Raw genomic sequence first — 56321 nt, 5'->3', positions numbered from 1 at the left:
CGGCGCTGATCCGCGGGGACGAGGCCCCCGGGCCGGAAGCCGCTTCCGAGGACTCCGTGGCGGCGTCGGCGGCGGCCTCCGCCGACGCCGCCACGGCCACCACCACCGAACCTTCCGACCCCGCGCCGCCGTCCCCCGCGCGCCCCTTCCGGATCGTCGCCGTCACCTCCTGCCCCACCGGCATCGCCCACACCTACATGGCCGCTGAGTCCCTGGAGAACGCGGGCCGGGACGCGGGCGTCGAGGTGACCGTCGAGACCCAGGGCTCGGCCGGGTTCACCCGTCTCGACCCGGTCGTGATCGCCGCCGCGGACGGCGTGGTCTTCGCCCATGACGTCCCCGTACGCGAGAAGGAACGCTTCGCCGGGAAGCCCACCGTCGACGTCGGGGTGAAGGCGGGCATCAACCGTCCCGCCGAGCTGATCGCCGAGGTGCGCGGCAAGGCCGAGCGCGGCGAGGTGACGGCCGGCGCCGCCCCGGGCACCGGTACTCCGGTGGAACGCGCCGGTGACTCCTCCGAGGGCTACGGCACCAAGCTCCGCAAGTGGCTGATGTCCGGCGTCAGTTACATGGTCCCGTTCGTCGCCGCGGGCGGTCTGCTGATCGCCCTCGGCTTCGCGATCGGCGGCTACGAGATCAACAAGGCGCCGTCGGTCATGGACCACTTCACGTGGACGCAGGCCGACAGCTGGGCCGCGCTGCTCTTCCAGATCGGCGTCGTCTCCTTCGGCTTCCTGGTGCCGGTCCTGGCCGGGTACATCGCCTACGGCATGGCCGACCGGCCAGGACTCGTCCCGGGCTTCGTCGGCGGCGCGATCTCCGTCACCATCAACGCGGGCTTCCTCGGCGGACTCGCCGCCGGTCTGATCGCCGGTGGAGTGGTGCTGTCGATCCAGAAGGTGCGGATCCCGGCGGCGGTGCGCGGGATCATGCCGGTGGTGGTGATCCCGCTGATCTCCTCGGCGATCGTCGGGTTCCTGATGTTCGTCGTCATCGGCAAGCCCATCGCCTCCGCGCAGAAGGCCCTCACCGACGGTCTGAACGACCTCACCGGCACCAACGCCATCCTGCTGGGCGCCCTGCTCGGCCTGATGATGTGCTTCGACCTCGGCGGCCCCGTCAACAAGGTCGCCTACACCTTCGCCACCGCCGGTATCGCGGTCGCCAGCCCGAGCGACTCCGCGATGAAGATCATGGCCGCGGTGATGGCGGCCGGTATGGTCCCGCCGCTGGCGATGGCCCTGGCCACCACCGTGCGCGGCAAGCTCTTCACCCCGACCGAGCGGGAGAACGGCAAGGCCGCCTGGGTCCTGGGCGCCTCCTTCATCTCCGAGGGCGCGATCCCGTTCGCGGCGGCCGACCCGCTGCGGGTCATCCCGGCCTCGATGGCGGGCGGCGCGGTCACCGGCGCCCTGTCGATGGCCTTCGGCGCCACCCTGCGCGCCCCGCACGGCGGCATCTTCGTGGTCCCGCTGATCGGCAACCCGTTCCTCTACCTGGTCGCCATCGCGGCCGGTGTCTGTGTCACGACCGCCCTGGTCGTCGTCCTCAAGGGCCTGCGCAAGCCGGTCCCGGGCGGCACCGGCCCGGCGGCGGCCGAGGGCGGCGCGGCCGCGATATCCGCGCGGAGCAAGCAGGCGGTGGCGGCCTGACGGCCGGCCCGCCCCGTTACAACTGATTCGCTCCGTACAGGGCATTGGCGTGACCTGTACTACCTGCGAGATACATCACGGTCCGGGGTGAAAGCCCCGGACCGTGGTGTCTACTGGACCGCATGCCGCTGCACCTCACGATCTCCCAGTTGACGGGGATGACCTTCCTCGCCCTGGCCTCCATCGCCTGGCTGATCGGTATGAACCGCATGCTGCGCCGCTTCCGGGAGGAGGCCGCGGCGAACTCCGCGCGGGCCGCCCGCCCCGCGCACCCGGCGTATCCCACGCTGCCCGCGCTGCCGAGCCAGCTCCAGCCGGGCCCGCACCGCGAGGCCGTCGAACTGACCCCCGCCGAACAGGACGCCTTCGCGGGCCTCGTACGGCAACTCGGCGACGGCCGCCCGGACCCGGCCTCCGGCTAGCGAAGCCTCGCCGCAGGGCCCCAACAACCCCTACAGCCCTACGACACCTGCGCCGCCCGCCGTTCCATCGCCTCGCGGGCCTCCGCCTCGGTCGGATACACCTCGCACATGTGCCGTCCGTCGGGCGTCGCCGTGTGCTCGACCTCCCACAGGGAGATCTCCCGGCCGTCCCGCAGCAGGAACGCGTGCTCGTAGAGCGCGAAGCCCAGTCCGATACGCCCCGCACGGCACGGGCGCCCGAACGCCTGCGTGATCTGGTGCGCGAACGCCGTCGTCAGCAGCGCCGCCGTGTCCGCGCCCGGCCGGTCGGAGTTCTCCGCGCGGCGCAGCAGCCGACGCGCGTGGTCCGCCGAGTCGTCCGGCACATACACATGCCGGGGCGCGCGGACCGGGGCCGGCGACACCATCACCGGAAGTTCGAAGTCCGGCGCGTCCTGGGGGAGCGGCAGCCGGGCCGTGGCGGTGCGCAGCTCCTCCTCGTCGACATACACCTCGTGCTGCGGCTCGCTGCCGAGGGCGGTGTTGTGGACCAGCTCCCACAGGGTGAGCGCGCAACCGTCGGCCAGCAGCCAGGTGTGCCGGTAGGTCTCGCGGTGCAGGCCCGCACTGTGGTGCGCGGAGTGCAGCGAGCTGTCGTGGGCGAGCGCGCAGTCGAGCCGTCTTATCGTGTCGTCCGGCAGCTCGAACGAGTTCAGGGCGCGACCCAGGAGTCGCGCGAGGTGCTCCTCCGGAGACTCGGGCGACTCGGCTGGTTCGTACGCTGCGGTCTCGTACGGAACGCTCAAGGCTTCTCCCGGCGTTGCTGCATGTCACCTTGTGGGTGCATACCGTAGCCCCTCGGTCGGACATCGCGTCCTGGAACCGAGAAAACGTACGCCGGGAAAACGGCCGGGCCGCGCGAAATGTTCCCGCGCGGCCCGACGATCTGTCAGAAATGGCCGGTCGAAGGCCCGTTCCTGGTCAGCCCTGTGCTCGGCCTCCCGGTCTCCCGGCCTCCCGGCTTCCCGGTCTCCCGGCCTCCCGGCTTCCCGGTCTCCCGGCTTCCCGGCCTCCCGGTCAGCCGGCGCTGCCGGCCGTCCACTCGGCCCACGACATGTTCCAGCCGTTGAGCCCGTTGTCCGGCGCCACCGTCTTGTCCGGGGAGTTCTTCACGACCACCACGTCGCCGATCAGCGAGTTGTCGTAGAACCACTTGGCCGGGGTGTCGCCCTGTGCGCCCTGCGCGTCCGCGAGGCCCACGCAGCCGTGGCTGGTGCCCTCCCGGCCGAACGGCGGATTGCCCTTGTTGTACCAGTAGTTGCCGTGGATGAAGGTGCCGGACTGCGTCAGACGCATCGCGTGCGGCACGTCCGGGATGTCGTACTCCCCGCCCAGGCCGACCGTCTGGCTGTTCATCCGGGTCTGCGGGAACATCTCCGAGATCACCATCTGGCCGTTGTACGTCGTGTGCTGTGCGCTGCCCGAGGAGATCGGCACCGACTTCAGCGTCTGCCCGTCCCGCACCACCGTCATGGTCTGTGTGTTCACATCGACCGTGGAGACCTGCGAGCGCCCGATGGTGAAGGTCACCGTCTTCTTCTGCACGCCGAAGACGCCGTTCGCGCCCTCCACGCCGTCCAGGTCGATCTTCATCGTGACCTTGGAGCCGGCCTTCCAGTAGTCGTCGGGCCGGAAGTCCAGCCGCTGCTCCCCGAACCAGTGCCCGGCGACCTTCTGACCGCTGCTGGAGGTGACCTTGATGTGCGACTGCACGGCCTTCTTGTCGCTGATCGCCTTGTCGAAGGTGAACGACACCGGCATCCCGACACCGACCGTCGTGCCGTTGTCCGGGCTGTAGGTGCCGATGAAGCTGTCGGACGTGGTGACCGTGGTGAAGATCGAGTTGGCGGCGGCCGTCTTGCCGTTGGAGTCCTTCGCGGTCGCCGAGATCTCGTACTTCGTGCCGCGCTCCAACTGCTCCTTCGGCTTCCAACTGGCGCCGTCCGCCGACAGGGTGCCCGGCACGGACTCGCCGCCGCCCGCCACCGTCATCCGCACCTCGGTGAGCTTGCCGTCGCTCACCTTCACACCCGTCGTGTTGATCGACGCACCCGTCGACCCGTCCTTCGCCGAGATCACGATCTTCGCGGTGGACGTCCTGGCGGCCGAACCGCCCTTGGAATCGTCCTTCCCGGCGTCGGCACTGCCGCCGCAGGCGGTGAGGGTCAGTGCGCCGATCACCAGGGCGGCACAGGCCCCCAGGGTGCGCCGCGCTGCTATGTCCGGCGTTGTCACGGGCTGCTCCAGCTTCGTGTGATGTGCGGGATCCGGTGTGATCCGCTCCAGTACGTGGAGAAGGAGGGGTCGTGCCGCCGGAGGGGTTCCCTCCCGGTCAGCATGAACACCATCGCGTGACAGAACCGGGACAATGACCCGGCTCGCCGCGCGCCCCCTTCCCCGGCCGCCTCGGCGATTCCCCCGAGGCGCTGGGTGAGACTGACCGGCATGACAGTTGACGCTCTGACGGACGTCGCCGGTCTGCGGGTCGGCCACGCCTCGCGCACCGGCGACGGTTGGCTCACCGGCACGACGGTCGTGCTCGCACCGGAGGGCGGCGCCGTCGCCGCCGTGGACGTACGCGGCGGCGGCCCCGGCACCAAGGAGACCGACGTACTGGACCCCCGCAACCTCGTCCAGCGCGTCGAGGCGATCGTCCTGACCGGCGGCAGCGCCTACGGGCTGGACGCGGCGTCCGGCGTGATGGCCTGGCTGGAGGAGCGCGGACGCGGGGTGCTCGTCGGCAAGGACCCCGCGCACGTCGTCCCGGTGGTGCCCGCGGCCTGTGTCTTCGACCTCGGCCGGGGCGGCGACTTCCGGGCCCGCCCCGACGCGGCCACCGGCCGTGCCGCGGTCGAGGCGGCCGCCGCGAGCGCGCCGGGCGCGCCCGTCCCGCAGGGCTGCGTGGGCGCGGGCACGGGTGCTCTCGTCGGGCCGATGAAGGGCGGCGTCGGCAGCGCGAGCACGGTCCTCGACTCCGGGATCACGGTCGCCGCCCTGGTGGTGGCCAACGCGGCGGGCTCGGTCATGGACCCCGAGACCGGCGCGCTGTACGGCGAACTGTTCCAGGGGCGCGTGACGTACCCGGCGACGGACGTCCACGAGGACGCGCGCCGCCGCCTCGCCGAGAGCGCCGCGAAGAACGCCCCGCCGCCCCTCAACACCACCCTCGCGGTGGTCGCCACCGACGCCGACCTGACGAAGGCCCAGGCGCAGAAACTCGCCGGCACGGCGCACGACGGCATCGCGCGCGCCGTACGCCCGGTGCATCTTCTCCACGACGGCGACACGGTGTTCGCCCTGGCCACCGGCACCCGCCCGCTCGACACCTCCCACCCGCTCGCCCTGAACGACGTCCTGGCGGCGGGCGCGGACATGGTGACCCGCGCGATCGTGCGCGCCGTCCGCGCGGCCGAGCCGACCCGGTCACAGGGCGGCGCGTGGCACTCGTACGCGGAGCTGTACGGGACCGGGGAGACCCGGGGGAGCGGCGCGAGAAGGTAGGGCGAGGGGGCCGGGGCCGCGCTGGACGACCGGGCTACCCGGCCGCCCGCGCCGCCCTCGCCCTCGACGCCGCCCGGGCCGTGAGCGTCGTCCCGGTCGCCACCGCCAGGGTCGCCACCAGGCCGGCCGCGAGGACCGCCCACTCGCCGAGGAAGGTGCAGCAGATCACCAGCAACGCGGTGACCGGCAGCACCAACTGCTGGGCCAGCCCCACCTTGTAGTGGCGGGCGTGCAGCGCCCACACGGCGAGCAGGTACAGCGCGGTCGGCAGGGTCACGGCGGCCGACGCGGACAGCGTCGAGAGATGGGCCTTGCCGACCGTCTGCTCGACCGCCACCTCCAGGCCCGCCCCGATCGCCGCGGCCGAGGCGAAGACCACGTAGTGGCCGTAGCCCCACAGGAACGCCTGCCGGTTGGAGCGCAGATGGCCGTGGATGGGCACCACGAAGTAGATCCACCAGGCGGCGAAGATGATCAGCAGCCCGCCCACGGCGATCGGGAGCAGCTCGTCCAGCGCGTCGTGCTCGTCGATGCCCGTCTTCACGGCGACCGTGGCCGCCGCGATCGTCTCGCCCAGCACGATGATCGTGAACAGCCCGTAGCGTTCCGCGATGTGGTGCGGGTGCCAGGCCGTCTGGTGGCCCTTCTCGGCGAAGAGCGGCACGCACATCTCCAGCACGGCCATCACCAGGAACACCCACGGCCTGCCTCCCTCGGGCAGGACCAGCAGCCCCAGCCAGCCGACCTGGCAGAGCAGCACGCCGCCGGTGTACCGCAGCGCGGTCGTCCGCTCCGGGCCCTCGCCCGACCGGGCCGCCCGCAGCCACTGGACGCACAGGGCGAGCCGCATGATCGCGTAGCCCAGCCAGACGGCGAGGAAGTCGTGGTCCTCGAACGCCGTCGAGACCCCGGCCGCGAGGACCAGCACACCGGCGATCTGCACGAGGGTGACGATCCGGTAGAGCACGTCGTCGTTGTCGTACGCCGAGGCGAACCACGTGAAGTTCATCCACGCCCACCAGATGGCGAAGAAGATCATCGCGTAGTTGAGGATGCCCTCCCCCGGATGGCCCTCGGCCACGGCGTGCACCAGCTCGGCGCCGGCCTGGGCGATGGCCACCACGAAGCACAGGTCGAAGAACAGCTCTAGCGGCGTCGCGATCCGATGTGCCTCGCCGCGTCCACGGGCGGTGAGTCGGCGCAGGGGCCGGGTGTGCTCGGGAGGGCCGGGCGGAGTGGCCGGCGGTGTGGAGCTGGGCGTCATGCGTCACAGCACAGCAGATATCCGGCCGAAAATCTCGCGGAGCGGCGCATGGCCCGGCAGGGGTCGTCGCGTCGGGAGAAGGGCTGGTCAGGACGGTGGGGGAGGGGCCGCGGGGAGGGTGCGGACATCGTCCGGGGGGCCGGGGACCGTACGCTGGAGGCATGAGCACCCCCGCCCCCGCCGGTCCCGCCGGCCCCGACGCTCCCGAGCCGCGCGCCCCGAAGGCCGCGCTGGTCTTCGACGACCCGCTGGACCAGCAGTCCTCGGACGACACGGACCGCGGCTGGGGCGAGCGGCCCGCGCCCTCCGGGGACAGCGCCGCCGACCTCAGGCGCTTCCTCGACGAGAAGCCGCCGCACCACATCTGAAACCGGCCGCGGATCCGGCCCGTCCGGGCCCCGCGGAGCGTCCCCCGCAGGGCCCCGAACAGCGTGGCTACCGCCCGTCGTGGCCCGAGCCGCGCTGGGCGACCAGCGCGTCGCGGATCTCCTTGAGCACCTCCAGCTCGGTCACCTCGATCATCTCGCGGGTGCCCTCCTTCGCCTTGCGGCGGGCCTCCTGCCGGGCCAGGTACTTCGACATCGGCAGGACCATCAGGAAGTACACGACCGCCGCCGTGATCACGAACGTCAGCGTGGCGCTGAGCACGGTGCCCCACAGGATCGGGACGCCGCTGATCACCGTGCCGTCCGCCGAGACCTTGCAGGGGTCCTGGAGGCACGAGCTGTAGCCGTCGAGGTTCTTGGTGCCGATCGCGCCGACCAGCGGGTTGATGACGCCCTTCACCACCGAGTTCACGATGTTCGTGAACGCGGCGCCGATGACCACCGCGACCGCCAGGTCCACGACGTTGCCGCGCATCAGGAAGGCCTTGAAGCCCGCCAGGATGCTCGGTCCCTTCTTCTCGCTCACCTCGGGGACACTCCTCGTCTGCACAGGTTGTGGAACGAACAGCTCCGCAACCTACGTCAAGGCACGGCGGGCGTGTCCAATTCCGTAGCACGAACGAGGTACTTGACATCACCACAAGGTCACCGCCAGCCGGGCCGTCGTGCCCGCACCCGCCAGGCGTACGGCAGTTGGCCGGGGCACGGAGAGCACGATCAGCGCGCCCGCGGCCGAGGACTCCAGAGGTTCCGGAATTTTCGTCACCAGGGCGCCGCGCGCGACCACTTCGGCCGTGTCGCCCGACGCCGTCCGCTCGGCGGCGATGACGTCGACCCGGTCGCCGGGCCGCAGCAGCCGGACGGTGGCCGCGTCGGCGATCCGCACCGGCGCCGTCACCTTCGCTCCCTTCGGCGAGGACCGCGCGTGGGCGGCCGGCCCTTCACCGGAGCCGGCTCCTGGTGCCGGTCCTGATTCCGACCCGGGCCCCGGATGACCCCGTGCGGGTCCTCCGCCGTGCGGCCCTGCGGCCGCCACCAGCGCGACGGCCGTGACGGCGAGACCGGCCGCGAGGGCCCGCCGCCGGTTCCGGACGAGCCGGCCCAGCCCGTACCGGCCGCCGCGGACCCGGACCGGAGCGAAGAGCGGCACCTCGCACGGAGGAGGAACGGGGTGCGAGGGAGGAAGAGAGGGGGGAAGGAGGGACAAGGGGCTCACCACCTGCGACGAGGAATCGGCTGATGCAGCCACGATGCCCCGTCACGCCGCCGCCCGCCGAAGCCCGTGGACGACCACGTGATTGTGGATAACTCCCTCACCCGAACGAGGAGTTCCACCGCCCCGCCCGTCGCACCCCGCCCGTCGCACCCCGCCCGTCGCACCCCGCCCGTCGCGCCCCGCCCTACGGCAGCACGAACCCCGGATCCAGACCCCCCAACGCCCCCACGCACAGACAGCCCCGCTCCCCGGCCGCCGGCAACCCCGCCACCGCGTCGAACAGCACGCCCCGCAGCCGGTCCACATTGGCCGCGAAGACCTCCAGGACCTCCTCGTGGGATACGCCCTCACCGGACTCCGCGCCCGCGTCCAGATCGGTGACCAGGGCCAACGACGTGTAGCAGAGTTCGAGTTCACGGGCGAGCGCCGCCTCCGGATGGCCCGTCATACCGACCACGGACCAGCCCTGCGCCTGGTGCCACAACGATTCCGCACGGGTCGAGAACCGCGGCCCCTCGATCACGACCAGCGTCCCGCCGTCCACCGGCTCCCACTCCCGGCCGCGCGCCGCCTTCAGCGCGACGGCGCGTCCGGTGGGGCAGTAGGGGTCGGCCAGCGACACGTGCACCACGTTGGGCACGGTCCCGTCGGGCAGCGGCAGCCCGTCGAAGTAGGTGCCGGTGCGGGACTTCGTACGGTCGACGAGCTGGTCGGGGACGAGGAGCGTGCCCGGCCCGTACTCGGGGCGCAGTCCGCCCACCGCGCACGGCGCGAGCACCTGGCGCGCCCCGACCGAGCGCAGCGCCCACAGGTTGGCCCGGTAGTTGATGCGGTGCGGCGGCAGATGGTGGCCGCGTCCGTGCCGGGGCAGGAAGGCGACCCGCCGGCCGGCGATCTCACCGAGGAAGAGGGAGTCGCTGGGCGGCCCGTAGGGGGTGTCCACCTGGATCTCGGTCACGTCGTCGAGGAACGAGTAGAAGCCCGAGCCGCCGATTACGCCGATCTCTGCGTTCGCCATGCCCAGCACACTAACGCGCGCCGTTCCGCGGGAAACGCCGAAGACCCCACCGTCGTTACGACGGCAGGGTCCGGGCAGGACAGCTTTACGCGGCGGAGGTGCCCGCCGAGGTGCCGGCGCTCGACGACTTCGAGCCCGCGGACGACGTCGAGGACGACGAGGCCGAGGACGTCGACGAGGCGGAGGACGACGAGTCCGAGGTGGACGTCGACGACTTCGACGCGGACGCCGGCGAGCTGCTCGACGAGGAGCCGCGGCTGTCGTTGCGATAGAAGCCGGAGCCCTTGAACACGATGCCGACCGCGGAGAACACCTTCTTGAGGCGGCCATGGCACGCGGGGCACTCGGTCAGTGCGTCGTCGGTGAACTTCTGCACCGCCTCGAGGCCCTCGCCGCACTCGGTGCACTGGTACTGGTAGGTCGGCACTGTCTTCCTCCTGGCACTCTCACTCGATGAGTGCTAACGACGGTCCATAGTGACGTATTCCCGGGGTTCAGTCCACTGTCACCGGCACGCGGTGACCGACGCCACGTGCCACGGTGCGTCCCCGGGGGCGGGGGGAAAGCCGTGAACGCAGGGCCAGCAGGGTCCCCAGGGCCAGCAGCGTGCCGCCCATCGGGACCAGGAACCCGGAGCCGCCCCAGAAGCGGTCCTCCAGTTGCCCGGCGACGGTCACGGCCGCCGCCTGGCCGAGCGCCACCGCACCGGTCAGCCAGGTGAACGCCTCGGTGCGGGCCCCGGCCGGGACCAGGCCCTCGACCAGGGTGTAGCCGGTGATCAGCGCGGGCGCGATGCACATGCCGACCAGCAGGCCGAGGCCGGCCAGCACCAGCACCGAGTGCGCGGCCCACAGGCCGGAGGCCGTCACGGCGAGGGCGGCGTAGGCGACGACGAGGCGGTGCTGCGGGGCGGCCCGCCAGGCGATCGCGCCGCAGACCAGGCCGGAGAGCATGTTGCCGGCGGCGAACGTGCCGTACAGGACGCCGTTGAGGCCGGGCTCGCCGATCGACTCGGTGAAGGCGGCCAGCGAGACCTGCATACCGCCGAAGACGGCGCCGATGCCGAGGAACGCCATGATCAGCACGCGTACGCCGGGGATCCGCAGGGCCGAGGCGTGCTCCACGCGCGTGTGCCCGGCGGCGGCGACCGCAGGCTGGGTGCTCTTCTGCGCGGCGAACAGCAGACCGCCGACCAGGGTCAGCGAGGCTTCCGTGATCAGGCCGGCGGCCGGGTTCACGGCGGTGCACAGGGCGGTCGCCAGCAGGGGGCCGAGGACGAACGTCAGCTCGTCGGTGACGGACTCGAAGGCCGCCGCGGTGGTCATCAGGGGCGAGCCCTTCAGCTTCACGCCCCAGCGGGCACGCACCATGGGCCCGATCTGCGGGACCGAGGCGCCCGTGGGCACGGCCGCCGCGAACAGCGCCCACAGGGGGGCGTGCGCCAGCGCGAGCGCGGTCAGGGTGAGCCCGGACAGCGTGTGCACGAGCACGCCGGGGACCAGCACCGCGCGCTGCCCGTAGCGGTCGGCGAGCCGGCCGCTGTACGGGGCGAACAGCGCCATGGAGACACCGGTGACCGCGGCGGCGGCACCGGCCGCGCCGTAGGAGCCGGTGGTGTGCTGCACGAGCAGCACGATGGAGAGGGTGAGCATCGCGAACGGCTGGCGGGCGGCGAAGCCGGGGAGCAGGAACGTCCAGGCGCCGCGGGTGCGCAGCAGGTGCCCGTAGCCGGGGCGGGCGGGGGCCGACGAGTCCTTCGACTCCTTCGACGGCTCCGAGGTGACCGTGGATGCCACGGCCCGTGCCTTTCTGCCGCCTGGTAGCGCGACCCCCTGGTGCGGGGGCGGACGCCGAGAGCTGTCCTCTTGCGCGCTGCGGTAGATACCGGCGCCCTCTGAAGGGTGCGTCCCGGCCGCCATACGGTCGCGCCAGCTCTGCGTCAGGCAGAGTTGGTTCGATCAAAGTGCGCCTTCATCGTACAGGGGCGTCGCCGCACACACCTGTGAAAAGGAGCACCACGGGCGCCCCGGCCTCCGAATGACACCCGTGTGAGCAGCCCGCAATGTGCCCTTAACGCGCGTCCCGCCGCACCTCGCGCCCCGCGCGGGAGGCGCCGTTCGTGCCCAGCCAGCCGGCGAGCTTGCCGCCGCGGCCGACGGCGCGCAGCCGTCGTTCGGCCGCGTCCCGGACCGGGTCGGTGGCGACCACGAGGAGTTCGTCGCCGTGTTGCAGCACCGTCGTGGGCATCGGCACGAACGACGTCCCGTCGCGCACGACGAGGGTGACCGCGGACCCGGGAGGCATCCGCAGCTCGTTGACCTCGACGCCGTGCATCCGCGAGCCCTCCGGGATCGCGACGGACAGCAGATGCCCGCGCAGCCGCTCCAGGGGGGCCGACTCGATCCCGAGGTCGGTGGCCTCGCTGTCGCCGCCCAGCCGGAGCTTGGCGGCCAGCCAGGGCAGCGTCGGGCCCTGCACCAGGGTGTAGACGACGACCAGCACGAAGACGATGTTGAAGATGCGGCGGCTGGAGTCGACGCCCTGCACCATGGGGATCGTCGCCAGGACGATGGGCACCGCGCCGCGCAGCCCGGCCCAGGACATCAGGGTCTGCTCCTGCCACGGCACCCGGAACGGCGTCAGACACAGCAGCACGCTCAGCGGTCGGGCCACCATCGTCAGCACCAGCCCGATGATCAGCGCGGGCCACACGTCGTCGCCCAGCTCGTGCGGGGAGACCAGCAGGCCGAGCAGCACGAACATGCCGATCTGGGCGAGCCAGCCGAGCCCCTCGGCGAACCCGCGGGTGGCCGGCCAGTGCGGCAGCTTGGCGTTGCCCATGACCATCGAGGCGAGATAGACGGCGAGGAAGCCGCTGCCGTGCGCCATGGCGCCCGACGCGTACGCGGTGACCGCGATCGCCATCACGGCGATCGGGTAGAGGCCGGACGCGGGCAGTGCCACGTGCCGCAGACCCCACGAGCCCAGCCAGCCCACCGCGAGTCCGATGGCGGCGCCGATGGCCAGCTCCAGCACTATCTCGCCGACCAGCACGTACCAGTGCTCCACCGGACCGGAGGCGGAGAAGGCGACGACGAGGATCACGACCGGGGCGTCGTTGAAGCCGGACTCGGCCTCCAGGGTGCCCGTCACGCGCGCGGGCAGCGGGATGCGGCGCAGCACGGAGAACACCGCCGCCGCGTCCGTCGAGGAGACGACCGCCCCGATGATGAGCGCCTGGCGCCACTCGAGGCCGATCAGATAGTGCGCGGCCGTGGCGGTGACGCCCACGCTGACCGCGACCCCGGCCAGGGCCAGCGCGGTGGCGGCCGGCAGGGCCGGCTTGATCTCCTTCCACTTCGTGCCCAGACCGCCCTCGGCGAGGATCACGACGAGGGCCGCGTAGCCGATGACCTGGGTCAGCTCGGCGTTGTCGAACTTGATGTCGCCGATGCCGTCCTGGCCCATGAGGACGCCGATGCCCAGGTACACGAGCAGGCTGGGGAGCCCGCTGCGTGACGAGATCCGGACCGCGGCGACGGCGAGGAGCAGGACGAGCGAGCAGACGAGCAGCAGTTCGTTGAGGTCGTGGACAGACAGCGGCGGTTCCCTTCCCTGGCGCGCGTGCGTGCCGCGCGCGGGCGCACTTCTCCAGTGGACACGAGGCGGCGGCGCCACGGGTCCAACTACTTCGTTACCTTACCTAACTCTTGACGATTCCTTGACGCTCGGCGCGGCAAGATCGAACATCCTTCCGTGCTGGATCACCGGTCCGCGTCAAGTCGCGTGAGGCCCTGCGCCTATGGTTGCTCCAGCACTCCAGGACCGCCTGCCGCTCGCGTTAGGACAGCAAGGACAGCGATGCCCCCCAACACCACCGCCTCAACGGGTGACAAGCCCGGCAAGTCCGGCAGGAAGAAGGGGCGCAAAGCCCGTCTTATCGTGCTTGTGCTGGTGCTGGCCTTGATCGGCGGCATCGCGTTCGGCGCGTACTGGTCGATCAGCACCGTGCGGGCGTCGTTCCCGCAGACGACGGGTTCGATCACGCTCGACGGCCTCTCCGGCCCGGTCGACGTGAAGCGGGACGGCCACGGCATCCCGCAGATCTACGCCTCCTCCGACGAGGACCTCTTCATGGCGCAGGGCTTCGTCCAGGCGCAGGACCGGTTCTACGAGATGGACGTCCGCCGGCACCTGACGTCCGGCCGGCTGTCGGAGATGTTCGGCGCGGACCAGATCGACAACGACGAGTTCCTGCGCACCCTGGGCTGGGAACGCGTCGCGAAGGAGGAGTACGACAAGAAGCTGTCGCCCTCCACCAAGAAGTACCTCCAGGCGTACGCCAAGGGCGTCAACGCCTATCTCGCGGGCAAGGACGCCGACGAGATCTCCCTGGAGTACGCGGCGCTCGGCTTCGTCAACGACTACGAGCCCGCCGAGTGGACCCCCGTCGACTCGGTGTCCTGGCTGAAGGCGATGGCCTGGGACCTGCGCGGCAACATGCAGGACGAGATCGACCGCGCCCTGATGACCAGCCGTCTCGGCCCGCAGCAGATCGAGGACCTCTACCCGGCCTACCCGTACAAGGTCGACGGCGAGCCCAACACGATCGTCCAGGAGGGCGAGTACAGCGCCCTGAACCAGGCGTTCAAGGCGGGCGGCTCGGAGGGCTCCTCGACGGACGGCACGACGGGCTCCTCGAACGCCACGGGCACCGCGGGCTCCACGGGCGCCACAGGGGGCACGGACGGCTCCTCCGGCACCTCGGACGGCAGCGGCACCTCCTCGGACACCTCGGGCCTCCAGGGTCAGCTCGTGGGCCTCTACGACGTCCTCGACGACCTGCCCGCGGCGGTCGGTGTGAACGGCAACGGCATCGGCTCCAACTCCTGGGTCGTCGACGGCGACCACACGATCACCGGCAAGCCGCTGCTGGCCAACGACCCGCACCTGTCGGCGTCGCTGCCCTCGGTCTGGTACCAGATGGGCCTGCACTGCCGCGCGGTCTCCGCCAAGTGCCAGTACGACGTCACCGGCTACACCTTCGCCGGCATGCCCGGCGTGGTCATCGGCCACAACCAGGACATCGCCTGGGGCATGACCAACTCCGGCGCCGACGTCACCGACCTCTACCTGGAGAAGCTCTCCGGCGAGGGCTACCTCTACGACGGCAAGGTGCGGCCCTTCACCACGCGTGAGGAGACCATCGAGGTCGCCGGCGGGGACGCCAAGAAGATCGTCGTCCGGGAGACCCAGGACGGCATGCCCCTGCTGTCCGACCGCAGCAAGGAACTGGTCAAGGTCGGCCAGAAGGCCACCGTCGACAACGCGGCGCCCGACCGGGGCGACGGCTACGGCATCGCCCTGAAGTGGACCGCCCTGGAGGCGGGCACCACCATGGACGCCGTCTTCGCCATGAACCGGGCGAAGGACTGGGACGACTTCCGGGACGCGGCGAAGCAGTTCGACGTGCCGTCGCAGAACCTGGTCTACGCGGACACCGCCGGGAACATCGGCTACCAGCTCCCCGGCCGCATCCCCACGCGCGCGAAGGGCGACACCGGGGCCGTGCCGGTCGCGGGCTGGGAGTCCGAGAACAAGTGGACGGGCTGGATCGGCTTCGACGAGCTGCCCTACGAGTACAACCCGGACCGCGGCTACATCGTCACCGCCAACCAGGCCGTGGTCGACCAGGACAAGGTGCCGTACACGCTCACCACGGACTGGGGCTACGGCACCCGCAGCCAGCGGATCACCGAGCTGATCAAGAACAAGCTCAAGGGTGGCGGCAAGATCTCCACCGATGACATGCGGCAGATGCAGACGGACAACAGCAGCGAGATCGCCCAGGTGCTGGTGCCCACCCTGCTGAAGATCGACGTCGACGACCCGGAGGTCCGCGAGGCGCAGGACCTGCTCCAGGGCTGGAACTTCACCCAGGACGCCGACTCGGCCGCGGCCGCCTACTTCAACGCGGTCTGGCGCAACGTCCTCAAGCTGGCCTTCGGCAACAAGCTGCCCAAGGAGCTGCGGGTGGAGGGACAGTGCCTGCTGGTCGACCCGGCCAACAGCACCAGCCCCGTGGACAACACCCAGAAGGTCCGCGAGTGCGGCCAGCGCGAGCCCGACCAGGCGCAGCCCGACGGCGGCGACCGCTGGTTCCAGGTGGTGCGCAAGCTCATGGACAAGCCGGACAGCGACTGGTGGACCACGCCCGAGTCGGGCACCCGCGAGGGCGCCGACCGCAACCGTGACGACCTGCTCAAGCGCGCCATGATCGACGCCCGCTGGGAGCTGACCGCGGAGCTGGGCAAGGACATCGACACCTGGAGCTGGGGCCGGCTGCACCGCCTGTTCCTGAAGAACCAGACCCTGGGCACCAGCGGCCCCGACTTCATCCAGTACGTCCTCAACCGCGGCCCCTGGAAGCTCGGCGGCGGCGAGGCGGCGGTCGACGCGACCGGCTGGAACGCGGCGGGCGGCTACGGCGTCGTCTGGGTGCCGTCGATGCGGATGGTGGTCAACCTCGCCGACCCCGACAAGTCCAAGTGGATCAACCTGACGGGCGCCTCGGGGCACGCGTTCAGCGCCCACTACACGGACCAGACCGGGAAGTGGGCCAAGGGCGAGCTGCTCGACTGGGCGTTCTCGAAGAAGGCGGTCGAGGAGAGCACCAGCGACACGCTCCTGCTCAAGCCCTGACGAGGCGCACGGAAAAGGGCCCCTCCACACGCGTGTGGAGGGGCCCTTCCCCTGTGCCGGTCACGGCCCGTCAGGTGAAGCGGCGGATCCCCGACGGTGTCACCACGGCCCGCACCGGCCGGTCGTGGGCCTCCGCGGGGACACGGGCGACGACCTCGGTGTCGTAGAGCAGCACGACGAGCGCCGGGCGGGCCCCCGCACGGTCCAGCCGCGCCAGCACCCGGTCGTACGAGCCGCCGCCGCGTCCCAGCCGCATCCCGCGCGCGTCGACCGCGAGTCCGGGCAGGAGCACCACGTCGGCCCCGGTCACGGCGTCCGGGCCGAGCCGTTCGCCGGCGGGTTCCAGCAGCGCCATCCGGCCGCCGTGCCGCACGCGCGCGAGGGAGTCCTCGCCGGTGTACGCGCCCCAGTCCAGGTCGTTGTCCGGCAGCAGCGCGGGGAGCAGGACCCGCACGCCCCGCGCGTGCAGCGCGTCCAGCAGGGCGCGGGTGCCGGGCTCGGCGCCCACCGAGACGTACGCCGCCACCGTGCGCGCGTGCGCCAACTCGGGCAGCTCCAGGGCGCGGTCCGCCAGCGCGGCCGCCGTCGCCCGCAGGTCATCCGCCGTCAACCTGCTTCTCACGGCCAGGAACTCTCGCCGCAACATATGTTTGTCAGACTCTGCTCCGGTCCCTCCGTGACGCATCGTCGGCATCCGTTCCACTCCAATCGGTTCATATGAGCACTAATTAACCGGAGCTACAGATTCCGCACAAAGCCACCGGATAAGGTTGCCGACATGACTCAGTCGCACCCCAGGATCAGCAAGGCTGTCATCCCCGCAGCCGGCCTCGGCACCCGGTTCCTGCCGGCGACCAAGGCCACTCCCAAGGAGATGCTGCCGGTCGTGGACAAGCCCGCGATCCAGTACGTGGTCGAGGAGGCCGTCACCGCCGGCCTCGACGACGTCCTCATGATCACCGGCCGCAACAAGCGCCCCCTCGAGGACCACTTCGACCGCAACTACGAACTCGAGTCGGCCCTCCAGAAGAAGGGCGACGCCCAGCGCCTCGCCAAGGTCCAGGAGTCCAGCGACCTCGCCACCATGCACTACGTGCGCCAGGGCGACCCCAAGGGCCTCGGACACGCCGTCCTGTGCGCGGCCCCACACGTCGGCCAGGAGCCCTTCGCCGTCCTCCTCGGCGACGACCTCATCGACCCCCGCGACCCGCTGCTCCAGCGCATGATCGAGGTGCGCGAGCAGCACGGCGGCAGCGTCGTCGCGCTCATGGAGGTCGCCCCCGAGCAGATCCACCTCTACGGCTGCGCCGCCGTCGAGACCACCGCCGACGGCGACGTGGTCAAGGTGACCGGCCTGGTGGAGAAGCCCGAACCGGCGGACGCCCCCTCCAACTACGCCATCATCGGCCGCTACGTCCTGGACGCGGGCATCTTCGAGGTGCTGCGCAAGACCGAGCCCGGCCGCGGCGGCGAGATCCAGCTCACCGACGCCCTCCAGCAGCTCGCCCAGGACGAGAAGGCGGCCGGCCCGGTGCACGGCGTCGTCTTCAAGGGCCGCCGCTATGACACCGGCGACCGCGGCGACTATCTGCGTGCCATTGTCAGACTCGCGTGCGAACGTGAAGATCTGGGTCCGGACTTCCGGTCCTGGCTTCGCAGTTACGTCACCGAGGAGATGTAGCCACCTTGAGCACCGCGCCCCGCCCGACCGGCCAGGACCACCTCTGGTCGGTGGACGAGCACCTGGAGGACATCCTCGCCACCGTCCGCCCCCTGGAACCCATCGAGCTGCAACTCCCCGACGCCCAGGGCTGCGTCCTGGTCGACGACGTCACGGTGCCGGTCTCCCTGCCGCCGTTCGACAACAGCTCCATGGACGGGTACGCGGTCCGGGTCGCGGACGTCGCGGGCGCGAGCGAGGAGTTCCCGGCGGCCCTGGAGGTCGTCGGGGACGTCGCGGCGGGCCAGTCCGGCCTGCTCCGGGTGGGGCCGGGCCAGGCCGCCCGGATCATGACCGGCGCCCCGCTGCCGCCCGGCGCCGAGGCCGTCGTCCCCGTCGAGTGGACCGACGGCGGACTGGGCGCGGGCCAGGTCGGCGAGATGCGCGCCCGCAGCCTCGCCCCCGAGCAGGCGTCCGGGCACGTGCGCGTGTACCGCCCCGCCGAGGCACGCGCGCACGTGCGCGCCAAGGGCAGCGACGTGAAGGCCGGCGACCGCGCCCTGGAGGCCGGCACCGTCCTCGGGCCGCCCCAGATCGCCCTGCTCGCCGCGATCGGCCGCGGCACGGTCCGGGTCCGCCCCCGCCCGCGCGTGGTCGTCATGTCCACCGGCAGCGAACTCGTCCAGCCCGGCGAGGAACTGCGCGACGGTCAGATCTACGACTCCAACAGCTTCGCCCTCACCGCCGCCGCCCGGGACGCGGGCGCCATCGCCTACCGGGTGGGCGCCGTCGCCGACGACGCGGAGACCCTGCGCTCCACCATCGAGGACCAGTTGGTCCGCGCCGACCTGCTGGTCACCACCGGCGGGGTCAGCGTCGGCGCCTACGACGTCGTCAAGGAGGCGCTGTCCCACGTCGGCGACGAGGACGAACCCGGCGCCGGCATCGACTTCCGCAAGCTCGCCATGCAGCCCGGCAAGCCCCAGGGGTTCGGCTCCATCGGCCCCGACCACATCCCCCTGCTGGCCCTGCCCGGCAACCCGGTGTCGTCGTACGTCTCCTTCGAGCTGTTCGTGCGCCCCGCCATCCGCACCCTCATGGGCCTCCAGGACGTCCACCGGCCCACCACGCGCGCGAAGCTCACCGCGGACCGGGCCCTGACCTCGCCCAAGGGGCGCAGACAGTTCCTGCGCGCCACGCACACCGACGGCACGGTCCGTCCGGTCGGCGGCGCCGGATCTCACCTGGTCGCGGCCCTCGCCCACGCCGACGCGCTGATCGTCGTCCCCGAGGACGTGGAGTCCGTCGCCCCGGGCACGGAGGTCGAGGTCGTCCTCCTCGGCTGACGGCCGACGGAGGGCACGCGCGCGGGCTCGTCCACAGGACGATCCCGTTCCGCCCGGCGCGCCGACATGGGGGTAGCGTGTCGCGCACAGCAGGCCCCGCGCCGCACGGCGAAGGGCCCGGACCGGGAGCGCCACACCGCATGAGTACGCAGGACCGACTGACGCACATCGACGCCGCGGGCGCCGCCCGGATGGTCGACGTCTCCGGCAAGGACGTCACCGCGCGCACCGCCCGCGCCAGCGGACGCGTCCTGGTCTCGGCCCGGGTGGTCGAGCTGCTGCGCGGCGAGGGCGTCCCCAAGGGCGACGCGCTGGCCACCGCGCGCATCGCGGGCATCATGGGCGCCAAACGCACCCCGGACCTCATCCCGCTCTGCCACCCGCTGTCGGTGTCGGGTGTGAAGCTGGACCTGTCGGTCGCGGACGACGCCGTGGAGATCACCGCCACGGTGAAGACGACCGACCGCACGGGCGTCGAGATGGAGGCGCTCACCGCGGTCTCCGTCGCCGCGCTCACCGTGATCGACATGGTCAAGGCCGTCGACAAGGAAGCGGTGATCACGGACGTGCGCGTGGAGGAGAAGACGGGCGGGAAGTCGGGCGACTGGAGCCGGACATGAGCGGGACGCCGTATCGCGCCCTGGTGGTGACCGCCTCCAACCGGGCCGCCGCCGGTGTCTACGAGGACCGGGGCGGCCCCCTGATCGCGGCCGGCCTGACCCGCCTCGGCTTCACGGTCGACGGCCCGCGCGTGGTCCCCGACGGCGATCCGGTGGAGGCCGCGCTGCGCGAGGGCACGGAGAGCGGCTACGACGTGATCGTCACCACCGGCGGCACCGGGATCTCGCCCACCGACCGCACCCCCGAGGCGACCCGCCGGGTCGTCGACCACGAGGTGCCGGGCATCGCCGAGGCCATCCGCGCGTACGGCCGGGACAAGGTGCCCACGGCGGCGCTCTCCCGCGGTCTGGCCGGGGTGGCGCGGCGCACGCTGATCGTCAACCTGCCCGGGTCCACCGGCGGGGTGAAGGACGGCCTGGCCGTCCTGGAGCCCCTGCTGATCCACGCCGTCGACCAGCTCCGGGGCGGCGACCACTCCAGACCCAGCCACGGGGGTGCGAGCTGAACAGCCCGTCCTGGCCCGTCGTGCTCGCGGAGGGCGACATCCTCCTGCGGCCCATAAAGCTGCGCGACCAGCGGCCCTGGCGTGAGGTGAACCGGCGCAACCGGGACTGGCTGCGGCCCTGGGAGGCGACCATCCCGCCGCCCACGCCCAGCGGCCCCATCGCGCACCGGCCGACCTACCGCCAGATGGTCCGGCACCTGCGCTCCGAGGCCAACGCGGGCCGGATGCTGCCGTTCGTCATCGAGTACCAGGGGCGCCTCGTCGGGCAGTTGACGGTCGCCGGGATCACCTGGGGGTCGATGTGCTCCGGGCACGTCGGCTACTGGGTGGACCAGTCGGTGGCCGGCCGCGGGGTGATGCCGACGGCCGTCGCACTCGTCGTGGACCACTGCTTCCGCTCGGTCGGACTGCACCGCATCGAGGTCTGCATTCGTCCCGAGAACGGCCCCAGCCGCCGGGTCGTGGAGAAACTCGGATTCCGGGAGGAAGGGCTGCGGCCGCGCTATCTCCACATCGACGGCGCCTGGCGCGACCATCTGGTGTTCGCGCTCACGTCGGAGGAAGTGCCGGAGGGGCTGATGAACCGCTGGCGGCGCACCCGCCCCAGGCAGGAGCACCGCTCCGAGCACGGGAATCCGGCCGGCCCCGGAAATTGAATAAGTGTTCGAAATTGGCGGAGTGTTGATCGAGTCATGACCGTCTCCGGGCAATGAATTCGCTCCCTCGGTGGCCCGCTGATCGCATCGATCACAAAAAAAGCTCGAAATATCAGCCAGATCGTGCGACACACCGGCTCAATTGGCGGATGGCCTCACGCAAACCCCTCTACCGTGTGAGACGTGAGCAGCAGCGGCCTCTTCTACGCAGTCATCGTCGGGGCCTGGGCCGCCTACTTGGTGCCGATGTGGCTCCGTAGGCAGGACGAGCTGAACGAGGCCCGTCCGACGGAACGCTTCAGCACCGCCATCCGGCTGCTGTCCGGACGGGCGGGCATGGAGCGCCGGTACGCCAAGGACCTGCGGGCGCGCTCCACCGAGGAGGGGGAGCCCGACACCGACGCTCCGGACGCCCCCACCGGCTCGGTGGACGTCCGGGCCTTCGCCATGCCCCCGACCAGGCCCCAGCCCAAGGCGACCGTCCAGGAACGGGGCGCCCCGGAGGGCGAGGGCGGCCAGGACCGCGGGGAGCCGCAGGCGTCCCGCGAACCGGCGCCGGCCCCTTCTCCCGCCCCCGCCCCCGCGGACAGCGCCCCCGCCCCGGCACCCCCGCGGATCCCGGCCGCCCGGCGTACGCCCTCCCCCTCCGCGGAGGCGGCCGCCGCGCGAGCCCAGCGCTCGAAGGTGCTCGCGCGCCGCAGACGCACCACCGTGCTGCTGTTCCTCGCCTTCACGCTCGGCGCGATCGTCGCGGCGGTCGGGGGCCTCGCCTTCCTCTGGGCGCCGGCCGTGCCAGCCCTGCTGCTCAGCACGTACATCGCGTATCTGCGCACCCAGGAGCGACGCCGCTTCGCCTACCAGATGGACCGCAGGCAGGCCGAGGTCGCCGCGCAGCGGCTGCGGGAACGCCAGCCGCGCCGCCGCACCCCGTCGTCCCCTTCGTCCGCCGTGGCGGACACCGGTCCGGAGGCCGGACCAGAGGAGCCGCACGAGGTACCCGAACCGGAGACCGACCCCGGCCTGCTGGCCCTGGCCGCCGACCGCCGGGCGCTCGTCGAGCAGACCGACCACGCGGAGTGGGTCGACCAGCAGCGCGAACGCCAGCGCCGCCCCGGCCACGGCGACAGTTGGGACCCGGTACCGGTGCCCCTGCCGACGTACGTCACCGCCCCGGTCGCCCCGCGCGCCACGTCCGACGTGGACCTCGGAACCCCGGACGCGTGGAGCTCGGCCCGCTCCAGCGCGGTCACCCGGGACCAGGAGACGCCCGGCGCGGAACCGTCGGACGGCGAGGCCGACAGGAAGGGCGCCGACGCCGCCGACGAGGGCGATGGTGCCAGCGACGGCGACGGTGCCAAGCACAGCGGAGCCCGCCGCGCCGCGTCCGCCCGCCGCGCCCGCGAACGGGGCCGCACACCCCTGTTCGACCAGTACGAGGACGGCGACCGCCCCCGCGCCGCCAACGAGTGACCTGCACCGGGACCGCACGGAACGGATTACCGAGCACCCCGACGGGGATGCTAGAGTTTCACTCGTTGCAAGGGCCTGTGGCGCAGTCCGGTAGCGCACCTCGTTCGCATCGAGGGGGCCAGGGGTTCAAATCCCCTCAGGTCCACTGCAGCTCAAAGCCCCGGTCGGGTTACCCGACCGGGGCTTTGGCCATTCCGGATCAGTGCCGGCGCGTCGCCGCGGACTCCTGAGACCGTGTCACGTGGCGGGCGCATCCCCGCCGCTGGCCCGTTCATGGAGATGATCGCGACGTGATCTCGCACACCGGCACCCTCTTCAACGACGGACCGGTCAGACGCGTGGTCGAGACAGCGCTGCGTGCCCGGCAGTCGCAGGGCGTCCTGGACCTGGACGACGAACTCAGGCGCTTCGTCCGTACCGCGTGTGCTGCCGACACGTCGCGCTGGCTGCTTCCTGTCGCGTCCGTTGCCGCCCTGCTCGACCACACGGCCGACCTGCTGCGGTCGGAGGGCCCGGCGTTCTTCCCGCGTACGTTCACCGAACGGTTGGACGCGGTGCGGGACGGTGTTCCGGGGGACGAGTACCTGCGCGAGCTGGCCGGTCTGATCAGGGGGATCGATCAGGAACCGGAGGCCGGGTTCGCCGATCTGCCCCTGGCGGACTGGGAGGCGGCGGCGCGCTTTCCGGAGCTTTTCGGGTTTGGCGCCAACTGGATCCATGACGGCGAGTATCCCTCGCTGTCCGATTCGGTCATGGCTTTCGTCGAAGCGGAGCACCCGTTCTGCAGCGAGACGTTCTCCCGGCTGGTGGCCGACGCCCAATCGGTGCTCGTGCTCTTTCCGCGGCCCGCGGCGCTGTCCGTCAATGTGACGCGTTGGGTCCCCTGGGTTTCGCACGACGGCCTGCGCCAGATCATCCGGATGATCGACGACCATATGCGGACCGAACACTCCGAGAGGCCAACGTGTGGGCCGTCACCGTGAATCGGGGGCGGTGACGGCCGGGGCGGGTGGGGTGGGTCAGGGGGTGAGGGGCTTGGCGTAGCAGCGGCTGGAGTCGTAGTCGCGGTAGTAGCCGAACTTCACGCAGGGCTCGTAGCCGCTGGAGGTGTAGAGGGCGATCGCCTCCGGCTGTTCGGTGCCGGTTTCCAGGACCATCCGGGTCCGGCCGGCGGCGCGGGCGTCCTCCTCCAGGGCGAGCAGCATCCGGCGGGCCAGCCCGCGGCCGCGCATGTCGCGGATCACGAACATGCGCTTCAGCTCGGCGTCGCCGTCCTGGTTGCCCTCGCCGTTCGCGTCCTGGCTGCGCCAGCCGCCGGTGGCCACGGGGCGGTCCGCGGCGTCGTAGGCGATGAGGTACACGCCGCGCGGCGGCTCGAAGTCGGTGGGCTTCAGGACCGTGGCGTCGCCGCCGTCGCCGTAGCGCTCGTGGTACTCGGCCTGGACCTCGTCGTTGAGCTTGACGGCGTCGGGGTGGTCGAAGGGCACCCGGCGTATGTGCGTGTCATTCACAGTAGATGTATACACAATCGGCCGGTATCGTGCCCGGGTGCTGACCGTGACCTCCGTGAACGTGAATGGGCTGCGGGCCGCCGCGAAGAAGGGCTTCGTGGAGTGGCTCGCCGGGACCTCCGCCGATGTGCTGTGCCTCCAGGAGGTGCGGGCCGAGGCGAAGCAACTGCCCGACGAGGTAAGGGCACCCGAGGGCTGGTTCGTCACCCACGCCCCCGCCGCCGCCAAGGGCCGGGCCGGTGTCTCCCTCTACAGCCGCCGTGAGCCGGACGCCGTCCGGATCGGGTTCGGCTCGACCGAGTTCGACGCCAGCGGCCGGTACGTCGAGGCCGATCTGCCCGGTGTGACGATCGCCTCCCTCTATCTGCCGTCCGGTGAGGTCGGCACCCCGCGTCAGGACGAGAAGGACCGGTTCATGACCGAGTTCCTCGCCTATCTCAAGGACCTGCGCGAGCGCGCCGCCGCCGACGGCCGCGAGGTCCTGGTCTGCGGCGACTGGAACATCGCCCACCAGCAGGCCGACCTCAAGAACTGGCGCTCCAACACCAAGAGCTCCGGCTTCCTCCCGGTCGAACGCGACTGGCTCACCCAGGTCCTCACCCCCGAGGCGGGCGGCTATGTCGATGTCGTCCGCGGCCTGCACCCGGACGTGGCCGGACCGTACACCTGGTGGTCGTACCGGGGGCGGGCCTTCGACAACGACTCCGGCTGGCGCATCGACTACCACGTCTCGACGCCCGGGCTCGCGGCGAAGGCCGTCAAGGCGACCGTGGAGCGCGCCGCCACCCACCCCGAGCGCTGGTCGGACCACGCCCCGGTGACCGTGGTCTACGACCTCTGAGATCCCGGAGACGCCTGGTCCGGCCGCTCCGGACCCCGGTCCTCCTCCTTGCGCAGGCGACGGTCCAGGGCCAGGGAGAGTTCCGCCTCGACCACGCTGCGGGCGAGGGGGCGCAGGCGGGGGAGGGAGGGCTCGCCCGCGTGGCGCAGGACCAGGGTGGTGAAGAGTTCGGCGAGGGCGTCGGCGTGCTCGCGGACGCGGGCGCCGGCGGCGAGGACGTCCGCGAGCGGGATGCCCTCCTGGACCAGGGCGGCGGAGACGTCCAGCAGCCGGCGGCTGATGTGGACGATCTCGTCGCCGTCGGTGCCCAGATAGCCGAGGTCGAGGGCGGCGGCGAGGTTCTCGGTGGTGACCTGGCCCTCGAAGCGGGCGGCGAGTTCCTCGGGGGTGAGACGGACCGGCTCCTCCTCGCTGGGTCCGTCGACGCCGAGCAGATCGGCGACGTCCCGGCCGTGGTCGAGGGCGTCGGCGAGTTCGGCGATGCCGTTGAGGGTGTGGCCGCGTTCCAGCAGGGCGGCGATGGTGTGCAGCCGGGCCAGATGGCTGTCGTCGTACCAGGCGATACGGCCCTCCCGGCGCGGCGGCCGGATCAGCTTGCGCTCGCGGTAGAAGCGCAGGGTGCGCACACTGATCCCGGCCCGCTCGGCCAGTTCCTCCATGCGGTACTCACGCTTGTCTGCCACGCGCGAAGCCTATGTTGTACCGCCGGTAACTTTCCTTCCCCCGGCCCCTACCGCTCGGTACGGAGCTGCTCTACAGTCCAACTGCGCCAGTGTTCACTGGCAGAGTCGCACCGGGAGGTGACGGGATGGCCGAACACGTACGCGTGGCGGTGATCGGATCCGGGTTCGGCGGGCTGGGAGCCGCCGTACGGCTGCGCCGGGAGGGGATCACCGACTTCGTCGTGCTGGAGCGCGCCGACAGCGTAGGCGGCACCTGGCGGGACAACAGCTATCCGGGGTGCGCCTGTGACGTGCCCTCGCATCTGTACTCCTTCTCCTTCGCGCCCAACCCGGACTGGCCGCGCACCTTCTCCGGGCAGGAGCACATCCGCGCCTATCTGGAGCACGTCACGGACACCTTCGGGCTGCGGCCGCATCTGCGGCTGGGCGCCGAGGTGCGGCGGATGACGTGGGACGCCCAGGAACTGCGCTGGGACATCGAGACGAGCGCGGGACGGTACTCCGCCGACGTCGTCGTCTCCGCGACCGGCCCGCTGTCCGACCCGAAGGTGCCCGAGGTGCCGGGTCTGGACTCCTTCCCCGGCAAGGTCTTCCACTCGGCCCGCTGGGACCACGACCACGACCTCACCGGGCAGCGCGTCGCCATGATCGGCACCGGTGCCTCCGCGATCCAGATCGTGCCCGCCATCCAGCCGAAGGCCGGCCGGCTCACCCTCTTCCAGCGCACCCCGCCCTGGGTGATGCCGCGCGTCGACCGGGCCATCTCCGGCGCCGAGCGCGCGCTGCACCGGGCGCTGCCGCTGACCACCCAGCTCCGCCGCGGGCTGCTCTGGGGCATCCGCGAACTCCAGGTGCAGGCCTTCACCAAGCACCCGAACCAGCTCGGCCTGGTCGAGAAGCTCGCCAAGCAGAACATGGCCCGGTCGATCAAGGACCCGGCCCTGCGCGCCAAGCTCACCCCGGACTACCGCATCGGCTGCAAGCGGATCCTGCTCTCCAGCACCTACTACCCGGCGCTCACCCAGCCCAATGTGGACGTCGTCGCCAGCGGGCTGAGCGAGGTCCGCGGGTCCACGCTGGTCGCCGCCGACGGCACCGAGACCGAGGCCGACGTGATCGTCTTCGGCACGGGCTTCCATGTCACCGACATGCCGATCGCCGAGCGGGTCGTGGGCGCCGACGGGCGGACCCTCGCGGAGAGCTGGAAGGACGGGATGGAGGCCCTGCGCGGCGCCGCCGCGTCCGGCTTCCCCAACTGGATGACGATCATCGGGCCCAACACCGGCCTCGGGAACTCCTCCATGATCCTGATGATCGAGTCCCAGCTCAACTACATGGCCGACTATCTGCGCCAGTTGGACGTCCTCGGAGGCCGCGCCGCCCTCGACGCCCGCCCGAGCGCGCTGCACGCCTGGAACCGGCGGGTGCAGGACCGGATGAAGCGCACGGTGTGGAACACCGGCGGCTGCACGAGCTGGTACCTGGACGCGAGCGGCCGCAACACCACCATCTGGCCCGGTACGACAGGTGAGTTCCGGCGCGCGACCCGCCGGGTGGACCTCGCGGAGTACGAGGTGCTGCGCGCGCCCGCCGCGAACTCCGAAGGCGAGAAGGCGAAGAAGGACGAGAAGGACGAGGTGACCGCGTGACCCGCGAGCTGACCGCCGTCTCCGCCGACGGCACCCGGCTGCACGTCGAGGTGCACGGCCCCGACGGCGCCCCGGCTGTCGTCCTCGCCCACGGCTGGACCTGCTCCACCGCCTTCTGGGCGGCGCAGATCCGTGACCTGTCCGTCGACCACCGGGTCATCGCCTACGACCAGCGGGGCCACGGACGGACCGAGCACAGCCCGGTGTGCAGCACGGACGCGCTCGCCGACGACCTGGAGGCGGTGCTCGCCGCGACCCTCGCGCCCGGCGAGAAGGCGGTGATCGCCGGTCACTCGATGGGCGGGATGACCGTGCTGGCGGCGGCCCGCAGGGACCGTTTCCGGGAGCACGCGGCGGCCGTCCTGCTGTGCAGCACCGGCGCCTCGCGGCTGGTGGACGAGTCCACCGTCGTACCGCTGCGGCCCGGGCGGCTGCGGACCTGGCTGACCCGGCACGTCCTCGGGTCGAAGGCGCCCCTCGGACCGGTCACACCGGTCGCCAAGAAGATCCTCAAGTACGCCACGATGGGCGCCGGTTCGGCCCCGCACATGGTGGAGTCGTGCGCCCGGATCGTGCACGCCTGCCCGCGCCGGGTGCGGCACGCCTGGTCGCAGGTGCTGAGCGCGCTCGATCTGGACGACGCCGTACGGGAGTTGAGGGTGCCGACAGCGGTGATCGTCGGCTCCGGCGACCGGATGACCCCGCCGGTGCACGCCCGGCGGATCGCCGCCGCGCTGCCGGCCGGCCTCGGGCTGACCGAACTGCCGGGCCTCGGCCATATGACACCGGTCGAGGCGCCCGAGCTGGTCAGCGGGCGGATACGGACCCTCGTCACCACGTACACGCAGTTGAAGGAGGGCGCATGAGCAGGGTGAGCCTGGAGGGACAGGTCGTCGTCGTCACGGGCGCGGCGCGGGGCGTCGGCGAGCTGCTCGCCCGCAAGCTGTCCGCGCGCGGCGCGACGATCGCGCTGGTCGGCCTTGAGCCGGACCTCCTCAAGGAGGTCTCCGAGCGGCTGCACGGGGAGAGCGGCCACTGGTACGCCGACGTCACCGACCACGAGGCGATGGCCCGGGTCGCGACGGAGGTGAAGGAGCGCTTCGGCAAGGTGGACGCCGTCGTCGCCAACGCGGGCGTGGCGAGCGGCGGGCCCTTCGTGGACTCCGACCCGCTGGCCTGGCGGCGGGTGATCGAGGTCAACCTCATCGGCTCGGCGGTGACGGCCCGCGCCTTCCTGCCGCTGCTGATGGAGAGCCGCGGCTATCTGCTCCAGATCGCCTCGCTGGCCGCGATCACCCCGGCGCCGATGATGACGGCGTACTGCGCCTCCAAGTCGGGCGTCGAGGCGTACGCGCACAGTCTGCGCGCCGAGGTCGGGCACCGGGGGGTACGGGTCGGCGTCGGATATCTGTCCTGGACCGACACGGACATGGTGCGCGGGGCCGATCAGGAGGACGTCATGCGGGAGTTGCGGCAGCGGCTGCCGTGGCCGTCGAACAAGACGTACCCGCTGGGTCCGGCCGTCGACCGGATCGTGGCCGGCATCGAGCGGCGCTCCTCGCATGTGTACGGGCAGTGGTGGCTGCGCGGGATGCAGGGGGTGCGCGGATATCTGCCGGGGCTCATCGGGACGGTGGGGCAGCGGGAGATGAAGCGGTTCGCGCCCCGGCTGGCGGGCATGCGGACCGGGCTGGTCGGGGCGGGCGGGGCGGCCGACGAGGAGGCCCGCGAGGAGGCTCGCGCTACGCAGCGTAGTTGATCGACATGCGCTCCGTGTCCGCCCGTGTGAATCTGGTCGAGGCCCCGGCAAGGGGCCTCAACCCCCCTCATCTCCCACAGGAGTGAACCCACATGGGTACGAAGGACAAGTTCAAGGACCAGTCCGAGCAGTGGCAGCAGCAGGCCAAGCAGAAGGCCCAGCAGGCCAAGGAGCAGGTCCAGCAGCGTGGCCGCCGTCATGAGACGGACGCGGAGTCCGAGCGGATGCGGCGCGAGGACGAGGATCGTCTGACGCGGGACGAGGTGTAGCGGTTCGCCGCACGCTTCAGCTTCACGCGGGGTGCCCTTCCCCTTCGGGGGGAGGGCGCCTTGCGTTGTCCGTGTCCGGTGCGTTGTCGGGTGCGGGTGCGTGGGGGCTGGTCGCGCAGTTCCCCGCGCCCCTGAAAAGCACACAGCTCCCGGCGTCTGAAAGGCACCAGCTCCCGGCGTCTCTGAAAAGACACAGCTCCCGTGCCTCAAGAGGCTTGGCGGGGAGGGAGTTTGGGGCGGGAGCGGTTCGGTACGGTGCTGTAGTCCGGCGGGGACGCCGGGGGGTTCGTGGTGAGGAGGTCCAGGGCCAGGCGGATCGCGTCGTCCATCTGGGCGTGGCGGCCCTCGGCCCAGTCGAGCGGGGTGCGCAGGACCTCCAGGTCGGGGATGACACCGCGGTTCTCGACGGACCAGCCGTACGCGTCGAACCAGGCCGCGTTCATCGGTACGGTGATCACCGTGCCGTCGCCGAGCTGGTGGCGGCCGGTCATGCCGACCACTCCGCCCCAGGTGCGCTGGCCGACCACGGGGCCGAGGTCCAGCAGTTTGAAGGCCGCGGTGATCATGTCGCCGTCGGAGGAGGTCGCCTCGTCGGCGAGCGCGACCACCGGGCCGCGGGGGGCGTTGGAGGCGTACGACACCGGCTGGGCGTTGCGGGTGAGGTCCCAGCCCAGGATGGTCCGGGTCAGTTTCTCCACGACCAGTTCGCTGATGTGGCCGCCGGCGTTGCCGCGCACGTCCACGATGAGCGCGGGCCGGGACACCTCCATGCGCAGATCGCGGTTGAACTGGGCCCAGCCGGAGCCGCCCAGGTCGGGGATGTGCAGGTACCCGCACTTGCCGCCGCTCAACTCCCGTACCACCGCGCGCCGTTTGGCCACCCAGTCCTGGTAGCGCAGGGGGCGTTCGTCGATCAGCGGGACGACCGCCACCCGGCGGGAGCGGCCCGCCTCGCCCTCGGCGGGGGTGAACGTCAGCTCCACCGTCGTACCGCCCGCCCCGGCCAGCAGCGGGTAGGGGCCGGTCACGGGGTCCACGGGGCGGCCGTCGACATGGGTGAGCACCGCGCCCTCGCGGATGCCGGTGCCGGCCAGCGGTGAACGGGCCTTGGAGTCGGAGGAGTCGCCGGGCAGGATCCGCCGCACGGTCCAACCACCGTCCCGCAGCACGAGGTTGGCGCCCAGCAGGCCCTGGCGGCGCTGGTAGTGCGGTGGTCCCTCGTTGCGGCGGGCGGGGGTGACGTAGGCGTGCGAGGTGCCCAGTTCGCCCAGCACCTCGCGCAGCAGATCGGCGAACTCGTCGGGGGAGGCGACCCGTTCGACCAGCGGACGGTACTGGTCGAGGACCGCGTCCCAGTCGATCCCGCACATCCCCGGGTCCCAGAAGTAGGCGCGGGTGAGGCGGCCTGCCTCGTCGTAGGACTGGCGCCATTCGGCGCCCGGGTCGACCTCGTGGAGGATGCGGCGCAGGTCGATCCAGACCGTCGAGTCGAGGTCCCCGGACTCGGTGGACGGCACGGCCCGCAGTTCGCCCTCGTCGACGACGACCAGCCGGGTGCCGTCGCCGCTGACCGCGAACCAGTCGAGGTCGCCGACGAGTTCGGACCGTTTCGCCTTGCTGATGTTGAAGTACTCCAGGGTCGGGCGGCCGCTGGTGTCGTCGGGGTTGGCGAAGGTCTCGCCGAGCGCGCCGGAGATCGGCCAGCGCAGCCACACCAGTCCGCCGCCGGCCACCGGGTACAGCGCCGAGTACTTGGACGCGGAGACGGGGAACGGCGTCACCCGGCTCTCCAGGCCCTCGACCTCGACGGTGACCGTGCCGTCCGCGCCGTTCTCGTCCTCGGTGGGGTCCAGGCCCCCGGCGGCGGGGCGGCCCTCCGGGGTGAGCGCGAAGGGGGAGGGGGTCGCGGAGGACAGCGGCACCAGATAGGGGCGGCAGCCGAGCGGGAAGGACAGGTCGCCGGTGTGGACGTCGTAGACCGGGTCGAAGCCGCGCCAGGAGAGGAAGGCGAGATAGCGGCCGTCGCGGGTGAAGACGGGGTTCTCGTCCTCGAACCGGCCGTTGGTCACGTCGACGATCAGGCGGTCCTTGATGCGGGCCATCTTGATCTGCCGCAGCGAGCGGCCGATCCCCGGGTGCGACCAGGTCAGCCAGGCCCCGTCGGGGGAGAAGGCGAGATCCCGGACGGGCCCGTTGACCGAGGAGATCAGCTCGGTGACCTCGCCGTTGGAGTCCTCGGTGGCGTCGATGAGGAGGAGCCGGCCGTCGTGCGCGGCGATGGCGAGCCGTTCGCCCTCGGGGTCGGAGATCATCTCCAGCACCCGGCCCAGTTCGCCGGAGGCCAGCCGGCGGGGCGGGCGGTCGCCGGTGGCCCGGGGCAGATAGGCGATCTCGACGGCGTCCTCGCCCTCGGCGTCCGTGACGTAGGCGACCTGGCCGCCGGAGCCGAGCATCTCGGGCAGCCGTACCCGGACGCCGGGGGTGTCGGTGATGGTCCGGGCGGGGCCGTCGCGGTGGGTGAGCCAGTACAGGCTGCCGCGGACGATCACGGCGCTGGCCCGGCCGGTCTCGTCGACGGAGATGCCGTCCACGTGCTGGGCGGCCGGGATCTGGTAGGGCCGCCGCCCGGCGCGCGGACCGCTGAGCCGGACGTCGAGCCGGCGCGGCTCGGAGCCGGCCGTGAGGTCGTCGACGATCCACAGGTCACCGGCGCACTGGTAGACGATCCGGGTGCCGTCGGTGGCGGCGTGCCGGGCGTAGAACGCGTCGTGGTCGGTGTGCCGGCGCAGGTCGGTGCCGTCGTAGGCGCAGGAGTAGAGGTTGCCGACGCCCTCGTGGTCGGAGAGGAACGTGACCCGGCCGCCGGCCAGCAGCGGGCAGGCGAGATGGCCGTCGAGGTCGGGCAGCAGACGCTGTCCGTGCAGCCAGAGCCGGCCCATGGCACCGCCCCGGTAGCGCTTCCACGCGGCGGGTTCGTGCGGGGGCGTGCCGGTGAGCAGCAGGGTGCGGTGCTCGCCGTCGATGTCGGCGGTCTGGAGGTCGGTGACCGGGCCCCAGGGCAGTTTGCGGCCGGGGGAGCCGTCGGTGGGGAGCTTGTAGGCCCAGGTGAAGTAGGAGAAGGGCTCGCCCTGGGAGGTGACGGCCAGGATGTCGCTGTGGCCGTCGGCGTCGGGGGGCGTCCAGCCGCAGACCTGGGTGTCGGTGCTGCCCCAGTAGGTCAGCCGCCGTCCGGGGCCGCCGTCGACCGGGGTCAGATGGATCTCGGGGACGAGACTGTGCCAGGTCGTGTAGGCGATCCGGCTGCCGTCGGGCGAGAAGCGGGGGTGTCCGGCCTTGGTGCGGTCGACGGTGAGCCGCCAGGCGCGGCCGGGGCCGTCGAGGGGCGCCAGCCAGAGGTCGTCCTCGGCCACGAAGCACAGCAGGTCACCGTTGAGATGGGGCATGCGCAGATAGCTCACCTCCCCATGCTTTTCCGGTGACTGGGGCCGGGCAACTCGTGCCGCGCCGGTGCGCCGTCCCAGGTGCCTTCTTATGCGCTCTTCACAGAAGTGAGCCAGCACACGTACGAAACGGTTTCGTTTCGTTGAGGCGGGGGGTATCTTCATGGAGTACGCACTACCGAGACGCCGGACCGGCGGAGCAGGAAGGGTGAGGGGCATGACTGAGACCACGACGGTGCGTCGCAGTCGCATCACGCCCGAGCGTGAGGCCGAGCTGTACGCGGCCGTGCTCGACCTGCTGCGCGAGGTCGGCTACGACGCCCTGACCATGGACGCCGTCGCCGCCCGCACCCGATCCAGCAAGGCCACGCTCTACCGCCAGTGGGGCGGCAAGGCCGAACTGGTCGTGAAGGCGCTCAGACACAGCAAGCCGGACCACTCCGACCGGATCGACACCGGCTCCCTCCGCGGTGACCTGCACGCCCTGGTGATGCTCGAGGACGACTGCACCATCGAGCAGAACTCCGCGCTGATGCGGGGTGTCGCCATGGCGATGCACAACAACCCCGATCTCCGCCAGGCGTTCCGGGCGCAGCTCGTGGAGCCCGAGATGAACGGGTTCCACCAGGTGGTCCAGCGCGCCGTCGACCGGGGCGAGGTCCGCCCGGACTGTCCGGCCCTGGAGTTCCTGCTGCACATGATGGTCGGTGGCTTCGCCACCCGGGCGCTGCTGGACGACCAGCCGCCGACCCAGGCCTTCATGCGTTCGTACATCGACGCCGTGGTCCTCCCCGCCCTCGGCGCCCCCACCTCCTGACACACCCGACCGTCCCCGCGGTCCGCCCTTCCTGACGTCACCGCTCACGTCGTCGGGCCGATCACCCCTGCCTCCACGCCGGGCTGATCACCCCTGCCCTGTACCGCACACGACCTGACCGGGAGTACGCCTCCGTGGCCACGTTCCTCTACAAACTCGGCCGGCTCGCCTTCCGGCGACGGCACTTCGTCGCCCTGATCTGGGTCGCCCTGCTGACCCTCGCGGGCGTCGGCGCCGCCTCCGCGCCCGCCGCCGGCAACTCGTCCTTCTCCATTCCGGGTACGGAGGCGCAGAAGGCCTTCGACCTCCTCGAACAGCGCTTCCCCGGTATGAGCGCCGACGGCGCCACCGCCCGGGTCGTCTTCAAGGCGCCCGACGGCGAGAAGATGACGGACGCCGCCCACAAGGCCACCGTCGAGAAGACCGTGAAGGAGCTGTCCGACGGCTCCGAGGTCGCCTCCGTCGCCGACCCCTACGAGGGCAACGCCGTCAGCAAGGACGGCTCCATCGCCTACGCCTCCGTGAGCTACAAGGTCTCCGGCATGGAGCTGGAGGACTCCTCGCGCGACGCGCTGGAGACGGCCGCCGACGAGGCACGGGACGCGGGGCTGACCGTCGAGATCGGCGGTGACGCGCTCCAGACGACCCCGGAGACCGGCGCCACCGAGATCATCGGCATCGCGATCGCCGCGGTGGTCCTGGTCATCACCTTCGGCTCGCTGCTCGCGGCGGGGCTGCCGCTGCTGACCGCGATCATCGGCGTCGGCATCGGGGTCTCGACGATCGCGGCCCTGGCCGCCGCCCTCGACCTGGGCTCCACCACCTCCACCCTGGCGTCCATGATCGGCCTCGCGGTCGGTATCGACTACGCCCTGTTCATCGTCTCCCGCTACCGCGCCGAACTCGCCGAGGGCCGCAGCCGTGAGGACGCGGCGGGCCGCGCCGTCGGCACCGCGGGCTCGGCGGTCGTCTTCGCCGGACTGACCGTCGTCATCGCCCTGGTGGGTCTGTCGGTCGTCAACATCCCGATGCTGACGAAGATGGGCGTCGCCGCCGCCGGCACGGTGGTCATCGCGGTCCTCATCGCGCTGACCATGATCCCCGCGCTGCTCGGCTTCGCGGGCCGCCGGGTGCGTCCGGCGGGCGAGAAGAGCAAGCTGCTCGGCGGCGGCCGCGCCAAGTCCGCCGCGAAGGCCGCGAAGCCCAACATGGGCACCCGCTGGGCGAGTTTCGTCGTACGGCGTCCCGTCGCCGTGCTGCTGCTCGGTGTGCTCGGACTCGGTGCCGCGGCCGTCCCGGCGGCCTCGCTGGAACTGGGCCTGCCCGACGACGGCGCGCAGCCGACGTCCACCACCCAGCGCAAGGCGTACGACCTGCTGTCGGAGGGCTTCGGCCCCGGCTTCAACGGCCCGCTGATGATCGTCGTCGACGCCAAGGGCAGCGACGACGCCAAGGCCGCCTTCACCGAGGTCGGCGACGAGATCAAGGGCCTGAAGGACGTGGTCACCGTGACCCCGGCGGCCCCCAACAAGGCCGGCGACACGGCGACCATCACCGTCATCCCGGACTCCAAGCCGTCGTCCGCCTCCACCGAGGAACTGGTCCACGCGATCCGCGACAAGGGCTCCGAGATCAAGGCGGGCACGGACGCCGAGGTGCTGGTCACCGGCTCGACGGCGATGAACATCGACGTGTCGCAGAAGCTCAACGACGCGCTGATCCCGTATCTGATCCTGGTGGTCGGCCTCGCCTTCCTGCTGCTGATCGTGGTCTTCCGCTCGATCCTGGTCCCGCTGAAGGCGGCCCTCGGCTTCCTGCTCAGCGTGATGGCGGCGCTCGGCGCGGTCGTCGCGGTCTTCCAGTGGGGCTGGCTCTCCGGCCTGATGGGCGTCGAGGAGACCGGGCCCGTCATGTCGATGATGCCGATCTTCATGGTCGGCGTGGTCTTCGGCCTCGCGATGGACTACGAGGTGTTCCTCGTGACCCGGATGCGGGAGGCGTACGTCCACGGCGAGAAGCCGAGCCAGGCGGTGGTGACGGGCTTCCGGCACGGCGCCCGGGTGGTCACGGCCGCGGCTGTGATCATGATGGCCGTCTTCGCCGGGTTCATCGGATCCAGCGAGTCCATGATCAAGATGATCGGCTTCGGCCTCGCGATCGCCGTCTTCTTCGACGCGTTCATCGTGCGCATGGCGATCGTGCCGGCGGTGCTCGCACTGCTCGGCAAGCGGGCCTGGTGGCTGCCGAAGTGGCTGGACCGCGCCCTGCCCAACGTGGACGTCGAGGGCGAGGGGCTGCGCACGCGGTCCGACGCCGGTGACGAGAACCGCGAACTGGTCCGCGCCTGACGCGCCGGACCGGCCGAAAAGACCGCCGGTGAGGGCTCCGTGGGGACGGGGCGCCCTCACCGGCACTTTTTTGTGGTCACCCGCTTTGTGACCCACTTTCGGGTGAGGGCCCGGCCATGCGCGGGGCCGGGAGGCCGACGGCGTCAGCGCTTCGGTCCATTCAGGGCATTGATGGACATTGCAGCCGACTGTCACCAATATGTGATGGATATGTAACGGACGGCGCCATCGGGTCACTTGTGGCGGATCCGATGCGCAAGTGTGAGCTCTGCGACCAAGTGGTCGCAACCCGCACAAAGCAAGGAGATCTTGTGTCCGTTTCCGCTGTTTCCGCCCGCCGTCTCGCCGCCGCGGCACTCGCCGCCGCAGCCGTGACCGGGGCGGCGGCGCTGCCGGCGTCCGCCGCCGACGCGCGTCCGAACCGGCCGGTCGTGAAGATCAGTGCCGTGCAGTACGACGCGCCGGGCCGGAACGACCGCTCCGCCCGCTCCCTGAACCAGGAGTGGGTCGAGCTGACCAACACCACCCGCCAGTCGGTCAACCTGAACGGGTGGAAGCTCTCGGACCGGGACGGTGACACCTACACGTTCCGCAACTACCGTCTCGCCCCCCGCGCCACCGTCCGCGTCCACACCGGTGTCGGCCGCGACACCCGCACGGACGTCTTCCAGGACCGCCGTCGCGAGGTGTGGGACAACCGCTCCGACACGGCCACCCTGCGCACCGACCGCGGCCGCTTCGTCGACTCCGCCTCCTGGGGCCGCGACCGCCACCACGGCGGCCGTGACGACGACCGCCGTCACGGCAACGACGACCGCCGCAACGGTCACCACGACAACAACGACCGCCGCCACGGACACGACGGTCGCGACCGCCACTGACGCCGCACGCGGCGGACGGCGCGCCCATCCCTTCGGGGGTGGGCGCGTCGTCGTGTGTGTGCACGAATGTGATTGAATCAGTAACTAACTGGCCAGTTGGCGAAAACTGATCGCCCGGCCCCTTTTCATGCACGCTCCAGGCAGAGAGATCCACCTCCCCATGAACGCCACAGTTTCCGAGTTCTACTACGGCGCCGTGACCCCGATAGCCGCCTACCTCATGGCGTGTCTGGGCGCGGCGCTGGGACTGCGGTGCACCACCCGCTCGCTGCGCAGGGCCCAGCGCGGCCGCCGGGCCGGCTGGCTGATGCTGGGCGCGGTCTCCCTCGGCTGCGGCATCTGGAGCATGCACTTCATCGCGATGATCGGCTTCAGCGTCCAGGGCGCCCTGGTCACCTACGACCCCGCGACCACCCTGCTCAGCCTCCTCGTGGCGATCGCCGTGGTCGCCGTCGGTGTCTTCCTGGTCGGCTACCGGGGAGCCGCGCCGCTCAATCTCGGGGTGGCGGGCGTCGTCACCGGGCTCGGGGTGGCGGCCATGCACTACCTCGGCATGGCGGCGATCCAGACCAACGGCACCGTGCACTACTCGACTCCGGCCGTCGTCCTGTCCGTGGTGATCGCCGTCGTCGCCGCGACCGCCGCGCTGTGGGCGGCCGTCTCCGTCCACGGGCTCTGGTCCAGCCTGGGCGCCAGCCTCGTGATGGGCGTCGCGGTGACCGGCATGCACTACACCGGCATGGCCGGCGTCTCCGTCCACCTCGACGGCGGGACCGCCATCTCCCAGTCGTCCGCGAGCCTGCTGGCGTTCCTGCTGCTCATGCTGGCCGGCCCGCTCTCGGTGCTGCTGATCGCGGCCGTCATCGTGATGTTCGACCCCGACATGATGCTCGGCGAGGACGAGCGCCCCGCGGCGGTCTCCGGCCCCGACCTCACCATGCAGTCGCCCGAGTTCGGCACACACCACTAACGTGCCGTCCATGACGACAGCCGCCCACCCCCGTTTCGCCGAAGCGCTGCATGCCCTGGGTCTCGACGACGTGCAGCCGCGCGTCCGCCGCTTCCCCGACGCGACCCGCACCGCCGCCGAGGCCGCCGCCGCGATCGGCTGCGAGCTGAGCCAGATCTGCAAGTCGCTGATCTTCGCGGCCGACGGCGAACCGGTGCTCGTCCTGATGGACGGCGCCTCCCGGGTCGACGTGGAGCTGGTGCGCAGGGAACTCGGCGCCGAACGGGTCACCCGGGCCGCCGCCGACGTCGTACGGGAGACCACCGGGTACGCCATCGGCGGCGTCCCGCCCTTCGGGCACGTCACCCGGACCCGGGTGCTCGCCGACCGGTCGCTGCTCGCGCACGACGAGGTGTGGGCGGCGGCCGGCACCCCGCACACCGTGTTCCCCATGGCCCCCGAGGCCCTGGTCGCCCACGCCGCCGCGACCCTGGTGGACGTGCGCGAGCGCACCTCGTGACCCCGCTGGTCACCACGGCCGTCCTGCTCGCCGCGTTCACCCACGCCGGGTGGAACGCCATCGCCCACCGGATCACCGACAAACTCGTCGGCTTCACGCTGATCTCCGGCGGCGGCATGCTCATCGGCCTCGCCCTCCTGCCCTTCACCCGCACCCCGGCGCCCGGAGCCTGGCCGTACCTGCTGGGCTCCGCCGCCATCCACATCGCCTACATGGCCCTGCTGATGCGGTCGTTCAGGCTGGGCGACTTCGGCCAGGCGTACCCCCTCGCGCGCGGCTCCGCGCCGCTCGTCGTCACCGCGCTGGCCGCCGTGTTCGCCCACGAGGTGCCCGACGGCTGGGCCGCCGCCGGCATCGCGCTGTCCTGCGCGGGCCTGACCGGCGTCGCCCTGTGGGGACTTCGCGGACGGCGGCCGAACTGGGCGGCGATCGGCGCCGCGTTGGCGACCGGCCTGACGATCGCCGCGTACACCGTCGTCGACGGCCTCGGCGTCCGCGCCGCCGACTCCCCGCTCGGCTACATCGCCTGGCTGATGGCGATCCAGGGCGTCGTCATCCCGGCCTACGCCGTGGCTCGTTGGCGCGACCGCACCCCGTCACTCCTCCGCCCCTCCGCCGCCCTCGGCCTCCTCGGCGCCGCCCTCTCGTTCGCCGCCTACGCCCTCGTCCTGTGGGCCCAGACCCGAGCCGAACTCGCCCCGGTCGCGGCCCTGCGCGAGTCGTCGATCATCGTCGGAGCGGCCATCGGCGCCCTCTTCTTCAAGGAACGCTTCGGCGCTCCGCGCGTCGCGGCGGCCGTGTTGCTGGTGGCGGGGATCGGGTTGATGCTGCACGCGGGGTGATGTGCTGCGGGGCCTACGGGCGGACGTAAGGGCGGGTCAAAATTTCCATGTTGTGGTCGTCGGGGTCGGGGAAGTACGCGCCGCGGCCGCCGAACAGGTGGTTGATGCGGGCCGGTTCGGTGTGGGAGGGGTCGGCGTAGTAGGTGACGCCCCGGGCCTCCAGGCGGGCGATCATCGAGTCGAACTCCTCCTCGGGGACGAGGAAGGCGTAGTGCTGGGACTGGATCGGTTCGTCGCGCTTCTCGTAGTAGTCGAGGGTGACGCCGTTGCCGAGGTCGACGGGGAGGAACGGGCCGAAGGGGGCGCCGACCGTGAGGCCGAGGACGTCGGCGAGGAACTCCGCCGAGCGGCGGCGGTCGCTCGCGTAGACGGCGGTGTGGTCGAGCCGGGCGAGTGCGGTCATGTGAGGGGTCTCCGTGTCCTGGGGTGGTGGTGCCGGAAAAGCAGCAGGGAGGACGGAGAGGGTGGCGGGGCTCTGGCCCGCCCCGGGATCACGCCGAGGCCGGGCGTCTCACTCGTGCGTGGCCCAAGGCCGACCCGGCAGTCACCCGGCCGACGGTAGTGCGCAGCGATGGGTCACCGCAACGGGGATTGCGGTCGCCCGCCGGCCCGACTGGGTGCGGGGGCGCGTGTGGAGGCGCACCCTGGAAGCAGGTCTTCCGGAGGTGATCGTCATGATGCACACCACTGTGGGATGGCATGTCGAGCTGGAGTTCAAGGAGGACGGGCGGCGCACGGACGCGGCCGCCCTGGTCCGGTTGCCCGACGGCACCGAGGTGCGGGCGCACGGGCACGCGGTGCGGCACACCATCGATTCCGACCAGCCACGGGTGGGCGAGGAGATCGCGGGCGCCCGCGCGTTGAACGAGATCGCCATGCGGCTGCTCACCAAGGCGCACACGGAGATCGACGAGGCGTCGGGGCGGACCTCGCACCCCATCAACGTGTAGCCGTGCGCAGCGCCCTCAGCAGGGCCTGGGCCCTCGGGTCCGCCGTCACGCTCGTCCGGAAGCCGTTGGTGACATAGCCGAACGCGAGGCCGGACTCCGGGTCGGCGAGGCCGAGGGCGCCGCCGCGGCCCGGGTGGCCGAAGGAGGCGGGTGACAGCAGCGGGGACGCGGCGCCGTGCAGCATCGAGCCGAGGCCGAACCGGGTGTGGACCACCAGGACCCGGTCCGGTCCGGCGGAGCGCTCGCCGCGGGCCAGTTCGACCGTCTCCGGTGTGAACAGCCGCTTCCCGCCGTCCACCTCGCCGATGAGGGAGGCGTAGAAGCGGGCCAGGCCGTCGGCGGTCGCGATGCCGTTGGAGGCGGGCAGGACGGCCGCGCGGTAGCCGGGGTCGTTCTCGTCGGGCAGCGGCGTGATCGCGGCGAAGGCGCGCCGGGTGAGGGAGCCGGGGTCGGTCCAGGCGGCGGTGACGGCCGGCTTGGGCTTGGTCCTGAGCGCCCCCGTGGGCGCCGGCGCGTCGATCTTCCCCACGCGCCCCACCCGCGCCCGCTGCGCCTCGGGCAGCCCGAGCCACAGGTCGGCGCCGACCGGCCCGGCGATCTCGTCGGCGATCCACGCGCCGACGTTCCGCCCGGTGACCCGGCGCACCAGCTCGCCCGTCAGCCAGCTGTAGGTCTGCGCGTGGTAGCCGTGGTCGGTGCCCGGCTCCCAGGCCGGGGCCTGTGCCGCGACGGCCGCGGCGCCGAGGTCGGGGTCGGCGGCCTCGGCGGGGCTCAGCGGCCGGTCCAGCGCGGGCACGCCCGCCCGGTGCGCGAGCACGTGCCACACCAGGGTGCGTTCCTTGCCGGCCGTCTTGTACTCCGGCCAGTACGCCCCCACCGGCGCGTCCAGGTCGAGCTCGCCGCGCTGGTGGAGCAGCAGGAGGACGGCGGCGGCGACGCCCTTGGTCGCGGACCGCACGATCTGCGCGGTGCCCTGCTCCCAGGGGGCGGTGCCGTCGACGTCCCGGGTGCCGCCCCACAGGTCCACGACCTTGTGCCCGTCGCGGTAGACGGCCACGGCCGCGCCCCGGTCGCCGAGTGTCTCGAAGTTGCGTACGAACGCCTCCCGGACCGGCTCGTAGCCCTCGGCCACCGCACCGTGCACGTCCACGCCCACGCCCATCCGCCCCTTTTCCACCGCAGCGCCTTCGACGCTCACGACAACACCCGCGTCCGGCCACTGATTCCTGTCCGGCGTCAGCCCAGCAGGATCGTGACGTCGATGTTGCCGCGGGTGGCGTTCGAGTACGGGCACACCTCGTGCGCCGCGTCGACCAGCTTCTCGGCGAGGCCGGCGTCGAGGATCGGCAGGGAGACGCTGAGGGCGACGGCGAGGCCGTACCCCTTGGTCCTGTTGGGACCGATGCCCACCTTCGCGGCGACGGTCGAGCCGGCCAGGTCGTAGCCGGCCCGGTTGCCGACGAGGATCAGCGCGTTGTGGAAGCAGGCGCTGTAGCCGGCCGCGAAGAGCTGCTCGGGGTTGGTGCCGTTGCCGTCCCCGCCCAGCTCCGGCGGCATCGCCACCTTCAGCTTGATCTGCCCGTCCTGGCTGGTCACGAAGCCGTCGCGGCCGCCGTGCGCGGTGGCCTCGGCGACGTACATGATCTTCGTCGGACGGGTGTCGACCGCTTCCGTCTCGGCGCCTTCTGTCACGGCGGGGACCTCCCAGCATTGTGCCCAACTGCATCGTGCACAAGGTACCGGCCGGTAGGTCGAGAGTCTCCCGGCAGGGGGGAAGTTACCTCAGGTAACTACCTCAGGTGGCCGTCATCGAGCCGTCCCGCCGCCGCCTGCGCCCGGTCCGCGAGCCGCCGCAGCTCCTCGCGCAGCCGCGCGACCTCCGCGTCCGCGAGATCCGTCGCCGCCATCAGCGCGCCCGGCACCCGCGCCGCGCGCCCCTTGAGTTCCTCGCCGCGCCCGGTGCACGCGACCAGCACCGAGCGCTCGTCCCGCGCCGCGCGCTCCCGGCGCACGAGCCCGGCCGCCTCCAGCCGCTTCAGCAGCGGCGACACCGTGCCGTAGTCGAGCCGCAGCGCCGCCGCCAGCTCCTTGACGGTCGTCTCGCCGCGCTCCCACAGCACCAGCAGCACGAGGTACTGCGGGTAGGTGAGGCCGAGTTCGTCGAGGAGCGGGCGATAGGCGGAGGTCACCGCCCGCTGGGCCGCGTACAGCGCGAAGCAGAGTTGGTCGTCGAGCAGCAGTGAGCCGTCGCTCTCCTGGTTCGTCACGCGCCCATTGTCGCGGTGCGCGGGTCGAACCCGAAGGGCAACTCCAGCCGATGCGCGCTCATCAGCGCCTCGTCGGCGAGCAGTTCGCCGGTGCGCCCGTCGGCCGCGATCACGCCGTCGCTCAGGATCAGGGCGCGCGGGCACAGTTCGAGGGCGTACGGCAGATCGTGCGTGACCATCAGGACGGTGACGTCCAACGCCCGCAGGATGTCGGCGAGTTCACGGCGCGAGGCGGGGTCGAGGTTGGAGGACGGCTCGTCCAGGACCAGGATCTCGGGGTCCATCGCGAGGACCGTGGCGACGGCGACCCGGCGGCGCTGTCCGAAGGAGAGGTGGTGCGGCGGGCGGTCCTTGAACTCCGCCATGCCGACCTGCCCGAGCGCGCGGTCGACCCGCTCCTCCAGCTCGGCGCCCTTCATCCCGGCCGCGGCCGGACCGAACGCGACGTCCTCGCGGACCGTCGGCATGAACAACTGGTCGTCCGGGTCCTGGAAGACGATGCCGACCTTGCGCCGGATCTCGGCCATGTGCCGCTTGCCGACGGGCAGTCCGGCGACCGTGACCGTCCCGGCGCCGCCGCTCAGGATGCCGTTCAGATGCAGCACGAGGGTCGTCTTGCCGGCGCCGTTCGGCCCGAGCAGCGCGACCCGTTCGCCGCGCGCGACCGAGAAGTCCACGCCGAACAGGGCCTGATGGCCGTCGGGATAGGCGAAGGCGAGGCCGGAGACCTCCAGGGAAGCAGTGCTCACGGAATCCATCCCACCACGGCCGGCGAAGGCGTCGGAATTCACAGCGTCCACCCCACCACGCACACCGCCAGCGCGGCGGCCGGCAGGGCGAAGGCGTACGACCACTGGGCCCGGGTCGCGGTCACCTCGTCGATCACCGGCATCGCACCGGCGTACCCCCGGCTCATCATGGCCAGATGCACCCGCTCGCCGCGTTCGTAGGAGCGGATGAACAGCGCGCCCGCCGACTTCGCGAGCACCCCCCAGTGGCGCACCCCGGAGGCCTCGAAGCCGCGGGACTCCCGGGCGATCCGCATGCGGCGCATCTCGTCGGTGATGAGATCGCCGTAGCGGATCATGAAGGAGGCGATCTGGACCAGCAGCGGGGGCAGCTTCAGCCGCTGGAGGCCGAGCAGCAGGGCGCGCAGTTCGGTGGTGGCGGCGAGGAGGACGGAGGCGGCGACGCCGAGGGTGCCCTTGGCGAGGACGTTCCAGGCGCCCCACAGACCGTTGACGCTGAGGGACAGGCCGAGGACGTCCACCCGCTCGCCCTCCGCCACGAAGGGCATCAGCACGGCGAACGCCACGAACGGCACCTCGATCAGCAGCCGCTTCAGCAGGAAGCCGGCCGGTACGCGCGCGCGGTGCGCCACGACGGCGAGCAGCAGCGCGTACACCCCGAACGCCCACATCGCCTCGCGCGGCGTCGAGACGACGACGACCACGAAGGCGAAGGCGGCGGCGAGCTTGGTGTGCGGCGGCAGCGCGTGCACCGGCGAGTGCCCGTGCCGGTACAGCCGGTGGGCGTGCCCCGCTCCCATGTCAGACGCTCGTGCTCGCCGGGGACACGTCCTCCGCACGGCGCCTGCGCACCGCCCAGAACACCGCGCTGCCCGCGACCACGGTCACGCCGACGCCGATCACGCCCGCGAGACCGCCGGAGAGCCGGGCGTTCGTCACGTCCTTGACGCCGTAGTCGGCGAGCGGGGAGTCGGCGGCCGCGTGCTCCTCGACCTTCTTGTCGATGCCCTTGTCCGCGGCGACCTTCTCCAGGCCGTCGGGGTTGGCGGAGGCGTAGAAGCTGACGAAGCCGGCCAGGACGAGGGAGGTGACCAGACCGCTGATCCACAGCGTGCGCCGGGAGGTGCGCGCCGCGACGGGCGCCGTGGGCGCCTCCTCGGCGGGGGGCGCGTCCACGAGTTCGCCGTTCACCCGGAGCTGGAGCCTGGGCGTCAGACCGCGCGCGCCGTGGACCAGGTCCGGGCGGACGGCGATGACGGCGCCGACGGTGAGCGCGGTGATCACGGCCTCGCCGATGCCGATCAGCACATGCACGCCGACCATGGCGGTGGCGACCTTGCCGATCGGGATGTCGGTGGTGCCGCCGATCCAGTAGATGAGGGTGAAGGCGAGGGCGGCGGCCGGCACCGACAGCAGCGCGGCGGTGAAGGAGGCCGCGGTCACCGAACGGCGGCTGCGCGGCAGCACCTTGAGCAGGCCGCGGAAGACGGCGTACGCGACGACCGTCGTCACCCCGGCCATGACGGTGATGTTGACGCCGAGCGCGGTCAGTCCGCCGTCGGCGAAGAGGATGCCCTGCATCAGCAGGACCACGGACACGCACAGGACCCCGGTGAAGGGGCCCACGAGTATCGCGGCGAGCGCGCCGCCGAGCAGATGGCCGCTTGTCCCGGCCGCGACGGGGAAGTTCAGCATCTGCACGGCGAAGATGAACGCCGCCACGAGGCCGGCCAACGGCGCCGTGCGGTCGTCGAGTTCACGGCGCGCGCCGCGCAGGCTCACGGCGATGGCGCCGGCGGCGACGACTCCGGCGACGGCGGAGGTCGGGGCGTTGATGAATCCGTCGGGTACGTGCACCGTTCGATGATAGTGGCTTAATGCGAACGATTCGCAAGAGCGAGTGGCTGGTTTTATCGCGGATGTGAGATGAGGCGGGGTACGGAAAGGCGTATTCCGTCAGATGTGCGACATTGGAGGAGGGAGTGGTCGCCGCGACTTCCGTGCGACGACTTCCGCCCAGGTCACGCTGCGTGAGAGGGTCGGCCGATGTCTGTAGTCGAGCAGTACGCGCGCGCCCATATCGTCACCGACGCGGACATGGTCGAGGAGGAGCGCACGGCCGTTCCCGTCGTCCTGCGCTACGACCCCGACGACGATCCCCGCTCGGTGTGCGTCGGGCTGCCCGACCGGCACGAGTGGACCTTCGCCCGCACGCTCCTCGAACAGGGGCTGCGCGCACCGGCCGGCACCGGCGAGGTGCGGGTGTGGCCGTGCGGCCGGGTGCAGGCCGTCGTCGAGTTCCACTCCGCGCACGGTGTCTCGGTGGTGCAGTTCGAGTCCAAGGCGCTGGTCAGATTTCTGCGCCGCACCTACGCGGAGGGGCTGCCGGTGGCCCGGCTGACCACGACGGCCGAAAGCCGCTGACCCGCTGATCCGGGTCTACGGCGCTCAGCTCCCCGTCTTCAGCAGCGCCGCCACGATCGGCCCCGCCGTGTCGCTGCCGTGGCCGCCCGCCTGGACGACACCGGCGGCCGCGAGGTCGCCCCGGTACGCGGTGAACCAGCCGTTCGGCTTCTCCTGGTTGTCGACCTCCGCCGAGCCGGTCTTGGCGCCGTAGTCCGGGCCGAGGCCCGACATCGCCCCGGCGGCCGTGCCGTACCCGGCGGTGTAGTTCATCAGCTCCCGGAGCTGCGCCAGCGTGTCCGCGGACATCGCGCGCGCGGCGGTGGCCAGGGTGCGGCCGTCGACCGAGGGGGCGACCAGGTACGGCTGGTGGAAGGTGCCGGACTTCACGGTCGCCGCGACCGACGCCATGTTCAGCGGGTTCATCCGCACCCCGCCCTGGCCGATCAGCTCCGCCGCCATCTGGGCCTTCGACTGCACCGGCACCGAGCCGTCGAGGGTGGGCACGCCCACCGACCAGTTGTTCAGCGACAGACCGAAGACCTGCTGGGCCTGCTTGGTCAGGCTGTCGTCGTCCAGCTCGGGGGCCTGGCTGATGAAGGCCGTGTTGCAGGAGCGGGCGAAGCTCGCCTTGAAGGTGCCGCCCTTGATCTCGAACTTGTCGTCGTTCTGGAACTTCCAGCCGCCGTACGTGAAGTACTTCGGGCACGGATGCGCCTTGTCCGCCGACGCCAGCCCCTTCTCGATGAGCAGCGACGACGTGATGACCTTCATCGTGGAGCCGGGGGCCAGGGAGCCCTGGAGGGCCACGTTGAACCCGCGGTTGCTGTTGGCCACCGCGAGGATCTCGCCCGTGGACGGGCGCAGCGCGACGACCGACGCCCGCGAGCGCGACGCCACCTGTTGCTCGGCGGCGGCCTGGAGGGCCGGGCTGAGCGTCGTCTCGACGGTGCCCGGGGTGCCCTTGCTCAGCTCCAGCAGGGTCTTGTCGGAGACCTTCTTCGCCTGCGCCGCCTTGCCGCGCACCACGCGCAGTTCGACCCCCGCGGTGCCGCCGGCCTTCTTGCCGTACTTCTCGCGCAGGCCGTCCAGCACGGTGCCCAGGGACGGGTACTTCGCGGTGGTCAGCTCGCCGCCCTCCCGGTCCAGCGCCTTCACGGGCGGATCGCCGGCCTCGCCGGTCACCAGGGTGTCCCCCTCGGTGAGGTCGGGGTGCACCACGGAGGGCTGCCAGTCGACCAGCGGCTTGCCGTCCTGCGCCCGCCGGACGACGGTCAGCGCGCTGTCGTAGGCGAGCGGCTTGCTGGTCTTCTTGTACGTGACGGTGCCCTTGACGGAGAACGCCACCTTGTCGCCGGTGCGGGTGCCGGGGGTGAGGGTGACGTCCGTGACGCGGGCGTCCTTGCCGAAGCCGGTGAGCAGGGCGGTGGCGGCCGCCGTGTCGTCGGTGGCGGCGGCGGCCTTGGCGACGGAGCCCTTCTGCCAGGCCGTGAGGAACGTCTCCGCCGCGGTGGTGACCTCGGCCGCCGACAGCGGGCCGGTCTTGACGGCGGGCTTCTTCGCGGTGCCCGCGCCGTCCTCGGCGGCCGCACCGCCGTACAGCGCGTAGACGCCGAGGCCGGTGGCGCCGACGACCACCGCGACCATGCCGCCGACGACGGCCGGCCGCCGCTTGTTGCGCCGCTCGTCGACGCGTCTTCTCTTGCCCACGGCCTGTGATCCTCCGGATCCCCAGGGGCGGGGCCCCCGCGCCCCGATGCCCTCGCTGCCCTCACCCACCCAACGACGAGCACCACCCTAGAGTCCCGTCCGGCGGGGGTGACGCCATGTGTGACGTCACCCACCCCCCGTGTCTCGCCCGGCTACCCCGCCCGCAGCACCTCCGCGACCAGCGGGCCGGAGGCGTCGATGCCGTGGCCGCCGTCCTGGACCATCGCGGCGGCGGCGACGTCGTCGCGGTAGCCGGTGAACCAACTGTTGGACTTGGCCTGGCCGTCGACCTCGGCGGAGCCGGTCTTCGCGCCGATCCGGCCGCTCAGGCCGGACATCACACCGGCCGCGGTGCCGCTGGTCGCGGTGCGGTTCATCATGCCTCGCAACTGGCCCACGGTGTCGGCCGAGAGGCCCCGCGCGCGGGCGAGTTCGCGGCCGTCGAGGCTCTGCGGCACGATCACCGGCTGGCGGAAGGCGCCCGTCATCGCGGTCGCCGTCACCGAGGCCATGGTGAGCGGGTTCATCTGCACCTGGCCCTGGCCGATCAGGTTCGCCGCGGTGTCGGGGCCGCCGGAGGCAGGGACGGAGCCGTCGAAGGAGACGATGCCGGTCTGCCAGTTCAGGCCGATCCCGAAGCGGTCGCGGGCCTCGGCGGTGAGGGTGTCCACCTTCAGGTCGTCGGCGTACTTCACGAACGCCGTGTTGCAGGAGCGGGCGAAGCTCTCCGAGAGGGTCGCGTTCTCGTCGGGCTTCATGCCGTCGATGTTGTGGAAGGTCTGGCTCTGCCAGACGGCCTCGGACGGGCAGGGCGCGGGCCCGCTCGCGGTGGTGACGCCGTTGTCGATGAACGTGGCCGCGCTGACGATCTTCATGGTGGAGCCGGGCGCGACCTGGCCGAGGACGGCGGCGTTCCAGCCGTCGGTGCGGTTGTTGGCGATCGCGAGCACCTCGCCGCTGCTGGGTCTGACGGCCACCACCGACGACTCCGGGTACTTGGTCACCGCCTTCTCCGCGGCCGCCTGGACGCGCGCGCTGAGCGTGGTCGGCAGCCGGCCGGCCTTGCCCTCGGTGAGGGTCAGCAGCGGGGAGTCGGCGGTCTCCGGCTCGGCGTGATGGACCGCCAGCTCGACGCCGGGCGTGCCGCCGGCCTTGTCGCCGTACTTGGCGCGCAGTTGGTCCAGGACCGGCCCGAGGGAGGGGTACTTCTCCTTCGTCAGCACCTTGCCGTCGCGGTCCACCGCCTCGATCGGCGGCGCCGCGGACTCGCCCGTGACCAGGGTGTCGTCCATGTCCTTCAGCTCGGGGTGGACGACCGACGGCTGCCAGTCGACCAGCGCCTTGCCGGTGGTGACCCCGCGCACCACCGTCAGCGAACTCTCGTAGGCCAGCGGCCGGCTCTTGCCCTCGTACGACACCGTGGCCTTCACGGTGAACGGGACGGTGGCCCCGCCCGCCGCGCCGGGGGTGATCTTCACCCCGGTGATGTGGGCGGCGCCGTCGTAGGAGGTGAGCAGCGCCTCGGCCTTCTGCGCGTTGTTGGTGAGGGCGGCCGCGGCACTCGGCTGCCCCTTCTCCCAGGCCGCGAAGAAGGCGGCGCTGGTCTCCTTCACCTCCGGCCCGCTGGGCGGCCCGGTCCGCACCGGCGCGGGACCGCTCCCACCGGCCCCGGGCCCGCCCCCGTTCAAGGCGTCCACGATGTTGAACGCGCCGTACGCGGCCCCGCCCACCATCACGGTGAACACGGACCCGACTATCGCGGCCTTGGCCCCCTTGCGCATGTGCGAACCCTCCCCGTCGGTACCCTCGCGGGCATTTTCTGAACGCGTTCAGAAAGCATCTGCTCAGGCTCACCATAGACAGGGAGGGAGGCGCGTGGGGCGGCAGTTGCCGGAATCGTTAGACCCATGTGTCCAGCCACATACGTGACCGCCAGTCGTCGATCGGGATGGCCTCGCCCGTGTACAGGGGCCAGAAGTAGATGAAGTTCGTGTGATCTGGCCCCGTAGGGCCCCGACCAGGGCGTTTACCTCTGGCCGGGGCCAGATCAGGCGGCCTGGGCCGTCTCTGGGCCGTGATCTTGGTCAGGGAGCCGCCGCGAGGGTCGAACGGGCGACAGTCACGAAGTCAGCTCTCGCTGTCGTCTCTGCGTCGGTCGCCTCCCCATACTCGCGGCGACGCGGTCTTGTGTCGCGGTACGCCGTCGCGCTCTCGGTTGCGGCTGACCAGCCTTTCAGTGCTTCGAGCCTCCTGTGTGCTGCTCTGGCCAGGGTGTTCGCTTTCGACACGGCTTCCTCCGGCCCCCACAAGTGGATGCGTGTGGCGGCGAGCCCAAGAGCCACAAGCTTCTCTTGCAGTTCGGTAACCGTCTCGCTGGACAGCGGCGGAGCAGCGGACAACTGCGATACAGCCACGTTCAGTGACGTGATGAACGTACCGTGTGTCTCCATGGCATCGCTGTACGCCTGTCGGCGCTGTTCACGCACCCAGTGCGCATGCTCCGCTGTCGACTGGTGGCTGACTTGTGCCTGCGCAGCTTCGATCGTCTTTTGCGCGCCGACGCGGGCTCCGTAGGCGGTGGCAAATCCTCCGATACCCGCCCCAACAAGCCCAGCTATGCCAGCGATGACTCCGGCAATCCCTTGATCCATAGGAGGATTCTCGGAGTTAGCCATGGCATCGTCAGGGGCTTATTCAAGATGGCTGACCACGACGGGGGACGTGTAGAGCGCGTCAACAGCCTTGCGCGTGCGTCCCTCGCTGCTCGGCATGAGGTGCGTGTACGTCCGGAGCGTGAACCCCGGATCGCTGTGTCCGAGGTACTGGCTCAGGGCCCGGATGTTCTCGCCCGCGTCCAGCAGCACAGACGCGTAGAAGTGCCTCAGCGCGTGCATGCCGTCCTCAGGGGCCGACGCGTACCCTTCACCGCGCTCGGGCTCCGGGATGACTCCTGCGGTCGCCAGAGCGGGTTTCCAGTGGTGAGCGTTGAAGTTGCTCACGCGGACGTGGTTGCCCCCGACCCCGCTGAACAGAAGCCGCTTCGTCACGAGCGGGCCGTCCGGCGTACGCCAGGGAAGCGTCACGTCCACCGGGGCGAACTCCTTGGAGTGGTCCCACAGAGCGGCGGCCACAGCCTTCGGGAGAGGCACTTCACGGACCTTGCCGCCCTTCGGCAGGGCGAACACGTACTTCCCGCGAATGCGCTTGAGCTGGTGGCCGACGGTCAACCAGCCGCTTTCGTAGTTGAGTTCGTCGACCGACAGACCGAAGATCTCACCCTGTCGCAGACCGCATCCCGCTCCGGGGTCGACCGTGGCCCGGAAGCGCGGTTCGAGGGCGGCCCGTACGGCGAAGACCTGCACGGCCGTCCAGGGGACCACACGGGGCTTGCCGGACTTCGGGAGCTGCACCGTGCGGGCCCGACACGGGTTCTTGCTGAGTAGCCCGTCGTCGACCGCCGCGCTCAAAGCAGCCGAGACGGTGCCGACGATGATGCGGCGGTGCGACTCGGCCGGCACGGTGTCTTCGAGGGCTGCGATCCAGGCCCGGATGTGCTCCGGCTTGAACGAGCCGAGCGGGCGAGTCCCGATGTGCGGGTAGGCGTGCAGCCGCAGCCGACGCTCAGCAGCCTCACGGCTGTTGATCTCGCCCGTGTGGGAGTTGACCCAGCGTTCCGCGTACTGCCGGAAGGTGGTCCGTGCCGTGCGCGGGTCGATGTACTGGCCGCGCGTCATGTCCGCCTCGATCTGAGCGAGCCACTGCTCAGCGAGGCGCTTCTGACGGTCGGGGAAGCTCTTGGACTTCTCGGTGCCGTCGGGGCCGATGTACCGAGCCCGGTAGCGCATGCCGGTGCCGTAGCGGTCGGTCTTGACGCGGACGGTTTTGCCGTCGGCGTTGGTCTCGGTCTTGAACCAGCGGTCTTGGATGTGGCCTGCCATGTAGGGCGTGGTCCCTTCTGGGCATGAGGAAGGGAGGGGCACGGTGTGCCCCTCCCCGGTGATGTCACGCGGTGTGCTGTGTGTCAGGCGGCGTCCTGGTCGGCGTGCTTGCGGTCGATGACGTAGGCGTGCACGTCGGCGGGGTCGTAGCGGACGTACTTGCCGATGCGGAAGCCGGGCGGGCCGGTGCGCTTCCGGCGCCACTGGTAGACGGTTTCGAGGGGCACCTCGAACATCTCGGCGATGTCGTCGGGGGTGAGGTATCGGTCCGGGAGGCCGCCCCGGAGGGTGGCGCGGGGGTCGTCTTGGACGGGGGCTGTCACGCTCACTGCGTCCTCCGCAAGCTGGGAAATACATTGCTCTGAGTCGCGACTCATCGGCACTCAGCGGCTCTCAGAGAGGCTTTGAGACGCGATGAGTCGCGACTCAGGCAAACGTGGTTCGGACTGGTTGAGCGTGATCCCGTTGTAGGTGACCACCTGTCGGCCGTACGCGTCGCGGGGGCGTGTGCGGTTGAGCTGGGGGATGACGGAGAGCAGGTTGCGGCCGAACACCTGCTTGGTGCCGGGGCGGACGTTGTTGTCTTCAGCCCACTCCCGCCAGACCGTCCACAGGGCGTCCACGGGCACGCTGCACGCCGGGCCCGTGGTGCAGCGTTCACGGATGAACGCGGACGTGGGGGAGGCGGTGTCCTGCATGGTCGTGACCGCCTCACGGCTCGATGCCGGTTCGGTGATCCGGCCGGTGCGCTGGAGACGGGCGAGCCCTTCCAGGGCCCAGTTGAGGATGCCGGGCATCTCTGCGGTGAGCCGGTCGAACAGAGTGGGGTCTTCCTTGCCCAGCCATGACACCCGCATGTTGAGCAGCACGAATCGGCGTGCGATCACGCCGGATGAGTCGCCGAAGTGCGGCAGTTCGTTGGACAGGATCACCAGCCTGGTGGGGAGTTTGCCGGTCCACACCGCGCGGTACTTGCGGTCGATGTCGATGGTGTCCTCACCGGAGATCGTCAGCAGCCGTTCGACGACCTGGCTGTTGTTGTCGCTGCCGGACAGCCGGGCGTCGGAGATGACCGCGAGCGGCTTGCCGACCAGCGTGGACAGCCCGAAGTTCGTGCCGAGTCCGGCAAGTGTGGGACCGGCGAGGTTCTCCTTGCCGACCAGCTCTTTCAGCACGCGGGCGATGGTGCCCTTGCCGGAGCGGGACGGGCCGACGATGAGCAGGATCTTCTGCTGGTCGGTCCGGCCGGACAGCACGTAGCCGAACCACTCCTGAAGAGCGGCGACCGCATCGGGGTCCTCGGGCCAGATCTGCGCCAGGAAGCGTTCCCATGTCGGTGCGCTCGCTGCGGGGTCGTAGGCGAAGGGGACGGAGACCAGGTTGAAGAAACCGGGCCCGTGCGGCAGCAGGGCGCGGTCACGGATCCTGAGCAGTCCGTTCTCACACGCCACCATCGGCCCGCCGTCCGCCGCGTCCCCGCCCTCGATCCAGGCGGGGGCGTCGGTCTCGGTGGGCAGCAGGGTGATGGCGCCCAACGCGTCGAGAAGGTTGCCGATCTTCTGCTTCGTCGGTGCCCAGTCGCGTTCCTCGAACTGCCCGTCCTTGACGGGTGCGAGGTAGACGGCGTGTTCGAGACGGGTGTACATGGCCGCGCGCACCTGCGCTTCGTCCATCTCCCGCCAGCACGTTCCCGTCCAGTGCATCCAGGAAGCGCGCCAGCGTCGGCAGACCAACCGTCCGTCCTCGTTCTGCCAGTCCGGCAGCAGGCGGCGGGCGACGGCCAGGGGGTTGGACGGCGCGGGGAGTTCCTCGATCTCGGGGGCGGGGCGGTCGCTCATGCGGCCTCCCTCCCTTCCTCGGAGTTGCGGAGCGGGCAGGTGTCGCGGTGGGCGGTGTGGTCGGCGATCAGGGCCGGCACACGGGTCCGGCCGACGGCGCTGCGGTTGCGGCCGCACGCGCACGTCGACGTGGCTGTCGGGGTGGCACCGCGTGGAGCGGCGATGTGGAGCCACGCAACGGGGTACCGGCCGTCTCCGGTCTGAGGGTCAGGGCGAAGAGCAGAAACGACGCCCTTGCGGGCGGCGCCTGTCGGCTCGCCCACGGCCGCCGGGATTGCGGGTCGGTCGGCGGGGTGCAGGCGGTTGGGGGTGGGTGTGATGCCTTTACCTGCGGGGCGGGGGGTGGTCATGCCGTCTCCCGGGGCCAGGCGGTGCGGATTGAGTAGTCCAGGGCCTTGCGGATGGTGGCGCGGCACTCGGCCGGCGGCAGTCCCGCCGACTCGCCCCCGCAGGTAAAGGCCGCTTCCACGGTGGCGCGGTCGAGGTCGCCCCAGGCCACGAACCGGCCCACCGCCCTTACCGCGCGCAGGAGTTGGGCCTGCCGTCCGCCCTCTCGGGTGGCTGCGACGGCCGCCACTTCGCGTTCGAGGGCCACGGCGGCGTACCGGCTGGTGTCACGGGCGAGGGTTGGCAGGATCGGGGCCGTGGCGGACCTGTGAGGGGCCGTCAGAGCCTTTTGGAGCCATTCAGGCAGGTATGTGACGGGCACGTCCTCCAGGACCGTGTACGGGCCGTGTGGCGTCGAGCTGCCGGGGGCGACGACCTGTCCGCCCCATGCGCGGGTGTCGACCTTGGGCGTGAGCGTGCCCGTGGTGTTGGTGAACCGGACTCCGATGGGGGCGGTGAAGTACAGGTGCTCTCCGCCGCTGGGGGTCCGGATGCGGCGGGTGGCGGGGACGGCGTGGCCGGAGCGCTCGCAGAGCGCACGGAAGTTGGCCGCGCCGTCAGGCGCGTCCTTTTCGTCTGTGGGCTTGAGCGTGTCGAGGTCGACGACCAAGAGCCCGGCGGGGCCGGTGGCGATGCCGACGTTGAACGGGCCCGTGGCCCAGCACCGTTCGATGCGGGAGGGGTCGGTGGTGGCGCGCTGCTCGAACGTGCGGTGTCTGTCCGTGCACTCGCCGGTGCCGGGGCAGCGGCGTTCCCCGTGCAGGGCGGGGACCTTGCTGCGCGGGCGCAGGGGGATGACGGGCCAGCCGTGTTCGGCGGCGTCCAGTGCCGCGCGCAGCAGCGCGGGCCGGGGGGCATACGTCATGCTGGTTGTCTCCAGTTCCTCGAAGGGTGCTGGTGGGCAGGGGCGGCCCGGACTTTGGCGAGACGGGGCCGCCCCTGGCGGTGTTCTAGGCGGCGGTGGTGAGGTCGTAGGCGGGTGCGGTCGTGAGCAGCAGGTTCAGGGCGTGTTCGGCCTGTTGGGGCATGACGCCGTTGCCGAGTGCCTTGAGCTGTGCGCTGCGGGACAGAGCGGGGACGTCGGTGACGTGGCCGGGCGGCAGGCCCATGAGCCATTCCACGAAGGGTGGGTTCAGCCGTCCCAGAGCGTCAGTTGGCCGGGGAGCGGGGCGCCCGCAGACGGCTTCCCAGCGCGCGACCGCCGGGCCGTAGACGCCCCAATCCGGTGCGCCGCCGACGGCAGGGCCAGATCCCCCTTGCTCCCCCGCTGGTTCGGGCCGCCGTTGCTGCCGTCGGTCGCCCGCGGGGTCGGCAGCAGCGAACCCACCTCGGCCGCCAGGCTCTTGCCGTGGGTTCCCGCTTCCTGCGAGGGGCTGCGTTTGGTCTGCCGGTTCTCGTTCTCCGACGCCCGCGGGGTCGGCAGCAGTGCCCCGCTGAACGTCAGGTCCGTCAGCGTCGGTGAGCTGCTGCGAGGGTTCGGCGCCGTCGCCTGACGGGCACCCTTGGAGTCCCCGACCAACGGCGTCGGCAGCAGGGAGACCACATGGCGCAGGTTCATCCCGCCCTGTGCGGCGTGTCCGGGCCCGGTGTTCTCGGAGGTCGACGGGGTCGGCAGCAGGGAGATGACGGCGGTGGGAAGCTGTCCCCTCTGCCCACCGCCGCGCCAGTCCCGCGCTGCCGGTGTCGGCAGGCCAGGCGAGGATGAAAAGCCGTTTGCGCTGGTGAGCGGCGCCGATGTCGGACGCGCGTACACAACGCCATTCCGCATCGAACCCGAGGGCGGCAAGGTCACTGAGCACGGTGTCGAATCCGAGGGAAAGGTGCCCTGCGACGTTTTCAAAGAGCGCGATTCGGGGTCGTAGAACCCCAAGGGCACGCGCGATATGCGGCCAGATGTGCCGGGCATCCTTGGTTCCCTTCCGTTTGCCGGCGGAGCTGAACGGCTGGCAGGGGTAGCCGCCCGTGACGATGTCGACGGGTTCCACCGTGTGCCAGCCGACGGCCGTGAGGTCCCCGAGATTGGGCACGCCGGGGTAGCGGTGGGCGATGATGCGGGAGGCGCCGGGGTCGTTGTCCGCGACCCAGGCGAGCGAGCCGCCGAAGACGTGCTGTGCGGCCATGTCCAGCCCGCCGTATCCGGTGCAGAGCGAGCCGACACGTAAGGCGTCGGGTTGGGGCATGCTGGGGGTCTCCAGTTCCTCGAAGGGTGTTGGTTGGCAGGGGCGGCCCCGGACTTTGGCGAGACGGGGGCCGCCCCTGGCGTAGCTAGTTGTTCCTGGCCCAGTAGACGCACTGCCGACGGACGTAGGCGCGCGGGTCGCAGATGAGGCCGGGCTGGTCCATGTCGAGCAGGAACACGGCCGCCGCGTACGCGGTCTCGGTGGCGTTGCCGTCCGCGTGGCCGAGGTCGTCGAGCAGGGCGATGCGGTCGAGCAAGGCGGCCTTGCGCAGGTAGAACTCACGGTCCAACTCGCTGTAGCACGCGGCGTCGGCCAGGAAGCGGACCGTCCATCCGATCTCGCTGAACACACGGGGCTCCCTGTCAGCCGTGGAATTGGTTGCGCTTGAAGACGGCCTTGCGGATGTTGACCGTGGTCCCGCCCTCGCCGTGGCCGCGTGCGCTGAAGACCTGGACGGCGATCCATCCGCCGAAGACGACGGCGGCGAGGGTGATGAGCTGGGTGATGAGCGCCGTGAGCGCGGTGATGAACGTGGTCAGCAGGAGCAGTCCGCCGCACACGGCGAGGAACCCGACGCCCCCGAGGGCGACGTTCACCGCCGCACGCGAGACGGCCGGTTTGGCGACGACCGGTTCGGGCTGCGCGGGGGTGATGGTGTAGCCGGTGACGACGCGGCCGTCCGGGAGGACGACGCTCGCGACCGTCGGCACGGCGTGCGGCTGGACGGGAACGAGGGGCACCGGGTACGGCGCGGCGGGGGTGATGGGGGTGGGCTGGTGGACTTCCGGGGCCCCTACGGCGGGCGTCCGGTCGGTGTGCTCGGGGTACATGCGGAATCCCTTCCGGCGCGTGGCCAGGGAGGCGGAGACACCCCCTTCGGGGTGGCGTGCGGAGGGGTGTTTGAGGGGTCTGGCCTGCGCGCCTCCCTGACT

56 protein-coding genes, 1 tRNA gene and 1 pseudogene (1 of these 58 only partly in view) are annotated in these 56321 nt (G+C 71.4%); 26 read left to right on the top strand and 32 right to left on the bottom strand.

All coding sequences use genetic code 11. The features are described from left to right. Together AFM16_RS16840 and AFM16_RS16835 are read left to right on the top strand one after the other, a co-directional pair. On the top strand, positions 1–1652 hold the 3' portion of the coding sequence (locus AFM16_RS16840) for a PTS fructose transporter subunit IIABC (protein WP_030792317.1). Its footprint begins 418 nt before the window's first position; only the last 1652 of its 2070 coding nucleotides appear in the window; the start codon falls outside the window, past its left edge; it ends in the stop codon at positions 1650–1652. A 122-nt stretch (positions 1653–1774) separates the two neighbouring features. Next, entirely contained in the window at positions 1775–2074 is a 300-nt protein-coding gene (locus tag AFM16_RS16835; RefSeq protein WP_030792321.1) for a hypothetical protein, read from the top strand. A gap of 38 nt (positions 2075–2112) precedes the next feature. Here AFM16_RS16835 and AFM16_RS16830 read toward each other — a convergent pair whose 3' ends face one another. Together AFM16_RS16830 and AFM16_RS16825 are read right to left on the bottom strand one after the other, a co-directional pair. Beyond that, entirely contained in the window at positions 2113–2859 is a 747-nt protein-coding gene (locus tag AFM16_RS16830; RefSeq protein ID WP_078633801.1) for a DUF6227 family protein, read from the bottom strand. 271 nt (positions 2860–3130) lie between these two features. Continuing rightward, positions 3131–4348, bottom strand: a complete 1218-nt coding sequence (locus AFM16_RS16825; protein ID WP_078633800.1) for a L,D-transpeptidase — start codon at positions 4346–4348, stop codon at positions 3131–3133. Positions 4349–4558: 210 nt separating this feature from the next. Between AFM16_RS16825 and AFM16_RS16820 the strand changes: the two genes are divergently transcribed. Beyond that, the gene (locus AFM16_RS16820; RefSeq protein ID WP_078633799.1) at positions 4559–5614 is read left to right on the top strand and encodes a P1 family peptidase; all 1056 of its coding nucleotides are present in this window, start codon (positions 4559–4561) and stop codon (positions 5612–5614) included. A 34-nt stretch (positions 5615–5648) separates the two neighbouring features. Here AFM16_RS16820 and AFM16_RS16815 read toward each other — a convergent pair whose 3' ends face one another. Next, positions 5649–6878, bottom strand: coding sequence for a low temperature requirement protein A (locus tag AFM16_RS16815; protein ID WP_078633798.1), 1230 nt, complete (start codon positions 6876–6878; stop codon positions 5649–5651). A gap of 161 nt (positions 6879–7039) precedes the next feature. Between AFM16_RS16815 and AFM16_RS16810 the strand changes: the two genes are divergently transcribed. Continuing rightward, entirely contained in the window at positions 7040–7246 is a 207-nt protein-coding gene (locus tag AFM16_RS16810; protein WP_078633797.1) for a hypothetical protein, read from the top strand. A gap of 67 nt (positions 7247–7313) precedes the next feature. Here the strand turns inward: AFM16_RS16810 and mscL are convergent, their stop codons facing one another. From mscL to AFM16_RS16770, 6 genes are all read right to left on the bottom strand, one after another. After that, entirely contained in the window at positions 7314–7790 is a 477-nt protein-coding gene (gene mscL / locus AFM16_RS16805) for a large conductance mechanosensitive channel protein MscL (protein ID WP_030792338.1), read from the bottom strand. Positions 7791–7898: 108 nt separating this feature from the next. Next, on the bottom strand, positions 7899–8471 hold the full coding sequence (locus AFM16_RS38570; protein ID WP_107419098.1) for a hypothetical protein: 573 nt from the start codon (positions 8469–8471) through the stop codon (positions 7899–7901). Positions 8472–8664: 193 nt separating this feature from the next. Next, a complete protein-coding gene (locus tag AFM16_RS16790; protein ID WP_030792347.1) occupies positions 8665–9498 on the bottom strand; it encodes an S-methyl-5'-thioadenosine phosphorylase in 834 nt (277 codons plus the stop codon). A gap of 85 nt (positions 9499–9583) precedes the next feature. After that, complete coding sequence (locus AFM16_RS16785) at positions 9584–9925, bottom strand: FmdB family zinc ribbon protein (RefSeq protein WP_078633794.1); 342 nt, start codon at positions 9923–9925, stop codon at positions 9584–9586. 67 nt (positions 9926–9992) lie between these two features. Beyond that, positions 9993–11294: an MFS transporter gene (locus tag AFM16_RS16780; protein WP_078633793.1), complete on the bottom strand. Its 1302-nt coding sequence runs from the start codon at positions 11292–11294 to the stop codon at positions 9993–9995. A gap of 274 nt (positions 11295–11568) precedes the next feature. After that, on the bottom strand, positions 11569–13176 hold the full coding sequence (locus tag AFM16_RS16770; RefSeq protein ID WP_078633792.1) for a potassium/proton antiporter: 1608 nt from the start codon (positions 13174–13176) through the stop codon (positions 11569–11571). Between the two features lie 183 nt (positions 13177–13359). Between AFM16_RS16770 and AFM16_RS16765 the strand changes: the two genes are divergently transcribed. Continuing rightward, a complete protein-coding gene (locus AFM16_RS16765; RefSeq protein WP_078633791.1) occupies positions 13360–16200 on the top strand; it encodes a penicillin acylase family protein in 2841 nt (946 codons plus the stop codon). A 70-nt stretch (positions 16201–16270) separates the two neighbouring features. Here the strand turns inward: AFM16_RS16765 and AFM16_RS16760 are convergent, their stop codons facing one another. Beyond that, entirely contained in the window at positions 16271–16885 is a 615-nt protein-coding gene (locus AFM16_RS16760) for a 5-formyltetrahydrofolate cyclo-ligase (RefSeq protein WP_078636979.1), read from the bottom strand. A 93-nt stretch (positions 16886–16978) separates the two neighbouring features. Here AFM16_RS16760 and galU point away from each other — a divergent pair, with 93 nt between their 5' ends. The 8 genes from galU (at position 16979) to AFM16_RS16720 (ending at position 23441) form a co-directional block, all read left to right on the top strand. Then, entirely contained in the window at positions 16979–17881 is a 903-nt protein-coding gene (galU, locus tag AFM16_RS16755; protein WP_030792362.1) for a UTP--glucose-1-phosphate uridylyltransferase GalU, read from the top strand. 5 nt (positions 17882–17886) lie between these two features. Then, positions 17887–19206 carry a molybdotransferase-like divisome protein Glp gene (gene glp, locus AFM16_RS16750; RefSeq protein ID WP_078633790.1) on the top strand — a complete coding sequence of 440 codons (1320 nt, stop codon included), beginning with the start codon at positions 17887–17889 and terminating at the stop codon, positions 19204–19206. A 140-nt stretch (positions 19207–19346) separates the two neighbouring features. Further along, positions 19347–19826: a cyclic pyranopterin monophosphate synthase MoaC gene (gene moaC / locus AFM16_RS16745; protein ID WP_030792368.1), complete on the top strand. Its 480-nt coding sequence runs from the start codon at positions 19347–19349 to the stop codon at positions 19824–19826. Further along, the gene (locus AFM16_RS16740) at positions 19823–20332 is read left to right on the top strand and encodes a MogA/MoaB family molybdenum cofactor biosynthesis protein (protein ID WP_078633789.1); all 510 of its coding nucleotides are present in this window, start codon (positions 19823–19825) and stop codon (positions 20330–20332) included. Before moaC ends, AFM16_RS16740 begins: the two co-directional genes overlap by 4 nt. A gap of 20 nt (positions 20333–20352) precedes the next feature. Further along, positions 20353–20988 carry a GNAT family N-acetyltransferase gene (locus tag AFM16_RS16735; RefSeq protein ID WP_030792374.1) on the top strand — a complete coding sequence of 212 codons (636 nt, stop codon included), beginning with the start codon at positions 20353–20355 and terminating at the stop codon, positions 20986–20988. A 183-nt stretch (positions 20989–21171) separates the two neighbouring features. Continuing rightward, positions 21172–22458 carry a divisome protein SepX/GlpR gene (sepX, locus tag AFM16_RS16730; protein WP_078633788.1) on the top strand — a complete coding sequence of 429 codons (1287 nt, stop codon included), beginning with the start codon at positions 21172–21174 and terminating at the stop codon, positions 22456–22458. Positions 22459–22529: 71 nt separating this feature from the next. After that, positions 22530–22603, top strand: a tRNA-Ala gene (locus AFM16_RS16725). A 145-nt stretch (positions 22604–22748) separates the two neighbouring features. Then, complete coding sequence (locus AFM16_RS16720; protein WP_078633787.1) at positions 22749–23441, top strand: hypothetical protein; 693 nt, start codon at positions 22749–22751, stop codon at positions 23439–23441. A gap of 36 nt (positions 23442–23477) precedes the next feature. On the opposite strand, the gene AFM16_RS16715 is transcribed toward AFM16_RS16720, so the two are convergent. Beyond that, entirely contained in the window at positions 23478–23969 is a 492-nt protein-coding gene (locus AFM16_RS16715) for a GNAT family N-acetyltransferase (RefSeq protein ID WP_078636978.1), read from the bottom strand. 46 nt (positions 23970–24015) lie between these two features. Here AFM16_RS16715 and AFM16_RS16710 point away from each other — a divergent pair, with 46 nt between their 5' ends. Next, complete coding sequence (locus tag AFM16_RS16710) at positions 24016–24810, top strand: exodeoxyribonuclease III (RefSeq protein ID WP_245177979.1); 795 nt, start codon at positions 24016–24018, stop codon at positions 24808–24810. Here AFM16_RS16710 and AFM16_RS16705 read toward each other — a convergent pair. Then, positions 24798–25493 (bottom strand): MerR family transcriptional regulator, encoded by a 696-nt coding sequence (locus AFM16_RS16705; RefSeq protein ID WP_030792422.1) that lies wholly within the window; start codon positions 25491–25493, stop codon positions 24798–24800. The genes AFM16_RS16710 and AFM16_RS16705 overlap by 13 nt on opposite strands. Positions 25494–25618: 125 nt before the next feature. On the opposite strand from AFM16_RS16705, the gene AFM16_RS16700 reads away from it, so the two are divergent. The 4 genes from AFM16_RS16700 (at position 25619) to AFM16_RS39375 (ending at position 29170) form a co-directional block, all read left to right on the top strand. Continuing rightward, positions 25619–27142, top strand: a complete 1524-nt coding sequence (locus tag AFM16_RS16700; RefSeq protein WP_078633785.1) for a flavin-containing monooxygenase — start codon at positions 25619–25621, stop codon at positions 27140–27142. After that, positions 27139–28008 (top strand): alpha/beta fold hydrolase, encoded by an 870-nt coding sequence (locus AFM16_RS16695; protein ID WP_078633784.1) that lies wholly within the window; start codon positions 27139–27141, stop codon positions 28006–28008. Before AFM16_RS16700 ends, AFM16_RS16695 begins: the two co-directional genes overlap by 4 nt. Beyond that, positions 28005–28901 (top strand): SDR family oxidoreductase, encoded by an 897-nt coding sequence (locus tag AFM16_RS16690; RefSeq protein WP_030792431.1) that lies wholly within the window; start codon positions 28005–28007, stop codon positions 28899–28901. Before AFM16_RS16695 ends, AFM16_RS16690 begins: the two co-directional genes overlap by 4 nt. A 92-nt stretch (positions 28902–28993) precedes the next feature. After that, positions 28994–29170, top strand: a complete 177-nt coding sequence (locus AFM16_RS39375; protein ID WP_167797200.1) for a hypothetical protein — start codon at positions 28994–28996, stop codon at positions 29168–29170. 206 nt (positions 29171–29376) lie between these two features. On the opposite strand, the gene AFM16_RS16685 is transcribed toward AFM16_RS39375, so the two are convergent. Then, entirely contained in the window at positions 29377–32628 is a 3252-nt protein-coding gene (locus AFM16_RS16685) for a S41 family peptidase (protein WP_078633783.1), read from the bottom strand. Between the two features lie 199 nt (positions 32629–32827). Here AFM16_RS16685 and AFM16_RS16680 point away from each other — a divergent pair, with 199 nt between their 5' ends. The 6 genes from AFM16_RS16680 (at position 32828) to AFM16_RS16655 (ending at position 38967) form a co-directional block, all read left to right on the top strand. After that, positions 32828–33427 carry a TetR/AcrR family transcriptional regulator gene (locus AFM16_RS16680; protein WP_030792438.1) on the top strand — a complete coding sequence of 200 codons (600 nt, stop codon included), beginning with the start codon at positions 32828–32830 and terminating at the stop codon, positions 33425–33427. A 134-nt stretch (positions 33428–33561) separates the two neighbouring features. Beyond that, complete coding sequence (locus AFM16_RS16675) at positions 33562–35775, top strand: MMPL family transporter (RefSeq protein ID WP_078633782.1); 2214 nt, start codon at positions 33562–33564, stop codon at positions 35773–35775. A 311-nt stretch (positions 35776–36086) separates the two neighbouring features. Further along, the gene (locus AFM16_RS16670) at positions 36087–36656 is read left to right on the top strand and encodes a lamin tail domain-containing protein (RefSeq protein WP_078633781.1); all 570 of its coding nucleotides are present in this window, start codon (positions 36087–36089) and stop codon (positions 36654–36656) included. Between the two features lie 160 nt (positions 36657–36816). Then, positions 36817–37626: an MHYT domain-containing protein gene (locus tag AFM16_RS16665; protein WP_078633780.1), complete on the top strand. Its 810-nt coding sequence runs from the start codon at positions 36817–36819 to the stop codon at positions 37624–37626. A 10-nt stretch (positions 37627–37636) separates the two neighbouring features. After that, on the top strand, positions 37637–38125 hold the full coding sequence (locus AFM16_RS16660) for a YbaK/EbsC family protein (protein ID WP_030792450.1): 489 nt from the start codon (positions 37637–37639) through the stop codon (positions 38123–38125). Next, positions 38122–38967, top strand: a complete 846-nt coding sequence (locus AFM16_RS16655; protein ID WP_078633779.1) for an EamA family transporter — start codon at positions 38122–38124, stop codon at positions 38965–38967. The genes AFM16_RS16660 and AFM16_RS16655 overlap by 4 nt, the downstream gene beginning before the upstream one ends. Positions 38968–38980: 13 nt before the next feature. Here the strand turns inward: AFM16_RS16655 and AFM16_RS16650 are convergent, their stop codons facing one another. Beyond that, positions 38981–39370, bottom strand: coding sequence for a VOC family protein (locus AFM16_RS16650; protein ID WP_030792455.1), 390 nt, complete (start codon positions 39368–39370; stop codon positions 38981–38983). A gap of 271 nt (positions 39371–39641) precedes the next feature. Here AFM16_RS16650 and AFM16_RS16645 point away from each other — a divergent pair, with 271 nt between their 5' ends. Then, entirely contained in the window at positions 39642–39917 is a 276-nt protein-coding gene (locus AFM16_RS16645; RefSeq protein ID WP_030792459.1) for a DUF1876 domain-containing protein, read from the top strand. On the opposite strand, the gene AFM16_RS16640 is transcribed toward AFM16_RS16645, so the two are convergent. From AFM16_RS16640 to AFM16_RS16615, 6 genes are all read right to left on the bottom strand, one after another. Then, the gene (locus tag AFM16_RS16640; RefSeq protein WP_078636977.1) at positions 39907–41067 is read right to left on the bottom strand and encodes a serine hydrolase domain-containing protein; all 1161 of its coding nucleotides are present in this window, start codon (positions 41065–41067) and stop codon (positions 39907–39909) included. The genes AFM16_RS16645 and AFM16_RS16640 overlap by 11 nt on opposite strands. An 86-nt stretch (positions 41068–41153) precedes the next feature. Next, on the bottom strand, positions 41154–41558 hold the full coding sequence (locus AFM16_RS16635; RefSeq protein ID WP_205069698.1) for an organic hydroperoxide resistance protein: 405 nt from the start codon (positions 41556–41558) through the stop codon (positions 41154–41156). 149 nt (positions 41559–41707) lie between these two features. Continuing rightward, a complete protein-coding gene (locus AFM16_RS16630) occupies positions 41708–42184 on the bottom strand; it encodes a MarR family winged helix-turn-helix transcriptional regulator (RefSeq protein WP_078633778.1) in 477 nt (158 codons plus the stop codon). After that, positions 42181–42942, bottom strand: a complete 762-nt coding sequence (locus AFM16_RS16625; RefSeq protein WP_030792470.1) for an energy-coupling factor ABC transporter ATP-binding protein — start codon at positions 42940–42942, stop codon at positions 42181–42183. Before AFM16_RS16625 ends, AFM16_RS16630 begins: the two co-directional genes overlap by 4 nt. Before the next feature lie 29 nt (positions 42943–42971). Beyond that, positions 42972–43733 carry a cobalt ECF transporter T component CbiQ gene (gene cbiQ / locus AFM16_RS16620; protein ID WP_078633777.1) on the bottom strand — a complete coding sequence of 254 codons (762 nt, stop codon included), beginning with the start codon at positions 43731–43733 and terminating at the stop codon, positions 42972–42974. A gap of 1 nt (position 43734) precedes the next feature. Continuing rightward, complete coding sequence (locus AFM16_RS16615) at positions 43735–44790, bottom strand: energy-coupling factor ABC transporter permease (RefSeq protein ID WP_030792475.1); 1056 nt, start codon at positions 44788–44790, stop codon at positions 43735–43737. A gap of 189 nt (positions 44791–44979) precedes the next feature. Here AFM16_RS16615 and AFM16_RS16610 point away from each other — a divergent pair, with 189 nt between their 5' ends. Next, a complete protein-coding gene (locus tag AFM16_RS16610) occupies positions 44980–45357 on the top strand; it encodes an SsgA family sporulation/cell division regulator (RefSeq protein ID WP_030792478.1) in 378 nt (125 codons plus the stop codon). A gap of 24 nt (positions 45358–45381) precedes the next feature. Here AFM16_RS16610 and AFM16_RS16605 read toward each other — a convergent pair whose 3' ends face one another. The 12 genes and pseudogenes from AFM16_RS16605 to AFM16_RS16560 all read right to left on the bottom strand — a co-directional run bounded on the left by AFM16_RS16605 (position 45382) and on the right by AFM16_RS16560 (position 56219). After that, on the bottom strand, positions 45382–47046 hold the full coding sequence (locus tag AFM16_RS16605; protein WP_078633776.1) for a penicillin-binding transpeptidase domain-containing protein: 1665 nt from the start codon (positions 47044–47046) through the stop codon (positions 45382–45384). A gap of 152 nt (positions 47047–47198) precedes the next feature. Beyond that, positions 47199–48827 carry a penicillin-binding transpeptidase domain-containing protein gene (locus AFM16_RS16600; RefSeq protein ID WP_078633775.1) on the bottom strand — a complete coding sequence of 543 codons (1629 nt, stop codon included), beginning with the start codon at positions 48825–48827 and terminating at the stop codon, positions 47199–47201. 303 nt (positions 48828–49130) lie between these two features. After that, positions 49131–49697 (bottom strand): hypothetical protein, encoded by a 567-nt coding sequence (locus AFM16_RS39065; protein ID WP_143648382.1) that lies wholly within the window; start codon positions 49695–49697, stop codon positions 49131–49133. A gap of 39 nt (positions 49698–49736) precedes the next feature. Further along, complete coding sequence (locus AFM16_RS16595; RefSeq protein ID WP_078633774.1) at positions 49737–50984, bottom strand: tyrosine-type recombinase/integrase; 1248 nt, start codon at positions 50982–50984, stop codon at positions 49737–49739. Positions 50985–51067: 83 nt separating this feature from the next. Then, on the bottom strand, positions 51068–51361 hold the full coding sequence (locus tag AFM16_RS16590; RefSeq protein WP_370628041.1) for a helix-turn-helix transcriptional regulator: 294 nt from the start codon (positions 51359–51361) through the stop codon (positions 51068–51070). Between the two features lie 6 nt (positions 51362–51367). Next, positions 51368–52822, bottom strand: coding sequence for a DNA primase family protein (locus AFM16_RS16585; protein WP_078633772.1), 1455 nt, complete (start codon positions 52820–52822; stop codon positions 51368–51370). Positions 52823–53168: 346 nt separating this feature from the next. Then, positions 53169–54074: a bifunctional DNA primase/polymerase gene (locus AFM16_RS16575; RefSeq protein ID WP_078633770.1), complete on the bottom strand. Its 906-nt coding sequence runs from the start codon at positions 54072–54074 to the stop codon at positions 53169–53171. An 85-nt stretch (positions 54075–54159) separates the two neighbouring features. After that, on the bottom strand, positions 54160–54318 hold the full coding sequence (locus tag AFM16_RS40040; protein WP_245178044.1) for a hypothetical protein: 159 nt from the start codon (positions 54316–54318) through the stop codon (positions 54160–54162). A 23-nt stretch (positions 54319–54341) separates the two neighbouring features. Next, a complete protein-coding gene (locus AFM16_RS40035) occupies positions 54342–54767 on the bottom strand; it encodes a hypothetical protein (RefSeq protein ID WP_245178043.1) in 426 nt (141 codons plus the stop codon). A gap of 181 nt (positions 54768–54948) precedes the next feature. After that, positions 54949–55329: pseudogene (locus tag AFM16_RS40030) on the bottom strand (DNA cytosine methyltransferase); the annotation flags it as partial. Positions 55330–55474: 145 nt separating this feature from the next. Then, complete coding sequence (locus tag AFM16_RS16565) at positions 55475–55738, bottom strand: hypothetical protein (RefSeq protein WP_078633768.1); 264 nt, start codon at positions 55736–55738, stop codon at positions 55475–55477. Between the two features lie 13 nt (positions 55739–55751). After that, positions 55752–56219 (bottom strand): hypothetical protein, encoded by a 468-nt coding sequence (locus tag AFM16_RS16560; protein ID WP_078633767.1) that lies wholly within the window; start codon positions 56217–56219, stop codon positions 55752–55754. Positions 56220–56321: the final 102 nt, after the last annotated feature.

The sequence above is a fragment of the Streptomyces antibioticus genome, from assembly GCF_002019855.1.
GTDB lineage: Bacteria > Actinomycetota > Actinomycetes > Streptomycetales > Streptomycetaceae > Streptomyces > Streptomyces antibioticus_B.
Note: the sequence above shows the minus strand (reverse complement) of the source record. Positions and strands in the feature narration are given on the sequence as shown.

Excerpts from the sequence above, each read along its gene's own strand:
- AFM16_RS16765 (WP_078633791.1), top strand. The coding sequence starts at position 13,360 with ATGCCCCCCAACACCACCGCCTCAACGGGTGACAAGCCCGGCAAGTCC.
- AFM16_RS16590 (WP_370628041.1), bottom strand. The coding sequence starts at position 51,361 with ATGAGTCGCGACTCAGAGCAATGTATTTCCCAGCTTGCGGAGGACGCA.
- AFM16_RS16690 (WP_030792431.1), top strand. The coding sequence starts at position 28,005 with ATGAGCAGGGTGAGCCTGGAGGGACAGGTCGTCGTCGTCACGGGCGCG.
- AFM16_RS16790 (WP_030792347.1), bottom strand. The coding sequence starts at position 9,498 with ATGGCGAACGCAGAGATCGGCGTAATCGGCGGCTCGGGCTTCTACTCG.
- AFM16_RS16635 (WP_205069698.1), bottom strand. The coding sequence starts at position 41,558 with ATGTACGTCGCCGAGGCCACCGCGCACGGCGGCCGCGACGGCTTCGTG.
- AFM16_RS40035 (WP_245178043.1), bottom strand. The coding sequence starts at position 54,767 with ATGAACCTGCGCCATGTGGTCTCCCTGCTGCCGACGCCGTTGGTCGGG.
- AFM16_RS16835 (WP_030792321.1), top strand. The coding sequence starts at position 1,775 with ATGCCGCTGCACCTCACGATCTCCCAGTTGACGGGGATGACCTTCCTC.
- AFM16_RS16600 (WP_078633775.1), bottom strand. The coding sequence starts at position 48,827 with ATGCGCAAGGGGGCCAAGGCCGCGATAGTCGGGTCCGTGTTCACCGTG.
- AFM16_RS16820 (WP_078633799.1), top strand. The coding sequence starts at position 4,559 with ATGACAGTTGACGCTCTGACGGACGTCGCCGGTCTGCGGGTCGGCCAC.
- AFM16_RS16595 (WP_078633774.1), bottom strand. The coding sequence starts at position 50,984 with ATGGCAGGCCACATCCAAGACCGCTGGTTCAAGACCGAGACCAACGCC.
- AFM16_RS16740 (WP_078633789.1), top strand. The coding sequence starts at position 19,823 with ATGAGCGGGACGCCGTATCGCGCCCTGGTGGTGACCGCCTCCAACCGG.
- AFM16_RS16760 (WP_078636979.1), bottom strand. The coding sequence starts at position 16,885 with ATGCGTCACGGAGGGACCGGAGCAGAGTCTGACAAACATATGTTGCGG.
- AFM16_RS39375 (WP_167797200.1), top strand. The coding sequence starts at position 28,994 with ATGGGTACGAAGGACAAGTTCAAGGACCAGTCCGAGCAGTGGCAGCAG.
- AFM16_RS16700 (WP_078633785.1), top strand. The coding sequence starts at position 25,619 with ATGGCCGAACACGTACGCGTGGCGGTGATCGGATCCGGGTTCGGCGGG.
- AFM16_RS16645 (WP_030792459.1), top strand. The coding sequence starts at position 39,642 with ATGATGCACACCACTGTGGGATGGCATGTCGAGCTGGAGTTCAAGGAG.
- AFM16_RS16815 (WP_078633798.1), bottom strand. The coding sequence starts at position 6,878 with ATGACGCCCAGCTCCACACCGCCGGCCACTCCGCCCGGCCCTCCCGAG.
- AFM16_RS16625 (WP_030792470.1), bottom strand. The coding sequence starts at position 42,942 with ATGGATTCCGTGAGCACTGCTTCCCTGGAGGTCTCCGGCCTCGCCTTC.
- AFM16_RS16650 (WP_030792455.1), bottom strand. The coding sequence starts at position 39,370 with ATGACCGCACTCGCCCGGCTCGACCACACCGCCGTCTACGCGAGCGAC.
- AFM16_RS16665 (WP_078633780.1), top strand. The coding sequence starts at position 36,817 with ATGAACGCCACAGTTTCCGAGTTCTACTACGGCGCCGTGACCCCGATA.
- AFM16_RS16585 (WP_078633772.1), bottom strand. The coding sequence starts at position 52,822 with ATGAGCGACCGCCCCGCCCCCGAGATCGAGGAACTCCCCGCGCCGTCC.
- cbiQ (WP_078633777.1), bottom strand. The coding sequence starts at position 43,733 with ATGGGAGCGGGGCACGCCCACCGGCTGTACCGGCACGGGCACTCGCCG.
- AFM16_RS39065 (WP_143648382.1), bottom strand. The coding sequence starts at position 49,697 with ATGGATCAAGGGATTGCCGGAGTCATCGCTGGCATAGCTGGGCTTGTT.
- moaC (WP_030792368.1), top strand. The coding sequence starts at position 19,347 with ATGAGTACGCAGGACCGACTGACGCACATCGACGCCGCGGGCGCCGCC.
- AFM16_RS16810 (WP_078633797.1), top strand. The coding sequence starts at position 7,040 with ATGAGCACCCCCGCCCCCGCCGGTCCCGCCGGCCCCGACGCTCCCGAG.
- AFM16_RS16660 (WP_030792450.1), top strand. The coding sequence starts at position 37,637 with ATGACGACAGCCGCCCACCCCCGTTTCGCCGAAGCGCTGCATGCCCTG.
- AFM16_RS40040 (WP_245178044.1), bottom strand. The coding sequence starts at position 54,318 with ATGGGCCTGCCGCCCGGCCACGTCACCGACGTCCCCGCTCTGTCCCGC.
- AFM16_RS16680 (WP_030792438.1), top strand. The coding sequence starts at position 32,828 with ATGACTGAGACCACGACGGTGCGTCGCAGTCGCATCACGCCCGAGCGT.
- AFM16_RS16560 (WP_078633767.1), bottom strand. The coding sequence starts at position 56,219 with ATGTACCCCGAGCACACCGACCGGACGCCCGCCGTAGGGGCCCCGGAA.
- galU (WP_030792362.1), top strand. The coding sequence starts at position 16,979 with ATGACTCAGTCGCACCCCAGGATCAGCAAGGCTGTCATCCCCGCAGCC.
- AFM16_RS16575 (WP_078633770.1), bottom strand. The coding sequence starts at position 54,074 with ATGACGTATGCCCCCCGGCCCGCGCTGCTGCGCGCGGCACTGGACGCC.
- AFM16_RS16610 (WP_030792478.1), top strand. The coding sequence starts at position 44,980 with ATGTCTGTAGTCGAGCAGTACGCGCGCGCCCATATCGTCACCGACGCG.